Here is a 57,671-nt window from a genome sequence, read left to right as displayed (position 1 = left end):
TCGGTCCGGTCGATGACCAGCGACCCGCCCGAGGGCAGCCACACCTTGCGGTCGAGCGCCTTGGCCAGCTGCTCGTCGATCCGCAGGTCGCGGAAGACGTCGCCCTCGGCGGTGAAGCGGGTCAGCCGGCCCACCAGCTCCGGGGAGACGTGCGCGACGTAGGCCTCGACGGTGTCCCAGGCGTCGCCGCCCTGGACGACGAGCTCCTTGAAGTCCTCGTTGAAGACGTCGCGGATGACCCGGATGGCCAGGTCGGGCTCGCCGTAGAGCAGCGTCGGCGCGCTGGAGGAGGTCTCCGCCTTCTTCTGGATGACCTCCCACTGCGCCTGCAGGCGGGCGACGTCGCGGGTGAGCTCCTCCTCGGACGCACCCTCCGCGGCGGTGCGGATGATGACGCCGGCGTCCTCGGGGACGATCTTCTTGAGGATGTCCTTGAGCCGCTGCCGCTCGGTGTCGGGCAGCTTGCGGCTGATGCCGGTCATCGACCCGCCGGGCACGTAGACCAGGAAGCGGCCGGGCAGGTTGATCTGCTGGGTGAGCCGGGCGCCCTTGTGGCCGATCGGGTCCTTGGTGACCTGGACCAGCACCTTGTCGCCGGACTTGAGCGCCTGCTCGATGGAGCGCTGCTTGCCGGACAGCCCGGCGGCGTCCCAGTTGACCTCGCCGGCGTAGAGGACGGCGTTGCGCCCCTTGCCGATGTCGACGAACGCCGCCTCCATGCTGGGCAGCACGTTCTGCACCCGGCCGAGGTAGACGTTCCCGGCGAAGGACGTCGCCTGCGCCTGGGTCACGTAGTGCTCGACGAGGACGTCGTCCTCGAGGACGGCGATCTGGGTGCGCTCGCCCCGCTGGCGGATGACCATCTTGCGGTCGACCGCCTCGCGGCGGGCCAGGAACTCGGCCTCGCTGAGGATCGGCGCGCGGCGGCGGCCGGAGTCCCGGCCGTCCCGGCGGCGCTGCCGCTTGGCCTCCAGCCGGGTGGAGCCGGCGACGCCCTTGACGTCGTCCTCGCTCGTGGTGCGGCCGTCGCGGCCGGCCCGCTCGGGCCGCTCCTCCTCGGCGCTCTCGGCGCGCTCCTCACCGCTGCCGCGGCGGCGGCGCCGGCGACGGCGGCGGGTGCTGGAGCCGCCCTCGCCCTCGTCGCCCTCGGCGGTGTCCTCGCCGGTGTCGGTGTCGGCGTCGGCGTCCGCGTCGGTGTCGTCCTCGTCGGACTCCTCGCCCTGCTCGTCGCCGTCGTCCTCGGCCGACTCGTCGCCGTCGTCGGCGGAGTCCTCGCCGCTGCGGCCCCGGCCGCGACCGCGGCGGCCCCGGCGGCGGCGTCGGCTGGCTCCGGCCCCGCCCTCCTCGCGGTCCTCGGCCGCCGCGTCGGTGTCCGCGTCGGCCTCGGTGTCGTCCTCGTCGGTGTCGAGGTCCTCGGCGGGAGCGGTCGGCTCGTCGCTGCCGGAGCGGCGGCGGGACCGGCTGCGCCGCGAGCGGGGCGCCGGGGCCTCCTCGTCGTCGAGGTCCTCGGCCGGCTCGACGTCGGGCTCCTCCACCGCCGGGGACTCGGCGACGGGACGGCGGCTGCGCCGGCGCGGCGCGGGCGCCTCGGGCTCGGCCGGGGCGACGAAGCTGACGAACGCGGGCGCGGCCGGGGCGACCGGCGGCGGGGCGACGTAGGCGCCGGGGTCGGCGGCACCGGCCGGGCGGGTGGCCCGGCGGCGCGGGCGGGCGATGACGGCCGTGGGCTCCGGGGAGCTGAACTGCGCGCCGAAGCGGGAGACCGGGTGGTCCTCCGACTCGGGCTCCTCGGCGGTGGCCTCCTCGGGGGTGGCCTCCTCCGGGTCCGTGTCCGGGCTCGCCGCCTCGAGGTCCTCCTGGGCGTCGTCGGCGGCGGAGGGGTCGGCGCCCTCCTCGGGAGCGGGCGGGGCCACGCTCTCGTCGGTCCCGGCCGGGGTCGTCGCGGTGGTGTCGTCGTCGTTCTGGTCGGCCACGAGGGCTCGCCTCCTGTGCGGTGCTCCCGGGCGCCGATCACGAGGACTGGCGGCCGCGCAGGAGCACGGGGGTTGGGCGGGTCGGGCCGCCGCGCCGGTCAGGGCGGCGTGCTCGACTCGCGAAGTCTGTGGGCCGACCCCCGGGCGACGGTTGTCGCGGCCGGGTGCCGGTGGTGCGGTGGAGCAAGGTCTGGCGGTGGTGCGAGATCTCGGGGTGCGTCACGTCTGGCAGCCGTTCCGCCGACGGCGCGAGGCCCCGGGCCCCACCGGTCAGATCGCCGCGTGCTCCCCCTGGCAGCGGGTGCGCGCCGCGCGGTCCGGACCGAGCGGGTCGGCCACGGTCCCGTTGTCGTCGAGCCGGCCCTGCGCCTCACGCACGGCCCGAGGGGGCGACGGCGGGCGCAGGTCGGCGACGGCAGCGAGAGCAGCCAACACGTCGTCGGGTCGAACGGCGGGCGTCACCTGCCGGACGACCATCGTCAGTATGGCACAACCTGATGTGCCCTCCGCCGCAGCCGAGGCCACCGCGGCGCGCGCGTCGACGTCCCGCAGGCCGTTCTTGGTGCGCTTGGCGACGGTCACCTCCTCCCTGACCAGGAAGGCCTCGACGGCGGCCGCGAGGTCGGCGGGCGACACACCGGGCAGCTCGACCCGCCAGGTGGTGGCGTCGATCCGGTCGGCCAGCGAGCCGGTGCCCTCGGCGGCCTCCACGCACTCGAGGACGTCGATCCCCGCGGGCAGCGACGCGTCCAGCGCCGCCCGCACCGCCTCGGGGTCGCACCGCTGCGCCAGCCCGATCTCGACGTACTCGGCCTCGCTGGCCGCGCCCGTCGGCGCCGCGCCGACGTAGCTGATCTTCGGGTGCGGGGTGAAGCCCGCGGAGAACGCCATCGGCACCCGGGCGCGGCGCAGCGCCCGCTCCAGCGCCCGGGCGAGGTCGCGGTGCGAGGCGAAGCGCAGCGGGCCGCGCTTGGCGTAGCGCAGCCGCAGCTTCTGGACGGTGGGCGGCGGGGGCGGCCCCTCGGGCTGGCGGGCCACTACCGGCCGACGACCGTGAGCGGGAGCAGGCTCCGCCCGGTGGGCCCGATCTGGATCTCGGTGCCGTTGGTCGGGCAGACGCCGCAGTCGTAGCAGGGGGTCCACCGGCAGTCGGCGACCTCCTCCTCGGAGATCGCGTCCTGCCAGTCGTCCCAGAGCCACTCCTTGTCCAGCCCGGAGTCCAGGTGGTCCCAGGGCAGGACCTCGGTCTGGGTCCGCTCGCGGGTGGTGAACCAGTCGAGGTCCACACCGAAGGGCGCCAGCTCCTCGGCGGCGGCCTGCGTCCAGCGCTCGTAGGAGAAGTGCTCGCTCCAGCCGTCGAACCGGCCGCCCTCGCGCCAGACCCGCTCGATGACCCGGCCCACGCGGCGGTCGCCGCGGGACAGCAGGCCCTCGACGGTGCCGGGCTGGCCGTCGTGGTAGCGCAGGCCGATGGAGCGGCCGACCCGCCGGTCGGCGTTGATCGCCTGGCGCAGCAGCCGCAGCCGGGCGTCGATGGTCTCGGCGCTGGCCTGCCCGGCCCACTGGAACGGCGTGTGCGGCTTGGGCACGAACCCGCCGATCGAGACGGTGCAGCGGATGTCCTTGCGGCCGCTGGCCTCGCGCCCGGCGCGGATCACCTCGACCGCGAGGTCGGCGATCTCCAGCACGTCCTCGTCGGTCTCGGTCGGCAGGCCGCACATGAAGTAGAGCTTCACCTGCTGCCAGCCGTTGGCGTAGGCGGTGGTGACCGTGCGGACCAGGTCGTCCTTGGAGACGGTCTTGTTGATCACCCGGCGGATGCGCTCGCTGCCGCCCTCCGGGGCGAAGGTCAGCCCGGAGCGGCGGCCGTTGCGGGACAGCTCGTTGGCCAGCGTCACGTTGAACGCGTCGACCCGGGTGCTCGGCAGGCTCAGCCCGGTGTTGGTGCCCTCGTAGCGGTCGGCGAGCTGCTTGGCGATCTGCCCGATCTCGGAGTGGTCGGCCGACGACAGCGAGAGGAGGCCGACCTCCTCGTAGCCGGTGGCCCGCAGCCCCTGGTCGACCATCGAGCCGATCCCGGTGATGGTCCGCTCGCGCACCGGGCGGGTGATCATGCCGGCCTGGCAGAAGCGGCAGCCGCGGGTGCAGCCGCGGAAGATCTCCACGCTCATCCGCTCGTGCACGCTCTCGGCGAGCGGCACCAGCGGCGTCTTCGGGTAGGGCCACTCGTCGAGGTCCATGACCGTGCGCTTGCCGACCCGCGCGGGGACGTCGTCCCGGGTGCGGGTCACGGCCGCGATCGCGCCGTCCGGACCGTAGGAGACCGCGTAGAACCGCGGGACGTAGACGCCCTCGACGCGGGCGAGGCGGGCCAGCAGTTCGACGCGGCCACCGGGCCGGCCCTGCTGCTTCCACGCCTTGACGACGTCGGTGATGTCGCCGACGACCTGCTCGCCGTCGCCGAGGACGGCGCAGTCGACGAAGTCGGCGATCGGCTCGGGGTTGAACGCGGCGTGCCCGCCGGCGACCACCACGGGGTGCGTCTCGTCGCGGTCGACCGCGTGCAGCGGGACGCCGGCGAGGTCGAGCGCCTCGAGCAGGTTGGTGTAGCCGAGCTCGGTGGCGAAGCTGACCCCGAGCAGGTCGAAGTCGGCGACCGCGCGGTGGGCGTCGACGGTGAACTGGCCCACGCCGTGCTCGCGCATGAGCGCGGCGAGGTCGGGCCAGACAGCGTAGGTGCGCTCGGCCAGGGCGTCGGGGCGCTCGTTGAGCACCTCGTAGAGGATCATCAGGCCCTGGTTGGGCAGGCCGACCTCGTAGGCGTCGGGGTACATGAGCGCCCAGTGGACGGCGACGTCGTCCCACGCCTTGACCCGCGCGTTGAGCTCGCCGCCGACGTACTGGATCGGCTTCTGCACCTGCGCGAGGAGCGGTTCGAGACGGGGGTAGAGCGTTTCACCGTTCATGACCCGTCCAGGGTAGACGCCGCCGTCGCACCCGTTCCCGCCCTGGCGCCCGCACGGCGGCCCCCTCGCAGGGCCCCGCCACGAGCGAGCGAGTGGCGGGGGGCGAGGGGGCCTCTCTCAGGCCAGGTCGGGGAAGAAAAGCTTGACCTCGCGCTCGGCGGACTCGGGCGAGTCCGAGCCGTGCACGATGTTGCTCTGCACCTCGAGGGCGAAGTCGCCGCGGATGGTGCCCGGCCCGGCCTTGACCGGGTCGGTAGCCCCGGCCAGTGCGCGGAAGGCCTCGATGGCACGCGGGCCCTCGACGACCAGCGCCACCAGCGGCCCGCCGGTGATGAACTCGACCAGCGAGGCGAAGAACGGCCGCTCGCGGTGCTCCGCGTAGTGGGTCTCGGCGGTGTCGCGGTCGAGGGTGCGCAGCTCGGCGGCGACCAGGCGCAGCCCCTTGCGCTCGAGGCGGGTGATGACCTCGCCGACCAGGCCGCGGGCGACACCGTCGGGCTTGACGAGGACGAGAGTGCGTTCAGTCACGGGGCCGGAGCCTACGGGGACCTCGGCTCACCCGAGGGGGTGGACCGGTTACGGGACCCCGGCGTCCGTGCCGATGACGTCTGCATGCCGTCCCGCCCGTGGCTCGTCCGGGGAGCCGTTGCCGCCGCGCTCCTCCCCGTCCTGTCCGTCGTCATCGCCTCCCCCGCGCTCGCGGAGGACGAGGCGACCGTCGACGTCCCGCCGGTGCTGGAGGCCGACCTCTCGGCCACGGAGGAGCAGACGCTCGCGGACCTGACCTCGGGCTCGGGGGTGGGGGTCGAGGCCTTCGTCGTCACCCCGGACGGCCCGCACATCGTCACCCTGGACGCCGACTCGCGCGCGGACGCCACCGCCGCGGCACGGCTGCTCGACGGTCAGCCCTCGGTCGAGGCGGCGAATGCGGCCGTGCCGATCCGGGCGGTCGGCGGCAGCGCGTACCAGTACGGCAACGCGCTGGTCCACTCCGAGGCGGCCCGCGCCGAGGTGGACACCCCACTGTCGGACGTCGTGGTCGCCGTCCTCGACACCGGGGTCGCACCCCACCCCGAGCTGGCCGGCGCGCTGGTCGCCGGGCAGAACTTCACGACGTCCGACACGACCGACACCACCGACCGCCACGGCCACGGCACTCACGTGGCCGGGACGATCGCCGCCGACGCCGGCTCGGCGGTCGAGGGGGTCGCGGCCGGTGCCCGGCTCATGCCGGTCAAGGTCCTCCCCGACTCCGGCAGCGGGATCTCGACCTGGGCCAACGCAGGCATCGTCTGGGCCGCCGACCACGGCGCCGACGTCATCAACATGTCGCTGGGCGGCCCCGGGAACTCGTCGGTGTACGCCGCCGCCGTCGACTACGCGCGCTCCAAGGGCGTGACGGTCGTCGCGGCCGCCGGCAACGACAACAGCTCCGCCCCCTTCTACCCGGCGGCCACCCCGGGCGTCGTCAGCGTCGCGGCGGTCGACGACGCGAAGGCGAAGGCCCCCTTCTCCAACTACGGCCCGTCCGTCGACGTCGCCGCTCCGGGCGTGGGCATCCTGTCGACCTACCTCGACGGCGACCTGGTCTTCATGAGCGGGACGTCGATGGCGTCGCCGCACGTGGCGGGCGTGGCCGCGCTGGTCGAGGCCACGGCTCCTGGGCTGACCCCCGACCAGGTGGAGCGGGCGCTGGTCACGAGCGCCACCGACCTCGGCGCCGCAGGCCGCGACGACTACTACGGCTCCGGCCTGGTCGACGCCGTCCGCGCCGTGCGGGCGGCCGACGCCCTGGAGACCGGCGGCAGCACCCCGGTCGTCGCGCCGCCGTCGGCTCCCGGCACCAGCACGCCGACGCCGTCCGCCGGCGCCGTGCGCGTGGCCTGGTCGCCGCCCGCCGACGACGGCGGTGCCCCGATCACCGAGTACCGGATCTCCACCTACCGCGGCTCGACCCTGGTCGGGGTCACGACGGCCGCCGCGACCGCCCGCAGCGCCACGGTCGGCGGCCTGATCAACGGGACCGCGTACACCGTCGCCGTCGCGGCGGTCAACGAGGCCGGCGTGGGGGCGTCGTCCGCACGCAGCGCCGCGGTCACGCCGCGCACCGCGCCCGCGGCCCCGGCGATCGGGCAGCCCGCCCCGGGCAACGCGGCGGTGACCGTGCGCTGGACCGCGCCCAGGGACACCGGAGGCGCCGTCGTCACCGGCTACAGCGTCCGCGTCCACCGCGGCGACAGCGTGTTCAAGACCGTGCCCGCCCGCGCAGGCAGCACCAGCCTGTCCGTGACCGGGCTGGCCAACGGCACCGGCTACCGGTTCAGCGTGGCCGCGGTCAACGCCGCCGGCACCGGGCGCTGGTCCGCCACGAGCGCCACCGTCACGCCGCGCACCGTGGCCGGCGCCCCCACGATCGGCCGGCCGTCCGCGGGCAACGCCGCGGCGACCGTCCGCTGGGTGGCCCCGACGGCCACCGGAGGCGCCGCCGTCACCGGCTACACCGTGCGCGTGTACCGGGGGACCACGGTCGTGAAGACGGCGACCGCCCGCGCCGGCACCACCAGCCTCGTCGTCACGGGGCTGACCAACGGCACCGGCTACCGGTTCACCGTGGCCGCGGTCAACGCCGCCGGAACCGGGCGCTGGTCCGCGACGAGCGCCACCGTCACCCCGCGGCGCTAACGCGCCGGGCCGGCGTCGTCCTCCCCCGGGAGGCGCGCCGGCCCCGGCTCGCCGAACGGCGAGCCCAGCAGCTCCTTGCGGATCTGCAGCAGGTAGAGCCAGATCAACACGAACGCGCCGGCGACGAACCACATCACGCTGTTGAAGAAGCCGGTCGCCAGCAGCGGGACCTGCAGCACGGTGCCGGCTACCAGGCCCCACGACCGGCGCTGCACGCCCGAGGCGAGGACCAGGACGACGGCGAGCACTAGCAGCGCGGTGAGCCGCCCGCCGGTCAGCCCGGGGCCGCTCTGCGCGATGCCCCGCGGCACGAAGAGGACGGCGATCCCCTCCAGGACGAGGACGGCCGCGGCCGCGCCGCGCAGCGCCCGGGCGGCGCGCGCCGGGTCGGGCGCGGTCACGGCGTCTGGCCGCCCATCAGCGTCCGGGCCTCCCCCGCGGTGATGACGCTGCCGGTCACGAGCACCCCGGACCCGCCGAGCGCGTCGTCCGGCCCGGCCTCGGCCAGCTCGATCGCCTCGGTGAGGGCCTCGGGCAGCCGCGGCGACACGCTCACCCGGTCGGCGCCGAAGACGTCGACGGCCAGCGCGCCCAGCTCGTCGGCGGGCATCGCGCGCGCCGAGCTGTTCTGGGTCACGACCAGCTCGGCGCAGATCCCCTCGAGCGCCGCGAGCATCCCCGTGACGTCCTTGCCGCGCACCGCCCCGACCACGCCGACCAGCCGGGTGAAGTCGAACGACTCGCGGATCGCGTCCACCGTCGCGGCCATGCCGGCCGGGTTGTGCGCGGCGTCGACCAGCACCGTGGGGCTGGTGCGCACCCGCTCCAGCCGCCCGGGCGAGCGGACCGCGGCGAACGCGGCGCGCACCGTCTCGACGTCGATCGGCCCGGTCGCCGCCCCGGCCCCCAGGAAGGCCTCGACGGCGGCCAACGCGGTCGCGGCGTTCTGCGCCTGGTGGGCGCCGAACAGCGGGAGGAAGACCTCGTCGTACTCGCCGCCCAGGCCCTGCAGCCGCAGCTGCTGCCCGCCGACGGCGACCCGGCGGTCGAGGACGCCGAACTCGGTGCCCTCCCGGGCGACCACGGCCTCCACCTCGACGGCGCGCCGCACCAGCGCGTCCAGCGCCCCGGGCTGCTGGTGGGCGAGGACGGCGATGGCGTCGCGCTTGATGATCCCGGCCTTCTCGCCGGCGATCGTGGCGACGTCGGGACCCAGGTACTCGGCGTGGTCGAGGGCCACCGGCGTCACGACGGCGACCCGCGCGTCGACCACGTTGGTCGCGTCCCAGGTGCCGCCCATGCCGACCTCGATGACGGCGACGTCGACCGGCGCGTCGGCGAACAGCGCGTAGGCCATGCCGACCATGACCTCGAAGAAGCTCATCGGGTGCTCGCCGGCGCTGTCGACCATCTGCACGTAGGGCGCGATGTCGTCGTAGGTCTCGACGAACCGCTCGGCACCCACCGGCTCGCCGTCGAGCACGATTCGCTCGCGCACCGACTGCAGGTGCGGGCTGGTGAACCGGCCCACCCGCAGGCCGAAGCCGCGCAGCAGCTCGTCGACCATGCGCGCCGTCGTGGTCTTGCCGTTGGTGCCCGCGACCTGGACCACCGGGTAGGCCCGCTGGGGGGCGCCGAGCAGGTCGAGCAGGGCGGAGATGCGGCCCAGCGAGGGTTCCAGCCGGCTCTCCGGCCAGCGGGCCAGCAGCTCCTTCTCCACCCGGGCCAGGTCACCGGTGCCGCCGTCGCTCATCCTCCCCAGGATGCCAGCCGCCGCCTTCTTAGGATGAGGCACATGGACACCCGCATCGCGACCCCGGACACGGCTGCCCCGGGAGCCGGGGGCGGCGTACCCGAGAAGCCGTCACTGGACGGGCTCGAGGAGAAGTGGATCGCCCGCTGGGCGGCGGAGGACACCTACGCCTTCGACCGCGCCGCCGCGCTGGCCGCGCCGCGCGAGCAGGTCTACTCGATCGACACCCCCCCGCCGACCGCCAGCGGCTCGCTGCACGTGGGGCACGTCTTCAGCTACACCCACACCGACATCGTCGCCCGCTACCAGCGGATGCGCGGCAAGCACGTCTTCTACCCGATGGGCTGGGACGACAACGGCCTGCCCACCGAGCGGCGGGTGCAGAACTACTACGGGGTGCGCTGCGACCCGTCGCTGCACTACGACCTCGGCTTCGAGCCACCGGCCAAGCCGGGCAAGGACCAGCAGCCGGTCTCCCGGCGCAACTTCGTCGAGCTCTGCGAGCGGCTGACCGCCGAGGACGAGCAGGCGTTCGAGCAGCTGTGGCGCCGGGTCGGCCTGTCGGTGGACTGGAACAACGTCTACCGGACGATCTCGGCGTCCTCCCGCGCCACCGCGCAGCGGGCGTTCCTGCGCAACCTCGCCCGCCGTGAGGCCTACGCGCAGGAGGCGCCGACCCTGTGGGACGTCACCTTCCGGACGGCGGTCGCCCAGGCCGAGCTGGAGGACCGCGAGCGGCCCGGCGCCTACCACCGCATCTCCTTCCATGCCGCGCACGGCCCGGTGTTCATCGAGACCACCCGCCCCGAGCTGCTGCCCGCCTGCGTCGCGCTGGTCGCCCACCCCGACGACGAGCGCTACCGGTCGCTGTTCGGCCAGACGGTGCGGACGCCGGTGTTCGACGTCGAGGTGCCTGTCGTGGCGCACCGCCTCGCCGAGCCCGACAAGGGCTCCGGCATCGCGATGATCTGCACCTTCGGCGACCTCAACGACGTCACCTGGTGGCGCGAGCTGCAGCTGCCCACCCGCGCGGTGGTCGGGTGGGACGGCCGGCTCGTCGCCGACCCGCCGCCCGGACTCAACTCCGACGGGGCCGCCTCGGCCTACCGTGAGCTGGCCGGCAAGACCGCCCACGCGGCCCGCGAGCGGATGGTCGACCTGCTGCGCGAATCCGGCGACCTGCACGGCGACCCGAAGCCGATCACCCACCCGGTCAAGTTCTTCGAGAAGGGCGACCGGCCGCTGGAGATCGTCACCACGCGGCAGTGGTACATCCGCAACGGCGGGCGGGACGCCGACCTGCGCGAGGCGCTGCTTGCGCGGGGCCGGGAGATCCAGTGGGTCCCCGAGCACATGCGGCACCGGTACGACAACTGGGTCGAGGGGCTCAACGGCGACTGGCTGATCAGCCGGCAGCGCTTCTTCGGCGTCCCGTTCCCGGTCTGGTACCGGCTCGACAGCGAGGGCGAGCCCGACTACGCCGACCCGATCCTGGCGCCCGAGGCGGCCCTGCCGGTGGACCCGTCCTCCGACGTCCCCGAGGGCTTCAGCGAGGACCAGCGCGGCAAGCCCGGCGGCTTCATGGCCGACCCCGACGTCATGGACACCTGGGCGACCTCGTCGCTGTCGCCGCAGGTGGCCTCGGGCTGGGACACCGACCCGGAGCTGTTCGCGCACGTCTTCCCGATGGACCTGCGCCCGCAGGCGCACGACATCATCCGCACCTGGCTGTTCTCGACCGTCGTCCGGTCGCACTACGAGTTCGGCACCGTGCCGTGGTCGCACGCGGCGATCTCCGGCTTCGTCGTCGACCCCGACCGCAAGAAGATGTCGAAGTCGAAGGGCAACGTCGTCACGCCCATCGACGTGCTCGACCGCTTCGGCACCGACGCCGTCCGGTGGCGGGCCGCCGGTGCCCGGCCGGGCGCGGACTCGCCGTTCGACGAGGCGCAGATGAAGGTCGGCCGCCGGCTGGCCATCAAGATCCTCAACGTCGGCAAGTTCGTGCTGGGGCTGGGTGCGTCGGCCGACCTGTCCGCCTCCGCCGTGACCGAGCCGATGGACCTGGGCCTGCTGGCCGGGCTGGCGACGGTGGTCGACGAGGCGACGGCGGCCATGGAGGCCTACAACTACACCCGCGCGCTCGAGGTGGCCGAGGCGTTCTTCTGGTCGTTCTGCGACGACTACGTGGAGCTGGTCAAGTCCCGGGCCTACGGCTCGGACGACGCCGCCCGCTCCGCGCAGGCCGCCCTGGCGATCGCGCTGTCGGTGCAGCTGCGGCTGTTCGCCCCGGTGCTGCCGTTCGTGACCGAGGAGGTCTGGTCGTGGTGGCAGTCGGGGTCGGTGCACCGCGCGCTGTGGCCGGCCGCTGCCGAGCTGCCGACCGGCGGGGACCCGGCGGTGGTGTCGGTGGTCGCCGCCGCGCTGGCCGGGGTCCGCAAGGCCAAGTCCGACGCCAAGCAGTCGATGCGGGCCGACGTCGAGTCGGCGACGGTGACCGCGCCGGCCGAGCAGGTGCCGCTGGTGGAGGCGGGGCGCCGCGACCTGGTGGAGGCCGGCCGGATCGCCGAGCTGTCCATCGTCGCCGGTGAGGGCCCGCTGACCGTGGACGTCGTCCTGGCCCCGCCGACGGAGGCCTGACGGCTCGCTGCCACCCGCGGGCCCTCCGCGGGTGATGTGCGGTGGGGCGACCGTGTGCGCTGATCGGCAGGTCCTGGGCGATCCCCCGCCGATCAGCGCACACCGTTGGCCCCGATGAGCCGCCTTCGCGCGTCTCGGACCGCGAGGATCTCGCGGCGACAGCCGTCCGGGGACGTCGTCAGGCGCCGGTAGCCGAATCGGAGGGTCTGCCACCCGACCGTGGCCAGCAACGCGTCCCGGCTGATGTCCTGCTCGCGTTGGTCGCGGGACCCGTGCCAGGCAGCGCCGTCCATCTCGACGGCGAGCAGGACGTCGTCGTACGCGGCGTCCAGGAAGAACGTCCGGCCGGCGACAGTCACTCGGCGCTGCTGCACGAACGGGGGCATGCCGGGAGCGCGGAGCACCTCGAGACACCCCCAGATCTCCAGCTCGCTCCGGCAGCCGTCGACCAGCAGCGACACCAGGCGCGCCAACCCGCCCCGGCCGGGCAGCCGACGGTGTCGCGCCAGCTCGAGGTCCAGCTCCCGCGGCCGGCAGAGGCGGGTGCGCACCGCGGCGATCGCGGCGGCCCGGACGTCGTCGCGTGACACCCCGGACGGCCGGCCCCAGGTGTCGACGACGGACCGCTCCGCGGAGGTGACCGCGAGACCCTCGACCCGCCGTCGCTCCTCGTAGACGCCCGGCGCCCGGTGCACCACGACGCCGGACGAACCGCGGGCGCTCATCGAGCTGTCGACCGACACGTGCACGGGCCCCGGCGGGTGCTGCACGAGCTCCCACATCGCGAGCGCGGTGACGTGGCTCGCCACCGCCTCCCGGCCCTCGACCGCGGCGGCCACACGCACCCGCCAGTGCCGCGCCGCCTCGGGCAGGGCGAGAACCCCCGGCCGCAGACGGACCAGCCTGCCCCGGGCGACCCAGGAGCCGATCGTGCGCGGGCTGACCCGGGCGAGGAGCTCGTCGGTGGTCACCCAGCCGTCCGGGCCGACCACGGCAGCCACGTCGATCGCCACGACGCGAGGCTGCGGTGCGGCCGGACGCGGCGGGCGGGCACCGGCCGATCCGTGGACGGAGCTGCGTCCTGTGGACTGCTCAGCCGACCGTGTGCGCTGACCGGCAGCAGGCCCGACCGGACCTGCCGATGAGCGCACACGGTCGGGCCCGGGAACGCCGACGGCCCGCCTCCCCCACGGGGAGACGGGCCGTCGGGCCCCCTGCAGGGTCCCGCCGCGAGCGTGCGAGCGGTGGGGGGCAGGGGGTGTTTTTCAGGCCGACTTCTCGCGCGGGGCGCGGGAGGGCTTGCGCGGCACGATCGTCGGGTTGACGTGCTCGAGCACGACCTCCTTGGTGATCACCACCGAGGCGACGTCCTCGCGGCTGGGCACCTCGTACATCACCGACTGGAGGACCTCCTCCATGATTGCCCGCAGGCCACGGGCGCCGGTGCCCCGCAGGATGGCCTGGTCGGCGATCGACTCGAGCGCGTCGTCGGTGAACTCCAGGTCCACCCCGTCGAGCTCGAACAGCCGCCGGTACTGGCGCACCAGGGCGTTCTTCGGCTCGGTGAGGATGTTGATCAGCGCCTGGCGGTCCAGCTTCTCGACGCTGGTGATCACCGGGAGCCGGCCGATGAACTCGGGGATCATCCCGAACTTCAGCAGGTCCTCGGGCATGACCTCGCCGAAGACGTTGGCCTCGTCCATCTCCTTCTTGCTGCGGATCTCGGAGCCGAAGCCGATGCCCTGCTTGCCGGCCCGCGCCTCGATGATCTTCTCCAGCCCGGCGAAGGCGCCGCCCACGATGAACAGCACGTTCGTCGTGTCGATCTGGATGAACTCCTGGTGCGGGTGCTTGCGGCCGCCCTGCGGGGGCACCGAGGCCGTCGTCCCCTCGAGGATCTTCAGCAGGGCCTGCTGCACGCCCTCACCGGAGACGTCGCGGGTGATCGACGGGTTCTCGCTCTTGCGGGCGATCTTGTCGACCTCGTCGATGTAGATGATGCCGGTCTCGGCGCGCTTCACGTCGTAGTCGGCGGCCTGGATCAGCTTGAGCAGGATGTTCTCGACGTCCTCACCGACGTACCCGGCCTCGGTGAGGGCGGTGGCGTCGGCGATGGCGAACGGGACGTTGAGCATCCGGGCCAGGGTCTGCGCGAGGTGGGTCTTGCCGCAGCCGGTGGGGCCCATCAGCAGGATGTTGGACTTGGCCAGCTCGACCGACTCGTCCCGGCTGCCGGCGTTGCCGGCCTGCACCCGCTTGTAGTGGTTGTAGACCGCCACCGAGAGTGCGCGCTTGGCCTTGTCCTGGCCGATCACGTACTGCTCGAGGAAGTCGTGGATCTCCTTGGGCTTCGGCAGCTCGTCGAACTTCAGGTCCGACGACTCCGAGAGCTCTTCCTCGATGATCTCGTTGCAGAGGTCGATGCACTCGTCGCAGATGTAGACCCCGGGGCCCGCGATGAGCTTCTTGACCTGCTTCTGGCTCTTCCCGCAGAACGAGCACTTGAGCAGGTCACCGCTCTCACCGATTCGTGCCACCTGCTGACCTCCACCTCGGGGAATCAGGCCCTGGTCTCAGGTACCTGCGTGTGAACTCTGCCGATGTCCCGTGTCCGGCCTCGCCTGTCGTGCAGCTCCGCGAGGCTCTCCTCCCGGCGCTCAGGGCCGGGGGTCGGGCGCTCGCCGACGGTACCTGCCGGCACCGGCCCCGAAGGGCGATGACTCGCCCTCCGGCCCCGACGCCAACCACATGCGTCCCGTGCCCCCCGACGGTACGGGTCGAAGGCGCGTCACGCGCCCCCTCGACCCGTACCGAATTCCGGGGATCAGGCCGGGAGGGCGTTGAGCTTCCGGCTCTGGATGACCTGGTCGACGATGCCGTAGGCCTTGGCCTCGTCCGCGGTCAGGATCTTGTCGCGCTCGATGTCGAGGCGGACCTGGTCGACGGTCTGGCCGGTGTGGCGGGCCAGGATCTCCTCCATCTGCGACCGGACCCGCTGGATTTCGGCGGCGTGGATCTCCAGGTCCGACACCTGGCCGCCGGACTCACCCGACGGCTGGTGGATCAGTACCCGCGAGTACGGCAGCGCCAGGCGCTTGCCCGGCGTCCCGGCCGCGAGCAGGACGGCGGCGGCGGAGGCGGCCTGGCCCATGCAGACGGTCTGGATGTCGGGCCGGACGAACATCATCGTGTCGTAGATCGCCATCAGCGAGGTGAACGAGCCACCGGGCGAGTTGATGTAGATCGTGATGTCGCGGTCCGGGTCGGCCGACTCGAGGGTGATGAGCTGCGCCATCACGTCGTTGGCCGACGCGTCGTCGATCTGCACCCCGAGGAAGATGATGCGCTCCTCGAAGAGCTTGTTGTACGGGTTGGACTCCTTCATGCCGTAGCTGGTCCGCTCCACGAAGGAGGGCAGCACGTAACGGCTGGAGGGCATCTGGAAGCTCATCGGTGTTCTCCTCGCAACCGTCAGTTGTCGGTGACCGGGTTGGCGCTGTCGGTCATGGCCGCCCGGCTGACCACGTGGTCGACGAAGCCGTACTCGAGGGCCTCCTGCGCGGTGAACCACCGGTCGCGGTCGGAGTCCTTCTCGATCTGCTCGATGCTCTGCCCGGTGTGGAAGGACTGCAGCTCGTTGAGCTCGCGCTTCGTGCGCCGGAACAGGTCGGCCTGGATGGCGATGTCCGACGCCGTGCCGCCGACGCCGGCCGACGGCTGGTGCATCATGATCCGCGCGTGCGGCAGGGCGTAGCGCTTGCCCCTGGTGCCGGCGGTCAGCAGGAACTGGCCCATCGAGGCGGCCAGGCCCATGCCGTAGGTGGCGACGTCGCAGTCGATGAACTGCATCGTGTCGTAGATGGCCATGCCGGCCGTCACGGAGCCACCGGGCGAGTTGATGTAGAGGTGGATGTCGCGCTTGGGGTCCTCAGCCGACAGCAGCAGCATCTGGGCGGCCAGCTGGTTGGCGATGACGTCGTCCACCTGGCTGCCCAGGAAGATGATGCGCTCGCGCAGCAGGCGCTCGTAGACCGAGTCGTTGAGGTTCATCCCCCCGGCAGCGGCACGCATGAGCGGCGCGCCGGCCAGGTTCGGGTTGGTGCTCACGGGTGCGGTGACCTCCGTTGGACTGTCGTGCAGGTCTCGGTGGGCGGGCGGGGTGGTGCGGGGCCCGGGAGGACCCCCAGGGACGTGGTGCCCCGGTGCTCGCCGGAGTCTGCGTCGACCCTAACGCGGCGGCGGGGGGCGGCAGTCCCGGCGCGGGGGGTGTTCGCCGTGGGCGCATCTCCACCCGGACGACGGACGCCGCCCCTCCCCTCGGTCACGGGGTGGGACGGCGTCGGTCGCGGGGGCTCGGCCGGCCCCGTCCGGAGGCTCACCTCGAGCGTGCTCGGGGCGAGGAGGACGGGGTCCTTGCTCAGCTCTTGGCGGCGTCCTCGGTGTCCTCGGACGCGCTGTCGGCGGCCTCGGCCGCCGGGGCGTCGGCGGCCTCGGTCGCCGTGTCGGCGACCTCGGAGGTCTCCTCCGCGGCGGTCTCGGCGGCCGGGGCCTGGACGGTGCGCGGGCGAGCGCTCTCGAGGTCGACGACGTTGCCCGAAGCGTCGGTGATCGTCGTCTGCTCGAGCAGCTGGGCGAGGGTCTTGGTGCGGCGGACGTCGGCGACGAACTCGGCGATGTTGCCGCCCTGCTGCAGCTGCTGGGCGTACTGCTCGGGGCTCACCCGGCTGCGCGCGGCCTGGGCCATGATCTGCGCGGAGAGGTCCTCGTTGTCGACGGTGACCTCACGGGCGTCGGCGACGGCGTCGAGGATGAACTGCGTCCGCACCGCCTCCTCGATGTTCTTGCGCTGGTCGGCCTCGTAGGCCTCGCGGTCCTCGACACCGGACATCTGCAGGAAGGTGTCCCAGTCCATGCCGGCCTGCTGCAGGTCGCGCTCCATGGCGCTGTTGCGCCACTCGATCTCGCGGTCGACCAGGTTCTCCGGGATCGGCACCTCGACGGTGGCGATGAGGTGCTCGACCAGCTTGTCGCGGGCCTGGGCGCCCTGCTGCATGACCTTGGTGCGGGCCAGGCGGGTGCGGACGTCCTCGCGGAGCTCCTCGAGGGTGTCGAACTCGCTGGCGGTGGAGGCGAACTCGTCGTCGAGCTCGGGGAGCTCCTTCTCCTTGACGGAGCGGACGGTGACCGTGACGTCGGCGTTCTGACCGGCGTTCGGACCCTGCAGCATCGCCGTCTGGAAGGTCTTCGACTCGTCGGCGGACAGGCCGCGGAGGGCGTCGTCCAGGCCCTCCATGAGGCTGCCGGAGCCCACCTCGTAGGACATGCCGGTGGTCGAGCCGTCCTCGAGGACCTCGCCGTCCAGCCGGGCCTCGAGGTCGATGGAGACGAAGTCGCCGTCCTGGACCGGGCGCTCCACGGCGGTCAGCATCGCGAAGCGCTCGCGCATGACCGAGACCTGCTGGTCGATCTCCTCGTCGGTGACCTCGACGTCGTCAACGGTCACGGACAGGTCGTCCAGCGACGGCAGCTCGATCTTGGGGGCGACGTCGACCTCGGCGGTGAAGGCGAGGGTGTCGTTGTCGTCGAGGCGGGTCACCTCGATGTCGGGCTGGCCCAGCACGCGCACCTGGTTCTCCCGCACGACCTCGGAGTAGACCTCCGGGATGGCGTGCTGGACGACCTGCTCGAGCACCACGGGGCGGCCGACGCGGGTGTCGATGACCCGGTTGGGCACCTTGCCGGGGCGGAAGCCGGGCACGCGCACCTGGCGGCCGAGCTCCTTGTAGACCTCACCGAAGGCGTGGTCCAGGTCCCCCCACGGCACCTCGATCGCCATCCGGACCCGCGTGGGGCCCAGTTCCTCGATGGTGCTCTTCACAGCGGCAGTGCTCCTCGATCGAAAGACAGGGACGGGCGCCGGCCGGTCCGACGGCGCCGGGTCGACCCACGAGTCTAGAGACACGCGGCGAACGGCCGGGCCGGCGGGATGGGACCCCCGGTCGGCCTGGCGACGTCGGGGTGGCGGGATTTGAACCCACGGCCCCCCGCTCCCAAAGCGGGTGCGCTACCAAACTGCGCCACACCCCGTGGCGCACCGAGTCTAGGGGGACACCGTGCGGAGCGGGCGCTGGGCAGCGGTTACGCTGTCCGGGCACACCACGCGGGTGTAGCTCAATGGTAGAGCCCCAGCCTTCCAAGCTGGCCATGCCGGTTCGATCCCGGTCACCCGCTCCACGCGTTTCCGCAGGTCAACCGGCCTGTTAACCCTCCTGGAGAAGCTCCGGAGGGGCCTCTGGAAGGTCCGTTTGAACCCTTTCATGACCCCTGTTTGCCGCTGCGTGGGTCACGTGTGGGTCACGTCCTCGGCGTGAACTGCCTGCTGGGACAGCCTCTCAGGCGCCGTCTTCAGCCACGTGACCCACGTGGGTCACGAACCGCCAAGGGAATGTCAGGGTCTGGACCTGGTAGGCACTAGCCGCGCGCCCCAAGCAGGAACAGGCAACGTCGGCCCAACGGAGTGATCTTCCAGGTCGGCCCTCCTTGGACTGTGGACCAGTCCTGACCTCTGAGGTCGGCGATAAGACCCTGTGCGGTTAGGACAGCGATCACGCCGTCAAGGACCGTCGACAGCTGGGGCAACGCGTGCCGCAGGTGCTCGTTGCGCCACCCGAGGGTGGAGTCACGACGGGCGACGATCAGCTCGGCGGGCGGCTCCGGTTGAACATCGAGTCGGTCGAGGACGGCGACGTGCGGGGCTTCCAGCACCGCCAGCCCGGCGGCCAGGACCAGCGCCTCATCGATGTGGTCGTCGTCGTTGAGGCCGTCGGCTAGAACATGCCCCAACGCCTTGATCTTCTCGTGCAGGGTCGCCCGCGCAGCGGCGTCGATAACCCGCGCCATGAGCTCTAGGCGCTCGTCGTAGCGCGGCGACCGCTCGTCGACAATGTGCACGCCAGGATCGAGCAGATCCGTGGCGATCTCTAGTGCTTCACCAGCCTTCGCGACCCATCGTCGGCGGACGGCAGCGGCGGCCTGGACAGCGACCGGCATCAGACCACCTGCCACGGTTCCGAGCGGCCCGGAGCCAAGCGCGATCTCAGTAACGACGCCAGCGGTCTCGGCTCCAGCAACGACGCTCAGCCTGTCCACCGACCTGTCCCCCATGCCTCCCACACTGCCAGGCCGTCATGATCGCGTTCGTGGCGGTCCGCCACAGTTCCATAAGCGTTGTGGCCAGCCGATAAATACGGTCGCGAACGTCTACGAATGACCGCGATCGCCGCCAACTGCAACCAGAACTGCAACCGCTGCAGACCGGTCCAGCTGCCGTCCGACGGCGCTAGGGGTCGGAGCCAGCGGCGTGGAATATGGCTCGTTGAGTGCGCGACCTTCCCCCCGCAGAGCCCCAGGGCCAATTCCGCGGACGGCCAGACGGGCCGACTGCCGGCAACCTGCGCCCGATCTTCCTAGCCGGCCATGCCGGTTCGATCCCGGCCCCGCTCCGAGTAGGAGTCGACCTCCGTCACTCGATCTTGCGACCGTAGATGATCTTGCAGAGGCGGTTGGTGCGCTTCTTGTCACCCAGGACCCACGACAACCAAGCCAGGGCGAGCAGGAGCACGAGCCCGCCTCCCAACAGGACCGGCCACCCGAAGTAGGCGATGCCCGCACCGAGCGCACCGCCCGCGCCGGTCGTACTGACAAGGGTCGTGACGACCTTGCCGGCCTTGCCCATGGCCTGCTCCCCGAGCTCACGTCCACCCCTGACCCCAGGAGGCCCCATCGCTGGGCGCCCTCGCAGTGTTGCGAGGGCCACTAGGCGCGAGTCGCTGGGTCAACCCACAAAGTCCACAGTAGCGTACGCTTTGTGCGTGGATGTGGATCTGGACGAGCTTCTCAACGTACGCGAGACCGCACGGCGGCTCGGTGTTCACGAGAACACTGTCCGCAACTGGGCTCGACAGGGGCTTCTACCGGAGGCAAGGGTTCCCGGTTCGCGCTTCCACCGCTTCCGAGCGACTGACGTCGAGCGCTTGATCGCTCAGCGGGGCAGTGCCGCTCCGTCACTCCAAAGTGAGCGGCGCGCAGTGAACCCCGAGCTGGTCAGCGCCAACCAGCTCAAGCAGTGGCCGGTGGCGCGCGGCCGCGACGCCCAGGAGACCTTTCCTGAGCTGGTCCGCCGGCTACTGGTCGAGACCCCGGGTATCTCCAACATCTCCATCCGCTCCGGCGATGGTGTGGCGCTGCAGGGCTGGGATGGTCTCGCTGAGTCCACCGGCACAGCCTTTCTGCCCGCTGGTCACCTGGGGCTGGAGTTCGGTGTCGACCAGAATCCGAGGGCCAAGGCCAACCACGACTACAACAACCGCGTCAGCGACACCCCCTCCAGCAAGGTCTTTGTCTTCATCACTCCGCGGCGCTGGGCCGAGGGTCCGGCCTGGGCGAATGAGCGCCGGGCAGAGGGCCACTTCGCTGACGTCCGCGTGCTCGACGGCGACGACCTGGAGGGCTGGCTTCGAGCCACACCGGGTGCTCATCACTGGATCTCCGAGCACCTCGGTCTCCGCCCCCGGGACGCCAAGACGATCGACGCCTGGTGGGACCGCTTCAGCGCGTCAACTGACCCGGTCCTCCCAGCCGCGCTGTTCCTGGCCGGACGGTCAGCGCAGGCCGAGCAGCTCGTCAACCGTCTGGCAGACCGGCCTCAATTGACGGTCGTCCAGTCCGAATCGAGGCGCGACGTGCTGGGCTTCGTCTACGCCAGCCTGTACGCCCGCGGTGACGACGCAGCACCGGTGGAGCTGCCGACGATTGTGGTGTCGGCCGTCGAGGTCTGGGATCGCATCCTGGAGCAGCCCGGGCAGGCCATCTTGATCCCCCAGTTCGACGGAGCGGACGTCGGCGCCGCCCTCGACAAGGGTCACCAGGTCATCAGCATTATCGACCGGACCACCGTCTCCCGGCGGGCCATCGACATCACCCTGCCGCGCCTCGACCGCCGGGCCGCCGCCGAGGCATTTCAGACGGCCGGCGTGGATTTCAGCCGAGCGGACCGCCTGGCTGTCCTGGGCCGGCGAAGCCTCCCGGCGCTGGTCCGACGCTTGTCGCGCAATCCCCGCTTCAGTCGCCCCAGCTGGGCAAGTCAGCCCGACGCCGACGTGCTGGCTCCGCTGGTCCTGGCTGGTGCCTGGACCACCAGCGAGGAGGACGCCGCAGCCGTGGCAACGCTGACGGGACAGCCGTGGAGCGTCATCGACCAGACGGTGCGCCGCGTGGCCACCTCCAGCGATCCGGTACTGCGCAAGGTCGGCCGCAACTGGTCGTTCACCTCACCAGAAGAGGCCTTCCTGTGGCTTCAGGATTCCTTGACGACCGAGGCGGTCGAGCGGTGGTGCACCGAGATGCGAGCGGTACTGCTCGCGCCGGACCCGCTGCTGGATCTTGCTCCTGACGCGCGAGTCACCGCTCAGCTGCAGGGAGTCCGTCGCGTGTACTCGGGTGCCCTCCGGCGCGGGCTGGCGCAAGGCCTGGCCCTGATGGGCGCCATGGGCGCAACTTCCACCCTTGATCACGGCAGCACGCTGGCCGACATGGCCACCTTGACCATTCGCCAGCTCTTGGACGAGGCGAATAGGGACAGCTCCGGGCGGGCCTGGCACCAGCTGGCCCACGTCCTGCCGCTTCTCGCCGAAGCCGCTCCGGACACCTTCCTGGCCGCGGTCGATGACGGTCTAGCGGGTTCGGAGCCTGTGCTGCTGCAGCTGTTTCAGGAGGACGACGCCGAAAGGCTGTTCGGGCAGTCATCCCCCCACCCGCACCTTCTCTGGGCACTCGAAACCGTCTGCTGGGCAGAGCAGTACCTCATCGACGGCGTCCGCGCACTTGCCCGGCTGGCGGCCGTCGAGCCGGGCGGCAAGTCCGGTAACCGGCCCAGCGCCAGCCTGGCCGCCATCCTGTGTGGCTGGGTCCGCAACACCTCAGCGTCACTCGAGGTCCGCCTACAGGGCGTGGATGCCGCCTACGACGTCTCCGAGACCGTCGGCTGGCGACTGATCTTCGCTCTGTGGCCCAGCAACCACGGCTGGGTGATGCCGCCAGCCGCGCCGCGCATCCGAGACGACTGGCGACCTGCCGCCTCGTCGGTGCCGATGGCCGATTGGGTGACCTTCGTGCAGGCACTCGTCGACCGCGCCATCACGCACGCCGGCACAGATCCGTCGCGCGTGATCGACCTCGTCGAAGGGCTGTCGACAGTCTCGCCGGCCGACCGGGACCGCATAATCGACTTCTTGCAGTCGCAGGCAACCAGCAGCCTGGATGACGACGGGCGTCTCCAGCTGTGGGAGACACTGCAGGCCCTTGTGGCTCGCCACGAACGCTTCTCCACCGCTGCCTGGGCAATGCCGGCTGACGTCCGCACTCGCCTGACCGAGTTGGTATCGGCGCTGGAGCCGCAGGCTGACCCGCAGCGTTTCGCCTACCTCTTCGAGTGGCACCCCGACCTTCCCGGGATCGAAGGCACTGACTACGAGCGCTACAGCAATGCCCTGTGGGAGTTGCGTCAACAGGCCATTCGTTCCGTACTTGACGGTCCAGACGCGTTTAACCACTTCAGGCTGATGGCGCAGCGCGTCAAGGCGCCGAGTCAGCTGGGCATGGCCCTGGCCGAGCACGACGACGTCAACTTTGACGAGATGCGGGCATGGCTCGACGCTGACAACCCGGCGCTGCGGGAGGCTGCCGCCAACTGGGCCCGGCATCGGATGGCACGCTCCGGCCCGGAGTGGATCGCCGAGGCGCTTCAGCACCCCGCGCTCACCGGCAGCGCGCGCCAGACCATCCTCCGCACCGTCCCGGCCAGCAGTGACTTCTGGCAGGTGCTGCACGACAGTTCCGCCCCGTCCGACGAGACCGACTACTGGTCGGCGGCACCAATCGACTTCGTGCCACTCCCCGATACAAGCACCGCTTTGGCGCAGCTCATCGGGCACGGCCGAGCCTGGTCGGCCATCGCCGTGGCGGCGCACGCTCTGGAACAAGGACGGCGGGTCGACGATGCCGAAGGCGCGGCACCGCCCCTCGATCATGCCGCCGTCATCGCCTTGCTCAACCAGGCCGAGCAGCAGGAGCCCAACGAGGGCGAGATCTCGCAGATGACCGGCTACTACGTCGGTCAGTTGCTCGATCACCTGACCGCGACCGACGCACCGGTGGGCGACATCGCCCGCTTCGAGTTCGCCTTCTTCCGACTGCTGGAGCACCACCGCGAGCCGGCGGTACTCAACCGCGCGCTGGCGAGCCAGCCCGAGATCTTTGTCGACTTGGTCAAGCGCGCCTATCGCGCCAAGGATCAGCCGCGGCGCGAGCCGGCCGACGCTGAGGCCGAGGAGAACTTGGCAACACAAGCCTGGTGGGTCCTCAACGGTTGGACCGGCTTCCCCGGCCGGGAGGAAGACGGCAGCCTCAATCCGACCACCATGACGGAATGGGTACGGGTCGCCCGTCTGGAATTGTCGGAGGCCAACCGCGCCGACATCGGCGACGAGCTCATCGGCCAGACCTTTGCCCATAGCCCACAGGGCGCCGACGGCATTTGGCCGGCAGAGCCGGTGCGCGACCTCGTCGAGACAATCGGCAGCCCTGAATTGGAGAGCGGCGTCCTCATCGGCCGCCTCAACAGCCGTGGCGTCACTTCGCGCGGCGCGTACGACGGCGGCCAGCAGGAGCGGGCGTTGGCCGCGCAATACCGGGATTGGACCGCTACGGTTCGCGCTCGCTGGCCGCGCACCGCAAGGATTCTGCGGGACATTGCCAGCTCGTATGATCGCGACGCCCACCGCGAGGATGTCCGAGCCGAACTCAACGCCGATCAGGACTAGCCGACACCGAGCCGGCCCCAGGCCCAAGCGGGCTCTCCAGCAAGGAAACCTCGGCGGGCTTCGTCGAGCGACCGCCCGGGCCGAACAGCACTGAAGACTCCAAGATCACGAGGCTCCCACGTCTTGCACCTCGGGCGGCGGAAGACGTTGTCACAGGTTCCGTGGAGGTCGGCGCTCACCGCCCGAGCATCACCAGCAAGGAAGCCAGCACCACGCCCAACAGGCATGGCAGGCGGCATATGGGGCGTAGCTGCGCGTTGTCCATCCCGCAAGCTCGTCGGCAGCCGCCCGCGCGCCGAGGCGGGCCCATGGCTTTCCCCAGCCTAGCTACTCAGGCAGCTGCGGGTCCTCGTCATCGTCGGTATTCCAGGGCATCGCTGCTAGCTCCGCCGCCGATGGCCGGAACTGGGAGTCCTCACGGCGCAAGCGCACCACCTCACGAGTGAACCAGGCGTCCGCCTCGGCACGCTCCCTGAAGCTCTCGCTGATTGCGATCCTGCCATCGACGTAGACCTGAACGACGAACTCCTTCGTAGGCTGCCACCAGACCAGTGAGGCGCCCCATCGACGGGGAGCTTCGTCGTCCAGCCAGTCGGGGCCTCGCTCGAAGGCAAGCCGGGTCATCTGTGGGTGTTCGACGGTTGGGTCCGTCAGTGTCCCGGGGTCAGGAAGTGTGAGCTGGTACTCCTTAAGGTCGCTATTGCGGCACTTTGCCCAGGTGACATAGCCACGAATCTCTGGGTCATCGGAGTGCCCGCGGTGCTTGCCGCCCTGAGTCCCCCGGCCGCAGTGCCAGCAGCGACTCCACCCCTCATCCGGGTCTATGGGGGTTGCGGTCGGTCGCGAGGTCGTCACGTGCCTCAGTAGCTCTTGAAGGTGTACGTGCCGTCAAGATGGCCTGCTGCACGAGCGGGTGGCACCCGGCTGCCCTACCCGTAAGCCGACTGGCCACCGGCGACGGTCAGTGAACTGGGAAAGCAGTAGCTCAGATCACCGGGACTGTCCCTCGCGGGCATCCTCGCGCGGTGCGCCGCAAGGGGATCGCCTTCCGGGCGGTTCGCAGGTCCAGCGGTCCTAGATCGTTCGCGGTCGTCGCATCGGGGATGGCTCGCAGCGCGGAGACGGGTCCCTCCTGGCCAAAATCGTGACGTGTTCGGAGGGTTCCCGTCGGAGACGGGTAGGGCCGCGGGCGCCGCGCGCGATGACGTCCTCGCGGGGGTTAGCGCCATCCGTCAAGCGGCCGAAGCGTTCATGGATAAGCGCGACCTGGCCGACGACGGATGGACCGAGCCCGAGGTCACCTCAGTCTCGGTCACCGAGGGTCGGCCGCACGTCCAGGTGGTGATGTTCAACCAGAATCAAGAGGGACGTGGCCCCAACGCCCTCGGCGCGGACTACGTGTGGTGGTGGCTCGACAGTAAGAGTGGTGAGTGCTTCGGCATGCTCGTCCAGGCCAAGCGCCTCACCTTCGCCGGCGACCAGTGGCTCGTAGACATCACCCACCGCCGCGGCGGCCAGCTGCGCACCCTTCTCCGCACCTCGCGTGAGCTGCAAGTCCCGGCCGTTTACAGCATCTACACCGGAGGCCTGGTCTACCGAGCCGCTCTTTCCTGCCTGCACCGGGACGACCGGGAAGGACTCGTTCGAGCAGCACCAGCCCCACCCGGCACCACACCGGGCACCGGCCTCGACGGCGGGCACGAATGCCAGCGCTGTCGGCGCATGGCAATCTCCATGGTCACCGCCTACCAGCTCAGTTCGGGCTGGGAGTCGGCGGTGATGACGGGCAACACCGCGCTGACCGAATCGATCCCTCTGGAGGATCTCGTCGACCCCGCCGTACCAGCCGACCCGATCTGGGACGTCAACCTGCGCGGGCTCACCAACCCTGACCTCGTGGCGTTCCTGCAGCGACCTCAGGACGGCGCCAGGGAGATCGCACGTCGGATCTTCCGGCTGGTCGCGACGGCGCGCGCTGGGGCGTTCACCGCGGCCACCGCAGAGCGGATCACGGTGCCCGGCGCGCCCGTCTTCGACGACGTGCCGGGGGACTCAGGTCACTTCCCGGGGCCCTACTACGCCCACGTACTGCAAGGTCTCCGTACGAGCCCGCCGGCCTACATTGCCGCGCTAGTCGACGAGCTCCGTCGCCCCAGCCTGCCGAACTCGATGTGGGACCATCCCGACCCCTCCGACGACGGCACCATCCGCCCCATCGCTGCCGCGGGTCCTTCTCCGAGCCGGCGCCGGCCGGCCGAGCTGAACAGTACCGATGTCGCTGGCGTCGTTCTGGTGACGCTCTAAGTCGTTGACCGGCGCGCCGCAAAGGGATCCGCTTGCAGGACGGTCTTGTTCTTGCGCCCTGCTATTGCACAGCGGGTCCCCGGCTGCTTCAGCCGGCCTAGCGCACCGCGCCGGGATACCCACGGGAAGCCGAAGCCGTTCGAGCGTGGACCTGAACCGGCTGACGTGAATTATCTCCGAGCGACGCGGGCTCGCGGGGAGATGTCCGCGATGTCAATCATCTTGTCCGTGCGGCGCTGATCCTCGTCCTCACCGTTGACCACCCTGGCCAGGGCATGGAGCAGCCAGAGCAGTCGGGTGGCGCTGTGAGCGCACAGCAGGACGGCGTAGAGGTCCAGCCACACGGAGGGCTGTGCCCCTCGGGCGGTCGCCGTGGCGGCTGCCCCAAGGGCGAGGAAGGCAGCGACGAAGGAGACCGCGACGACCGAAACCCAGTTGGCGGCGAGCCGTCGGCCACCGGACTGGCGCAGGCGCCGGAACCGGCTGCCCTCGCCGCTTAGCCCGAAGATCACGACGACGCCCGAGAAGCCGCCGATCATCGCGGCGAGCGCGGCGGTGCCTAGGTGGAGGGTCAGTAGGTGGTCGTCCTCGGCGGCCCGGTCGAGAGTGCGGGCGAGGTTGATGTGTGGCCAGATGAAGGTGGCGCCCCAGTAGAGCCCCAGGCCCGCGAGCAGAGCGAGGTTGACCAGGCTGGGGAAGTCCCCGGCCATGGCCGCGACCCGCTTCGCTCGCAACATCGCTCCCTACATCCGCTCGCGGAACCTGTCGATGGCCTGCTGAATACCCGACAGCACCGACGCTTCGCTGGGGGTGGAGTCCTCGGCCACCTCGATGTAGGTCCGCTCGGTTACCCGATCCTTGAACAGGTCGTGCACTTCGGTCGAGATGCCGTCCTCGTCGGCCAGCTTGAGGCTCACCACAGCCTTGTCCGCGAAGTTCCCTCGGGCGACCTCCCGGGCGGCGGTGAGCAGTTCCTCCCGCCAAGTCTGACTCCCCGCAGCCCCGCCAAACGACCAGGTCATCTCCAAGGACAGCTCCTCGGTCGTCGTCTCCGCGGCGGAGGCGATGGCTGACATCACCCGTCCCGGGCGGTCCTCAGGCACGTGGGCCCCGGGCGCCACCCGGATATTGAGGCGGGAGGCCCCAGTGGCGTTGGTCAGCTTCGCGGCCAGGGTGGAGTCGATCAGCGGGGCCAGCGTCAGCTCGTGCTCGGTCGGGATGAGCCCGAGCGCCATGTTGAGCCAGTACTCGACGGCCTGGATGCGGGTCGCACCCGTCACCGGGCTCAGCACCGCCACGTGATTCCTGATGCCGAAGGGGACCAAGTACGTGGGCTCTGAGATGAGGTCGCCCGGCTGCGCGGGCTGGAGCGGCCCGGTGATCCCGATCCCGCGCCGGAAGCCGTCCGGGTGGTCGGCGGCGGGGCGGAGGCGGCCCACGTAGAGGTAGTCGATGGCGGGGGCCAGGCCGAGGCGGGCCTCCCCGAAGTAGGCCACGCCGTTGTACCGGCACTCGCGATCGTCGTGGTCGAGGCGCTTCACCACGTCCCGGGTGTGGGTCCAGAAGTTGGACTTCGAGGTGTGCTGCTTGCCTTGCTGGTCCGTCAGGATCGGCTCGTAGAACCTGACGATCTTGCGGATCTTCGTCACCTAGTGCTCCCCACGGTGCCGACCGGACGACGCAGTTTCGCGTGCGCCCCTGGCGCCCGCGCCAGCGGGGGGTGCTCTCGGTGACCGGACCGTCACACGAACCCCGTCGAAGGGGTTGAACAACGTTTGCTCGTGCTCCGCCGGGCGGCTACGGGACGTTGGAAGCGACGCAGACCTCGCTGGCGACGACCGCCGCGCTGCTCACGCTGCCGTTGTGGTCGCCCTGACCGGATTACTGCACCGGCGTCCGTGGGGCGAAGGGCGGCGTCAGTCCTCGCGCGACAGCAGCCGCGGCACACTGGCCCGCCGGGATGCGGACACCTGTGCCCGGCCGTCCAGGAGCACCAGCGTGCGGTTAGATGTGGGATCGACGCCACCCGCGATGCCCCGGATAGCCGCGACGTCGTCGTCGGTCATCCGGTCGCCCTGGCACAGGCAGACCAGCCAGCCGTGCGAGGCATTCCGGGCCGTCATGTAGGTGGGTAGCTGCCGGTCCCACCCCCGCCGGATCGCCTCCACCGACTTCGCCGTCGCGTCGCTGACCTGCTTGAACTCGACTGCATGGCTATATGCGCCATCCACGATAAGGAAGTCCACCCGTCCGAGGCCCGTGTCCATCTCCCGGATGGTCTGCATGCCGCTGGGGAGAATCCATCTGTGCAGCAGGTCGTAGAACTGCTGCAGTTGCCTCTCGGCCAGGACGGCGGCGTCGGTACTGAAGATCCGGTGGCCCTGCCGGTACACCAGCAACTCCTCCATCTGCGTGAAAGACGCCCGGACGGCCGCCGCAGACTCCGCCTCCGTCCGGCAACCCGGGTCGCGGTCCAGCGCCCATCGGCTCAGCAGGTCTTCGGGTAACTGGCCCGGGTGCACCATGCCGATCATCTCGTCCGAGTAACCGGCCACAACGAGTTGGAAGGTGCCCGGGCCCGCGATGATCCCGACGAGGGCGATGCTCTTGGTCCCGGTCAGCTCGGTGCGCGCGGTGGCGGTGAGCCTGCAGTCGCTGCGCACCTCAGCCTTCAGGTCGACGTCGAGGTCCGGTCGTCTTATTCGCAGCTGCCGGCCGCGGACCGTCACGGTGCCCCGATACGTGAACCACGTCCCTTCGTCTAGCCGTGCGACCGCGCTGAGGTTGGGGATTTGCAGGAGGGAAAGCATCACGTTGGCGACGTCGCCGGCAGCGGCCGCGCGCAGGCCACCGCCCGAGGCGGCTTCCCCGGCCTTCTCCCACCGGGCCAGGAAAGCGCTGCGCAGCGGTTCGGGGACGATCCGCATCAGTGCGTTGACGCGGGCGTAGTAGACCCCGATCCCGCCACCACCGGTCACGCCTGACACCTTTGGTCCGGCGAGTCCAGACCTCGCCCGCCCGCACCGGGCTGCCCCATCAGGTCGCCTCCCTGTCGCGCCTCGCCTGGCGGTCGGCGGCGAGCCGCCGGACGCCGGCCAGCCGGTGGTTGAGCAGCCACGACCACCCGTCCTCCCCGCGGGCGTCCATGGTGCGGACCACGGCATCCATCACGACATCGGCCCCCGGGCTCGTCCGGGCGCGCGCGAGCAGCACCGTGCACACCAGCTCCAGACGATCCATCCCGAGTTGCTGCGACCGTTCGATCAGGCGGATGCGGTAGCCCGTGCCGCCGTCCATCACTTCGCGCACGAGGCCTGGGAGCAGCTCCACCGGGCACCGGCGATCGGTGGCGAGCTCCAGGACGATCCCTCGGTGTCTGGCCGGCACCTTCGGTGAGTCGAGGTCGTCGTCCGGGCCAAGCGTCGATTCCCGGGCGGCCACGTGCCAGGCCAACCGGGTCATCGTCTCGGCCGGGAGGTCCTTCCGCCGCAGCAGAGCCCAGCGGATCGCCGAGTTGGTGTCTGCGGCTGCTGCATGGAGTGCTGCGTCCGGGCAGGCGGAGTTGGTAAGCGCCGTCGTCCGGACCTCGTCGTCGGGATGGGAGTCCGCCAGGCGGGTGAGCAGCGCGCCGTCATCGACGGTCCGCGCGACAGTCAAGGCCGCACGCTGGAGCAGGCTCTCGCCGACCGGCAGGCTGACGCGGGGACCGATGTCCGGGTCGCCCCAGATGCCCCGCCAGAACCGGCCGAGGTCCAGAGACTGCCTGGTCAGGTCGATCGCGTCGTCGACAGCCAGCGGGAAGACCTCGTCCGCCGGGGGGCGACCCGGGGGACCGAAGCCACGGAGGATGACGAAGAGCAGGTGCCGGACGCGCAGCGCCTCCCATTCCGGGGGCACGGCGTAGCTGAATTGACCCTGCGCTCGCGGGTGGCGGTACCTAACCTCCAGGGCGAGGGTCCCCCACCGCTGCGGCTGGACGGTGAAGGTGACGCCTCCGGCCCGGAGTTCCAAGAGCTCGGACACGCCGGTCGTGTCGAAGCCGCACGCGCGGTAAGTCTCCGACCAGGTGGATGGCGGATTGCCTTCGAGCACGTCGTCCCCCTCGTGGCGCCCGGCTGCCAGCAGCCTGCACCCTGCGTGAGTTCGCCACCACACAGGGAACGGCTGTGCAACAGCCGGTCGCCCCACCAGCTGCGCTGTCGCTGCGCCCCCCAAGATGGTGTCGAGGCTGCGGCTGAGCCATCGACGGTCCGCAGGCCTGTCGCGAAAGGCGAACCCCTAACGGTGATGTTGCAGGTCAGTCGGGAGCCATCTGCTGACAGTCCCGTATGACCCGCCCGCGACCATGCCCGGTGACGGGGCGGTTTCCGGGACAGCTCCGCGGCCGAGACTGCACGGATAGCGGCGCCGCTGCGGACTGCCGCGCAACTCGCCGACCAATCCCCCGTGCAGCGTCACGATCCTGCCGACGTCAGCCCTTCAACACCGGCTTCGAGTCCTCAACGGCGCGGAGCGAGGCTCATGTCGCCTCACGGCCGGCGCACTCCTCAGGCACCTGGGGATTCCAAGATCACGAGGCGACACACCTCTTGCATCTCGGATCCGGCTGCCCGCTGCTGGGATCGCCGGGTCAGTGCCGTTGGGCCGGTGCGAGGTCCTCCAGCCGACAGTGCATGAGGTGTGTCGGTCGGGGACCTTGAGATCGCGAGTCCCGGCAGGTTGGGGTCAAGCGACACATCTCCAGGGCCGCGGGGACGCCTGAGGTCGCGTCCCTAAAGGCGGCTTCAGAGACACCGCTAGTCCATCTGGAGCACTGAGGCTCTGAGGCAACCGCATCGCCGCACGCGCTTGCCCGGGCTCCCGGGAGGCCAACTAGGCCACAATGTTCCCGCCCTCGTTGGACAAGCCTAACCAGAGGGGAGTGCCCATGAACGTGACAGCACTCCAATGGAACCCCGAAGTCAAGATTGGCGATGTCCTCACCGTTATCGCTCTAGGGCTTACGGCAACGGCGTTGTTCTTTACCGGTTATCAAGTTCGACAAGGACGCCTCACGAGCCGTCAACAGTTTCTCTTCACGACGATTGACCGATATTTCCGGGACAGTACGGCGCGCGCCTTCTTTTACCGTCTGGACTACACGACACAGCCGTTCAGCTGGCGATTCGACCCTGCCTGGTTTCCAGGAAGTCGCGAGGAAGCCGCTTTGGACTACTTCTTGCACACGTTTTGCCTAGTCGAGCAGATGTTGCAGGCCGGCGTACTGAAACCCGCAGATGTGAAGCTACTCGGATTCGAGGCTCTACGCGTCATGGAAAGCAAGGAGGTTCTGGCCTATCTTGACTGGCTCGATAAGGATTATGACGAGTTCCTAGGCCCAAATTGCGGCTCATTCATGGATGCCCGAAGACTGGCCCGGCGGTTCCGCACCCTTAAAGATGAGCATGGACGGTCACCCGTCGGGTAGATCTAATGAGGCTCGCACTCCGGGGTCCGGCGCCCCCTGCAGCACCTTGATGTGACGAGTCAGCCTCTCGCTAAGTGGGCCGCTTAGGGACACCAGTCATGAGGGCGGCCTAAGAGACTTCGTTGCTGCCGGCGGCCGATGTCGTCGAGCCGCGCCCGAACGTCCGCCGTGCGCTCCGCTTCGGAGGACCGAAGCCGATGGACGGTGGCGCTGAGGTCTGTTGAGGGCTGCGCGCACCGGCCCGTAAACAGGTCAAGGGGAACGGTTCACAGCATGGATTGAGATCACTACCAGTAGCTTGGCAAAGTGACAAGACCGACTGGGCCGACCTATCGGGATCTGCTGGCGACTCCTCCGGCGGTTGCTTGGCGGCAGTTGCGAACCATCCGCCACGAGCCCCCCGGTGCCGCGCGGCGCGGGGACAGGAAGGCCGTCTTCGGAGCGGCCATGGAACAGGCCGAACAGTTCTTCGCGGCCGCCCAAGCTGTGGGCCCAGCGACGAAGCCAGTCCTTCTGTTCTATGGACTCAGCCAGGCGGCTCGGTCCGTCGCCGCTGCCAGCCTCTCGGCGAGACATGACGAGTGGCGACTCGCAGGCGGCCACGGACTCAGGGTCGGCCCTATGCAAGGAGTCGTTCGCACAGGCATTGCGTCGTTGGAGCTACAGGACAGTGGACGGGGCACGTTCACCGGGCTAGCACGAATTCTCGGTGCCGCTTCGCTTCCTTCGGCGACCGCCCTGGGAGACCTTTGGTGCCTCGTCCCGGCGATGGAGTTGGCGCCGCTCACGGGCATGGGAGAGGACGCTCCGCTCGTTCTACGAGCCGAGGACGGGATGGTCCTCCGCAGCCAGCGCACCCGAGTCCGTATCGCGCCCTTGCCAAGTGGCTTGATGCAGACCGAGTTCCTTGAGGATGGGGCGTCGGGCGACCTTGCGAACGCGATCGAAGCGCAAAGAAGCGCGGTGTCCGCGTATTTGAACCGCTTTCCGACCTTGCAGGGCTGGTCCTTCGCCATGCCGGAGGGCAATCCAATCGGCGCGACGATGGTGTCGGCAGAGGAGTTCGAGATACCTATCTTGCTCGGACGTTCGACCTCTGCAGAGGCCGAGCTCAAAGACATCTTAAACCGTGTCTTCAACTACCAAGGCCTGACGTATGCCTTTCCCTCCGTGGGCTCATCCACTCTACCTGCTCACCCACTGCTGCTTTGGTACGGCATTCTCTACGGACTCTCGATGCTGTCTCGGTATGAGCCAAAGGCCTGGGCGCATCTCATTTCTATCGACGCGAGTGCAGATGCGTCTCCCATCGAAGGCGCGTTGGACGAAGCGATGCGCACACTTCCGCAGGTGCTCCTTCAGACATTGCATGACGTGGCCTAGCGGCCCACATGGGCCGTCCCGCTGAAGCAATCGCTACCTTCATCGCTGACCCATAGTGGGCCGCTCAGGGACACCGGCCGGGCTCGCCGTGAGGGCGGCAGAGACACCCGCGATCTGGACAGCCTGTGGTCGGGAGCCGCTTCAGCGCCGTTGGCGTCCGTGGGCCGTGCCGACGAGGACGGCGCTCGCGCTGAGTGCCAGGATCGCCGTCAGTCCGACAAGGATCTGCACTCCGTTCTCTGCTGCAGAGGTCCAGGGGAGGACCACGAACAGCGTCCACAGGGCGATGGAGGCGGCACTCGCCGCACGAGGTGCGGTGGAGGCCGTCGTGGTGATCAGCACGACCGCCGCCACGATGGACAGAGGCAGGGCGAGTAGGCCGAGGAGCCCCGCGCCGATGTTCGCGCCCTGGTCCGGCGGGGTCGCCAGGATCGCGATGACGACGACCAACCACAGGGCATCGGCCACGACCGTGAGCACCACACCGGCTCTCTGACCTGACGTCATGGCCCTGTTATCCGGCGGACGGGTGTCGGTGGCGGCACGTCGTCATGATCATCTAGGGCCGGCCGCACCACCAGTGAGGTCGCCTGAACGGTTGCCTCGCCGCTGCACGTACACGCGACGCGGCGAACGACCTATCCCTGAGTGGGCCGCTCAGGGCGACCCAGAGGGCGGCCCTGTAGACGTTTTCGCGCCGCGAGGTGTCGCTGAATCAGGTGGAAGAGGCTTCGCCGTCGAGAACTGCGAGAGGCAAACCGCGGCCACCTGCATGATCAATCCGTGGCCACCGTCGACCAGGAGCTGCACATCCACCTGCCGCTGTGGGCGCGCGTGTGGATCGTGGTGTTCCTCCCCGTGTGGCTCTGGATCATCTTCCACCAGCCCGACGGGCCCGGGCTGGCCGGCTGGCTGATCGCAGCCTTCGGCGTGGCACTGGGCACCCGCATGTTCATGATGGGTGCGGTCGGCACCGCCGACGGGCGACTGACGGTCCGCAACCAGTTCACCACCCGTACGTTCCGCCGCGACGAGCTCACCGACGCAGTAGTCGACCGGGCGGACGGGAGGTTCGGCACGGGCTGGACGGTGTGGCTCGTTCTCCGCGATGGGTCACGCCAACGCGTTCAGCTGACAGAGGTCCCGTTTCGTTCCGGCTTCAACGGCGCGCTCGAGCGCAACGCCGAGCGGCTGCAGGCGTGGATCCATGCTCCCGGTCGTCCGCAGCCCTTCGAGTGATCGGGCCGCGGTCCCCGATCCCATGCCTCCGCTGTCGCCGAGGTGCACCCAGGCCGTCAACCGACCGCGCGGGTTGCCAACTCGACGATGTCCCATAGTGGGCCGCTTAGGGACACCGTCGTGCGTTGGCCTCCCGGGGCGAGACGGCCCTGGAGGCTGACTGGAGACTGCTGCCCAGGCTTTCGTCATGACGGCGCACCAGAAGATCGACGAGCGGCGCTCCTCCGCCAACCCGCTGTTGACCGTCGCACAAGCGGGCGAGTATCTCGGCACCGGGGAGCGGTTCATCCGCCGGCTCATCACCGAGCGCCGGATCAGCTACGTCAAAATCGGCAAGTATGTGCGCCTGGAGCGCTCGACGCTAGACGCTTTTGTGGATGCCGGCCGTATCCCCAGCCAGCGATGATTTCAACGGACTACCGCTGACGCTTTCGCCAAGGTCGCGGCGTGGCCAAGCGGACGTTCGGGTCGGTGGACCGGCTGCCGAGCGGCCGTGTCCGCGCCCGGTACCTCGGCCCCGACGGTCGGCGTTACGCGAAGGTCTTCGCTGCCAAGGCCGATGCCTGGGCCTGGCTGGCGAGCCAGCAGACCGACCTCCTCCGCAAGAGCTGGCGTGCCCCGAACGCAAGTCGCCGGACAGTCGGTGAGTACGCCGAGGACTACCTCGCCCGCACTGATCTCCGCGAGAGCACCCGCATCCTCTACGCGTCGCTGTGGCGTCATCACCTCGCCGAGCCATGGGCCGACGTTCCCGTCGACGAAGTCACGCCGGCCGCCGTCCGCTCGTGGCACGCCACGGCGGGCCGGACCACAGGCCCGACAGCGCTGGCCCAGTCGTACCGGCTCCTGCGCGCCGTCCTCAACATCGCGGTCGCCGACGAGGCCATCGCATCCAACCCGTGCCGGCTGCGCGGGGCCGGCACACCGAAGGCATCCCGGCCGTCGCGGGCACTCACCGCGGCGGAGGCCCTGCAGCTGGCAGAGCAACTGGGGGGAGACCGGAGGACCGAGCGCTACCGCGCTCTGGCGCTCGTCCTGGCCTTCGGCGGACTCCGGTTCGGTGAGGCCACCGCGCTGCGGCGGTCCGACGTCCTGCCCGGCGGCCGGCTGCGCGTCGAGCGCTCGGTCCGACGCGTCGGCGGCCGATGGGTGGTCGGCGAACCCAAGACCGACGCAGGCCACCGGACCGTCACCCTCCCCGCCGCCATCGCGGCGATACTGGAGGACCACCTGGAGAAGCACATTGGCGCTTCTCCGGACGCCCTCTTGTTTTCCACCAGTTCTGGCGGCTACCTCGCCCGCAGCAACTGGAACTCGACCTTCCGCCGCGCCGCCGACGCCATCGGCCTGCCGGCGGTCCGTCCGCACGAACTCCGCCACACCGGCGCCACGCTCGCCGCGGCCACCGGTGCCACCACCAAGGAGCTGATGCGCCGCCTCGGCCACTCCTCCCCCGCCGCCGCGCTGCTCTACCAGCACGCCGCCGACGACCGCGACGCAGACATCGCTCGTGCCCTCGACGCCATGCTGGGCGCAGCCGGCGAATCATCGGACGACCTCCCGGGGCGGGACGAGCAGCACCCCGGCCGCCAGCCTGCGCCCTGCTGATGTGGTGCGGGCCGCGGCCTCGGGGGGTCCCCGAGCGGCCCATTCAGGGACACCGCGCGGGGTGGCAACCTGGTGTCGTAGCGCGGAGGCGATGACCTACCTGGCGTCGTCAGACTGTGCCGATGACGGGGACGACCTCGCGGGTCCAGACGCTGGGTGGACCGGCGCTGTTCGTCCTGCTGTGGAGCACCGGTTTCGTCGGCGCCAGGTACGGGCTGCCCTACGCCGAGCCCTTCACCTTCCTGACCCTGCGCCTGGGCGTCGCCGCGGCCCTGCTCGGCGTCCTGGCCGTCGCACTGCGCTCGGCCGGCATGGCCTCTCGCCAGCAGTACGGCCGCGCTTCGGTCGCCGGGCTGCTGCTGCACGGCGGATACCTGGGCGGCATCTTCTACGGCATCTCCCTGGGTGTGCCTGCAGGGGTGACGGCGGTGATCGTGAGCCTGCAACCGGTGCTCACCGCCGTCCTCGCCGCGCGGGTGCTCCGCGAGCGGCCAACGGCGCGCCAGTGGCTCGGACTGGCGCTCGGCGTCGCGGGCGTCGTGCTGGTCGTCGGCCCGGGCCTCTCCGACGCCGGCTCGGCCGAGCCGCTCCCGGTGGCCGGTGTCGTCGCGTGCCTCGTGGCACTCACCTCAGGGACGCTCGGCACCGTCTACCAGAAGCGGCACGGCGACCGGATCCCTCTGGTCTGGGGGACGGCGGTGCAGTACGCGGCGGCCGCTGCCGTGCTGCTGGCGGTCGCGGTGGCGACCGAGGACACGTCGATCCGGTGGACCGGTGAGTTCATCGCCGCGTTCGTCTGGCTGGTGTTGTTCCTGTCGATCGGCGCGGTCCTGCTGCTGTTCCTGCTGCTGCGCCGGGGAACGGCTGCGGGCGTCTCCAGCCTCTATTACCTCGTGCCGGTGGCCACCGCCGTCGAGGCGTACCTGCTCTTCGGCGAGCAGGTCGGCGGGCTGTCCCTCGTGGGGATCGGGGTGACCGCTCTCGGCGTCGCGCTGGTGGTCGCGCCGCCGCGGAAACGGTGACGCGCAAACCCCTGGAACGGCACGTTCCCGGCCGGGCGGCGCGCCAAGTGAGATGCCCGGGAGGTGTCTTCGAGGCCGCCCCCTGTCCCGAAGCCGCCCACGATGGGGCACCCGCAGAGATGGCGCGCCTTCCGCCCGGTCGAGCACAGCACGGTTGCGTCAAGCAGTCGCGGCCAATGCGCCACCCAATTCGACGTCGACGACCAGCACGCTGGGGAACCTGTGCAGACGGGCTTCGAGGAGCTCGACCTGTTCCCGATCGGCGATCAGGTCGAGGCTGACTCGCCAGCGCCCAGCGCCCGCTTCCTCGGCATCAAAGCGGGTGAGCATGTAGTTGCGTCCGGTCAGCATGGTGAGGACGCGTTGGGCGCCGAACAGGTCCGTGACGATGACGTGCAGCTTCGCTGCATTCGGGGTGTGGCTGTGACGGGAGAGCATGTGGTCCTCCGAGCCCCGGGAGGCTCTGGTCGACAGGCGGGCGCCCTCGAGAGCTGTGCCCACGGACCCGCCGGCTCGAGAGTCACACGCCGACGAGTCCGCACCCAATCAGTCGTCCAGCCACGCCAGCAGGCTAGGTGGCGATACGGCCGGGAAACAAGCCGGGGACTCTGCCGGTCATCCGACGGGCCCGGCGACGGCGTGAGGGGCACGTCTGCCGGGCTGTGTCCGAGATGTCCTCGTGCGACTCGGAGGATGCACGGGCCAGAGCCTGCGTCCAGGCGGGGAAGCCCCGCAGTGAGCGCGCGCTCCGTGTCTCTGAAGCCGCCATCTGTCCCAGAGCGGCCCACTCAGGGACACCTGGCCGCCAGCGAGAGCGTGCCGACAGGCCGGGATGGGCTATTCGTCTCTACTGCCACCCCGATGGCCAGGGCCAGAGTGGTCACGTCCTGGAAGCCCAAATCCCCGCCGGTGCTGCTGTGCGCTCGCGGCTCCGTCCCGGTCTGCGACTTCCCCCGCATCCGCATCGAGGACAGGCCATGACCACAGTCGAACAACGAGCCGGCATCCTTCCGTTCCACGTGGAGGTCCCGGAGGAGGCGCTGGCCGACCTGCGCCGCCGCCTCGCGGCGATGCGCTGGCCCTCCCGGGAGCTGGTCGAGGACCGCTCCCAGGGCGTGCAGCTGGCGACGATGCAGGCGCTGGCCCGCTACTGGGCGACCGACTACGACCTGCGCCGGGTCGAGGCCAGGCTGAACGCGGTGCCGCAGTTCACCACCGAGATCGACGGAGTGGACATCCACTTCATCCACGTCAGGTCACGGCACGAGAACGCGTTGCCGCTGATCATGACGCACGGCTGGCCCGGCTCGGTCATCGAGCTGCTGGAGACCGTCGGCCCGCTCACCGACCCGACCTCGCACGGCGGACGTGCCGAGGACGCCTTCGACCTCGTGCTGCCGTCCCTGCCCGGCTACGGCTTCTCCAGCGAGCCCGCCGAGCTCGGCTGGGAGGCCGGCCGCACCGCGCTCGCCTGGGCGGAGCTGATGCGCCGCCTCGGCTACACCCGCTACGTCGCGCAGGGCGGCGATCTGGGCGCCATCGTCACTGATGCGATGGCCCGCCAGGCACCCGAGGGGCTGGTAGGCATCCACACGAACTTTCTCGTGACAGTGCTGGCCGACCCCCCGCCAGAGGAGTCCGAGCAAGAACGCGCGGCTGCGGCTGCGCTCGCCGAGTTCCAGGCCACCGGCTTCGCCTACTTCCTGGAGATGACCAATCGGCCGCAGACGATCGGCTACGCCCTGCTGGATTCACCCGTCGCCCTGGCGGCCTGGATGCTCGACCACGACACCGACAGCTACTACAAGATCTCCCGCGCCTTCCTCGACGGGCAGCCCGTGGGCAACCTCACGCGCGAGCACATCGTCGACAACATCACGCTGTACTGGCTGACAGGCACCGGGGCCTCGGCCGCCCGGTGGTACTGGGAGTTCGGACGGTTCGTGGCCGCAGCCCAGGCGTCCGGCCAGGCTCCTCCTGAGGTCTCGGTTCCGGTCGGCTTCACCACCTTCCCTGGTGAGATCTGGCGTACTTCGCGCAGCTGGGCCGAGAGGAGCTACCCCAACCTCACCTACTTCAACGAGGTCGACAGGGGCGGCCACTTCGCCGCCTGGGAGGAGCCGGAGCTCTTCACCTCCGAGGTGCGGGCCGCGTTCCGAACCCTCCGCACACCGGCGATCCCCGAGCCGCGTCGCTGATCAGCGCCCGGCGGCTTCAGGAACACGATCTATCCCTGAAGCCGCCTTCAGGGCGACCCCGCCGAGCGAGGCAGTAGCGAACACCTGCCGCGGTGGGTCACGCGTGGGTCACGCCGACCCCCTGGGTCATGTGTGGGTCACGAGCTGCGGCGTAAGGCCGTAACGAGCCGCTGACCAGCAGAAACAAGCCGGCAGGTCCCGCCTTCCAAGCTGGCCATGCGGGGTCGATTCACGTCACCCGCTCCACGCGTTCCCACAGGTAGGGGTCGCTGTCTGGCTTCCTGGAGGAAGCCCCGAAACGGTCGTCCAAGGCCAAGGCGACCAGTGTCCCCGCTCCATTGATCATGGATCGGCCACGGTGCTCTGACGCCGCCCGGAGGCGAGGCCGAACCCAGCACAGACGGCGTACGGCCGGATCGACACGTGCCGGGCCGGCGCTAGTACGGTGTTCGTCCTGTCGCCCGTGAGCTGTGCCACCGCGAACGAGGGACGAGATCCGAGGCTGGCCATCGGCGGGCGGCAATCCGCTACAGCGCCAGGGGGCGATGGCCTTGAGGAAACGTCTTGTAGCAATCCCAGCAGTCGCGGCATTCGCCACGACCACGGTCCTGCTGGCGCCCGTGGCGGCGGCGGGAACGGTGCCCGTCGTCACTACGACCTGTCCCCACATGCTCACCGTCGCCACGTTCGAGCCAGGGAACGAGGTGTCCGGCACCGCGACCGTGACGTCACGGGATGGGGCAGACCGGGTGAACCGGGGAGAGGGGCTCTTCCTCGTCGAGGAAGGCACGTCCAGGCCGTTCACCCAGGCGGTGCACCTGGGCGCCGAGAGCGAGGCGAGCCAGACCTTCTCGTTCACCGCATCGGGGACTTCGCTGAGCGCTTGCCTTCTCGCAACGACTCAAGGCGGCGGTGAGGAGAACATCGGCACCGTGTGGACGAACGTGACGACGTAGACGACGTTGCATCGTCCACGGGTAGGCCTCGGGCGCAGACGACCGCGGCCCCCACCACGCGGGTCCAGCCCCAGGGCTTCACCGCCGCGCAGGCCGAGTACGGGGTCAGCCAGGCAGGGTTCTGGGCTGACCGATCCCGCTCGCCCGGACCCCGGCCGTCAGTGGCGCCGGGGTCCGGGGGCCCCAGCGCCGTCCCCGCGGTGGAGCCTCCAGTCTCAGGCCGGCTCAGTGGGCAGGCCCAGCCGGCGGAACAGGTCGTTGTCGAGGTCGAGGAAGCTCGAGATGTGGGCGATGCGGCCGTCCCGCACATCGAGCACGTGCAGCGCCCACGGCGCGTGACCACCCCCCGGCACCGGCCGGTACTGCGCGAACGCCGGCGCGCCGTTGGCCCGCGTCGCCAGGATCCGCGACCCGCGGCAGCCCGAGCCCGGCCCGAGCATCCAGGTGCCGATGTCGCTCGCCCCGCGAAGCCACATCTCGAACGGCGGCATGTGCTGGGTGGCGTCCTCGTGCAGGAGCGCGACGAAGGCATCGATGTCATATCGCTCGAAGGCGTCGACGTAGCGGTCGAGCAGCACGCGCTCGTCGTCGTCCAGCGGCGCGGGGTCGATCTCCCCGCCGACGTCGGCCAGCGTCGCCCGGGCGCGCTGCAGCGCGCTGTTCACCGAAGCGACCGTGGTGTCGAGCAACTGGGCGACCTCGTCGGCCTTCCACCGCAGCACCTCGCGCAGCAGCAGGACGGCGCGCTGCCGCGGCGGCAGGTGCTGCAGCGCGGCGACGAAAGCCAGCCGGATCGACTCCCGCTGCACCGCCTGGTCGGCCGGGTCGGAGTCCTCGGCGACCACCTGGCGGTCGAGCACCGGCTCCACCCAGGCCGACGACGGCTTGCGCGCGGCCAGCGAGGCCTCGACCGGCTGCCAGGGGGAGCCGGTCAGGTCCATCGGCAGGGCCCGGCGCTGCCGGCCCGAGAGCTGGTCGAGGCACACGTTGGTGGCGATGCGGTACAGCCACGACCGCAGCGCCGACCGCCCCTCGAAGTCGGCCAGCCCCCGCCAGGCGCGGACCATCGTCTCCTGCACGGCGTCGTCGGCGTCGAACGCCGATCCCAGCATCCGGTAGCAGTAGCCGGTGAGCTCGCGCCGGTGCTCCAGCAGGCGGGGATCGAGCTCTTCGCTGACGACTGTCACGGGGCCTCCTCGACTCGACGGCCGCGACAGCAGACCACAGGGCACCGACGGAACGGGAGAGGTCGCGCCCTACTGGTAGCTGATCAGCTGAGGTCGGGGGTTGACCTGGGCGATCGTCTCCTCCGGGCTGAGCATCGGGGCGTCCTCGTCGTAGAAGTTCTTCCACCCCCACCACACGGCGTCCGGGTCGGTCTGCCGCAGCGCCTGCCAGGTCGCCTGCTTGTCCCCCTGCGAGCCCTGGCCGTCGGCGTGCACCAGCACCGCCAGCTCGTCGCGGGAGGTGTCCAGCCGCTCCCGCTCGGGGATCATCCGCACCTGGAACTGGTGCAGCACGAGCAGCTTCTGCGGCAGCGCGTTGTCGCGGGTGAGGTCGGCCAGCCAGGTCACCACCTGGTTGACCTCGTCGACCGACACCGACCCGATCTGGGTCAGGTGCACCTGCCCCGGAGCCAGCCGCCACTCCGGGTCCAGCGCCAGGCCCACGTAGGGCAGCTCCAGCAGCGACCGGTACTGCTCGGCCTGGGTGACGAAGTCGGTGCGGCCCGGCTGCAGGTCGAGGACGACGTACAGCCCGGCCTCCCCCGCCGCCTCCACCCACGGCCGCAGCTGCTCGACGTCGGCCTCGGTGGAGTAGTTGCCGTCCGGACCGGCGAACTCCGAGGCCACCGTGGCGATGACCTCGAACGCCGGGACGACGGTGGCGTCGGGGACCAGCCCCTCGTACGGCGCCGCGTGCTGGCGAGCCCGCTCCACCGAGGCCTGCGGGTCCTGCTCGCCGAGCACTCCGAGCGCACCGCTGCCCGGGTGCCCGTACAGCGCGACGAGGAAGTGCTCCGGGAACAGCAGCTGGCCGCCTCCGGGCAGCTGCTCCCCGGTGGCGGCGGTGGCGAGCTTCCAGTCCAGCCCGTCCTCGGCGGCGAACCCCGCACCGAGGGCGACGACCGAGCCCGGGTCGTCCGCCAGCGCCTCCACCACCTCGGCGGACGCCCGCGGGTCGGTCGCGCCGCCGGTCAGCAGCACCCGCGCCCCGGCGGCCCGGGCGCTGGCGATCCCGGCCACGGACTCCGGGGTGCCGGAGGCGAGCACCAGGGTGCCGTCGAGCGGCTCGGCGCGCTCGACCGCCGGCAGCGCCGCCACGTCGCCGTCCGCGCCCGGTGCGTCCCCGGGTGCCTGCAGGGCGACCGGGTCGTCCGGGTCCAGCTCGGCGACCGCCCCGGCCACGGCGTCGCCGTCCACCTCGCGCGTCTCGGCGAGGTCCAGCCCCGTCGCCTCGGCGACCGCCTCCGGCGCTGCGGGGACGGCGACGACGTCGAGCCCGTCGCCGAGCCCCTCGGCGTCGCCCACGGCCAGCACCGTCGTCGCGCCCAGGCGGTCCAGCTCGCCGGTGAGCGCGTCGGCCGCCCCGCCGTCGGCGGGCTGCACCAGCAGCGGGACACCCAGGCCGACCGCGGCCGAGGCGCCCAGCAGCGTGCCGGCCGCGTCGCCGTCGCGGGCGACCACGACCACCTCCGCGGAGTCGAACAGCGCGCGGCTGGCCGACGCGGCCGAGGCGGCCGGGTCCTCGTCGGCGACCAGGGTGAACTCGGCGTCGGGGGCCGACGTCCCCACGCGCAGGGACTCCCCGGCCTCGGCGTCGGTGTCCTCGGTAAACGAACTGCAGCCGCCCGCGAGCAGTGCGGCGGCCATGACGATCGGCGCTGTCTTGGAGCGCACGGCTCCCTCCCCCGCCGGGCGTGCGGTCGCGCGGGGGCGCGACGACAGCGACGCGCTCGGCTGCCGGGGACCCTAACGGGGCGGGGTGCTGGACACGGCGCTGCCGCGCCACGAGCATCGGCCGCGACATGAGCACCGCACCCCTGTCGGGCCAGCCCGACACCCGATCGACCGGCTGGCGGGATGGGTCCGACCCCCTCCTCCGGCGAGGCTCGACGGCATGACCACCGACACCGCCGTCCTGCCGACCGTGTCCCCGACCTCGAGCGCTCCGGCCCGCCCGCACGGGTGGCTGCGCCAGCTAGGCGTCGACACCGGCTACTCACTGCTCGCCTTCCCGCTGGCGATTGCCGCGTTCGTCCTCGTCGTGACCGGCCTGTCGGCCGGCGCGGGCCTGCTCGTCGTGTGGGTGGGGGTCGCCGTCCTGGCGGCCACCCTGCTGGCCGCCCGCGGCCTGGCGGCCGTGGAGCGCGCCTTCCTGCCCGGGGTGCTGGGCCGGCCGGTGCCCTCCCCGGCCTACCTGCGTGGTGGGGAGGGCGGCCGCGTGCGCCGGCTGACGACGCCGCTGCGCGACCCGCAGTGCTGGCTCGACGCCCTGCACGCACTGGTGCGGTTCCCGTTCGCGATCCTGTCCTTCGTCGTCACGGTGACGTTCTGGGCCGGGGCGCTCGGCGGCCTGACCTACGGGCTCTGGGACTGGGCGCTGCCCGACGCGTCGGCCGACCCGGACAACACCGACCTGCTCGAACTGCTCGGGTTCGAGTCGACGGCGGGGTCGCGGATCCTCCTCTACACGCTCATCGGAGCCGTGTTCGCCGTGCTGCTGCCGTTCGTCGTCCGCGGGGCGGCGCTGCTCCAGGCGCAGCTGGGGCGGGCGCTGCTGACCTCCCGGGCGGCCACCCAGGCCGAGATCGGCCGGCTGGCGCAGGGCCGCGACGCCGCCGTCGCCGCCGAGGCGGTCGCGCTGCGCCGGCTCGAGCGGGACATCCACGACGGACCGCAGCAGCACCTGGTCCGGCTCGGCATGGACCTCTCCCGCGCCCAGCGGCAGCTCGACCGCGACCCGGACGCCGCCCGAACGACGCTCGGCGAGGCCGCCGTCCTGGCCAAGGAGGCGCTGGAGGAGCTGCGCGCCCTCTCCCGCGGCATCGCGCCGCCGGTGCTCGCCGACCGCGGCCTGGCCGCCGCGCTCGCCGCGATCGCGGCCCGCTCCCCCGTGCCGGTGGAGCTGTCGGTCGACCTGCCCGAGCAGCGGCTGGCCCCCGCCGTGGAGAACACCGCCTACTTCGTGGTCAGCGAGGCCCTGGCCAACGTGGCCAAGCACAGCGGCGCGCGCACCGTCCAGGTGGTCGTCGTGGCGGCCGGACCGGCGCTGCGGGTCACCGTCGAGGACGACGGCACCGGCGGCGCGGTGCTCGCGCCCGGGCACGGCCTGGCCGGGCTGGCCGACCGGCTGCGCGCGGTGGACGGCGTCCTGACCGTGGACAGCCCCCGCGGCGGACCCACCCGGCTGGTCGCGGAGCTGCCGTGCGGGTCGTGATCGCCGACGACTCGGTGCTCCTCCGGGAGGGCCTGGTCCGGCTGCTCGAGGAGGAGGGCTGCGAAGTGGTCGCCGCCGTGGGCGACGGCCCCTCGCTGGTCCGGGCGGTGGCCGAGCACCGCCCGGACGTCGCCGTGGTCGACGTCCGGATGCCGCCGACGCACAGCGACGAGGGGTTGCGCGCGGCGGTGGAAGCCCGGACCACCGTCCCCGGGACGGCGGTGCTCGTCCTCTCCCAGTACGTCGAGGTGGCCTACGCCGACGAGCTGCTCGCCGACGGCCGCGGCGGGGTCGGCTACCTGCTCAAGGACCGGGTCACCGACCTCGACTCGTTCCTGGGCGCCCTGGCCGACGTCGTCACCGGCGGCACCGTGCTCGACCCCCAGGTCGTGGCCCAGCTGTTCGCCCGCCGCCGCGCCGACGACCCGGTGCGCCGGCTGACCCCGCGCGAGCGCGAGGTGCTCGGGCTGATCGCCGAGGGCTCCTCGAACAGCGCCATCGCCCGGCGGCTGGTGGTCACCGAGGGCGCCGTCGAGAAGCACACCCAGCGGATCTTCGCCAAGCTCGGCCTCACCCAGGACGACGACCAGCACCGCCGGGTGATGGCGACCCTGGCCTACCTGCGCGCCTGATCGGCGTCGTACGCGGCGCGCAGCCGGGCGGGGGCGCGCAGCCGCCAGGCCTCGGTGAGCAGCTCGGCGAGCTCCTCGGGATCGGCCGCCGCGAGGTCGACGACGACCATGGTGGAGTTGCGGTAGTGGTGCGGCACGGAGAACACCCCCGGCCGCTCGGCCGCCAGCGCCCGGTTCTCCCCCTCCGCCAGCCGGATCGCGACCCAGGTCTCCTCCGGCGGCATCGAGGCGAAGACCTTGTCCCGCACGCGCAGGCAGGCCATGTCCCACGCCGGGCGCTCGGTGGTCTCGGGTAGGGCGAGGGCGACGGCGCGGACGTCGTCCGGGGTGGCGGCCACGGCGCGCATCGTGGCACCGGCGTCCGACAACCCGTTCGCGACCGTCGGAGGGTGCCGGTAGACAGCGAGGGTGACCGATCTCGCCGACGCCCTCCGGCCCGCCACCGCCGAGGAGTGGCCCACCTTCAGCCGCGCCATGTTCACCGCCTTCGCCGAGCCGGCGCCGCGTTCCTTCGTCGACGCCGTCCCCGTGCACGCGGAACTGGACCGCTCGCTCGGGCTGTGGGAGGGCGACCGGGTGGTGGCCACGTCAGGGGTCTACAGCCGGGAGATGACGGTGCCCGGCGCGGTCGTGCCCATGGCGGGGGTCACCTGGGTGAGCGTCTCCCCCACCCACCGGCGGCGCGGCGTGCTGACCGCGATCATGCGGCGCCAGCTGACCGAGCTGCACGAGCAGGGCCGGGAGCCGGTGGCCGCGTTGTGGGCGTCGGAGGGCTCCATCTACGGCCGGTTCGGGTACGCGCCGGCCACCTGGCGGGGCAACCTCTCCGGCGCGGTCGACCGGCTGCGGCTGCGGTCGGGCACCGACGTCGGCACCGGGCGGGTCGACGTGGTGACCGTCGAGCAGTACCGGGCCGCCGCGGTGGGCCTGTACGACCGGGTGCGCCGGTTCGTCCCGGGCAACCTGGCGCGCGACGACCGCTGGTGGGACCGCGCGCTGCGCGAGGAGGACGACCACCGCTCCGGCACGCCCGAGCGCCGATACCTGCTGCACACCGAGCCCGACGGCACGGTCACCGGCTACGCCGCCTACCGGGTCAAGGGCGCCTGGACAGAGGACGGCGAGGCCGACGGCACGGTCACCGTCGAGGAGATCCGCGCGGCGACCAGCCCGGCCTACGCCGCGCTCTGGCAGTTCCTGCTGTCGATCGACCTGGTCCGCACGGTGAAGGCGCCGTCGCAGCCGGACGACGACCCGCTGCGCCACCTGCTCGTCGACCCGCGCGCGCTGCACGCCCGCCCGATCGACGCGCTGTGGGTGCGCCTGGTCGACGTGGGCCGCGCCCTCGCCGCCCGGCGCTACCCCACGCCGATCAACCTGGTGTTCGAGGTCCGCGACCGGTTCTGCCCGTGGAACGACGGGCGGTGGGCGCTGACCGCGGGGCCCTCGGGTGGCTTCTGCGCGCAGACCGACAGCGACCCCGACCTGGTCCTCGACGTCGAGGCGCTGGCCGCGGCCTACCTGGGTGGCGCCTCCCTGGCCACGCTGCAGGCGGCCGGCCGGGTCACCGAGGTGAGCCCCGGGGCGGTCACGCTGGCGGCGACCGCGTTCCGCTGGCCGGTCACCCCGTGGTGCCCGGACGAGTTCTAGACCGGTTCCTCGCGGGTGGGCAGGCCGCCGGCGGGACGGTGGCGGTTCTGCTCGTAGTCGGTCACCAGGCCGATGCGGCGGGCGTGCCGCTCGTCACCGCTGAACGGCGTGGCGAGGAAGGTCAGCACCAGCTCGGTGGCCTCCTCGACGCTGTGCTGGCGGGCGCCGATCGAGACGACGTTGGCGTCGTTGTGCTGGCGGGCGAGCTCGGCGGTCGCGGTGCTCCACACCAGCGCCGCACGCACGCCCGGTACCTTGTTCGCCGCGATCTGCTCGCCGTTGCCCGAGCCGCCGATGACCACGCCGAGGCTGCCCGGCTCGGTGACGGTGCGCTCGCCGACCTCGAAGCAGAACGGCGGGTAGTCGTCCTGGGCGTCGTACTCGTACGCCCCGCAGTCGACCGGCTCGTGCCCGGCGTCGGCGAGCGCCTTCTTCAGGTGCTCCTTGAACTCCAGCCCAGCGTGGTCGGTGCCGACGAAGACGCGCATGGCCGCGAGTCTGTCAGGCTGCCGCTCTGTCAGGCTGCCGAGGTGGCGGTGCTGGGGGTCGACGGCTGGCGGGGCGCCTGGGTGGGCGCTCGGCTCGAGGGCCGCACCGTGACGCTGACCGTGCTGCCCGACGCCGCCGCCGTCCTCGCCGTGCCGGACGTCGACGTGGTCGGCATCGACATGCCGATCGGGCTCCCCGACGACGGCCCGCGGCACTGTGACGACCAGGCGCGGGAGCGGCTGCGCGGCCTCGGCGCCGGCAGCTCGGTCTTCCCCACCCCGGTGCGGGCGGTGCTCGCGACCGACGACTACGCCGAGGCGCGGGCGCTGTCCCGGGCGGCCACGCACCCGCCGCGGGCTCCCTCCGCCCAGGCGTTCCAGCTGGTCAGGGCGATCCGCGCGCTCGACGACGCCCTCGGCGAGCCCCCCGCCGACCACGTCGTCGAGGTCCACCCGGAGCTGGCGTTCCGGGAGCTGGACGGGCGCGTGCGCGACCCGAAGGGCACAGCACGCGGCACGGCCCAGCGACTCATCGCGCTGCGCGCCGTCATGGACGTCGAGGAGGCGCTGTTGCACGCCCCGCCGCGCGTCCCCGTCATCGACGCCCTCGACGCGTGCGCGGCGGCGTGGTCGGCCCGGCGGATCGCCGACGGGGTCGCCGAGTGCGTGGGCGACGGGGCCCGCGACGCCCGGGACCGGCCGATGCGGATCTGCTGGTGAGCTTCCGCGAGGTCGCCGACGGGGTGTTCGTGCGCCGGCACGAGTCCCTGGACCTCAACTGCGGGCTGGTCGTGGGCGAGGGCGCCTGCCTGGTCGTCGACACCCGCTCGGACCTCGGCGAGGCCGCCGACCTCATCGCCGCCGTCCGCCGGGTGACGTCGTCCCCGTGGACGGTGGTCGACACCCACGCGCACTACGACCACTGCTTCGGCAACGCCGCGTTCCGCCCGGCGACGGTCTGGGGGACGCGCGGGTGCGCCGCCGCCGTCCGCGCCACCGGCGAGGCGCAGCGCGCCGCCCGGGTCGCCGAGCTGCTGGCCGCCGGGGACCCGGCAGCGGCGGAGCGGGTGCGGCAGGCACCGCTGGACCCGCCGGACGCCCTGGTCGACGACGCCGCGGTCCTGGACGTCGGCGGTCGCGAGGTGGTGCTGCGGTTCCTGGGCCGCGGCCACACCGATCACGACCTGGTCGTGGAGGTGGACGACTGCGCCGTCTTCGCCGGGGACCTCGTCGAGGAGGGCGCCCCGCCGGCGTTCGAGGACGCCTTCCCCGCCGAGTGGCCGGCCACCCTCGGCCGGCTGCACGCGCTGGCCCGCGGGCCGGTCGTGCCCGGGCACGGGGCGGTGGTCGACGCGGACTTCGTGGGGGCGCAGCGGGAGGAGCTGCTGGCGGTGCTGGCCGCCGTCCGCGCCGGCCGACTGGACGCCGGTCCCTACGACGAGGCGACCATGCGCACGGCCGCCTCGAGGCTTCGTTCCGGTGAGTAGGTGGCCCTCCTGCAGGGCCCCACCGCGAGCGTGCGAGTGGTGGGGGGCAGGGGGGTCCTTTCTCAGGTGAGCCGGCGGACGACGGGCAGCGGCAGCACCCGCAGCAGGGCCGCGACCGGCCGCCAGGGCCACTCCGGGACGTAGGCGCGCGCCGGCTCGCGCTCGATCGCCGCGGTGAGGGCGGTGACGCCGGTGTCCAGGTCGACGGTGAACGGGCCGCGCCGCCCGACGTTGATGTCGGTGGCGATGTACCCGGGCAGGACCGTGGTGACGCGGATGCCGGTGCCCAGGAGGTCGGCGCGGATGCCCTCCGCCAGGGAGTTGAGCGCGGCCTTGCTCGCGCCGTACGCCGTCCGGGTGCCGTGCATGCCGCGGATCGAGGCGACCGAGGAGACGACCACGAGGTGGCCGGCGCCCTGGGCGCGGAACAGCTCGACCGCGGCCTCGCACTGGGCGTGCGTGCCCAGCACGTTGGTGAACAGCGTCGCCCGGTTGGCCCATGCCGTGCCGGTGCCGACCGAGGCGCCCTTGCCGATGCCGGCGTTGGCCACGAACCGGTCGATCCCGCCGAGCTCGCCGGCCAGCTCCGGGACCACCTTCTCGACCGCGGTGGCGTCGTCGACGTCCAGCCCGGCGGTCACCACGCGGATGCCGGGGTGCGCAGCGAGCAGCTCTTCACGCAGCGCCTCGAGCCGGTCGGTGCGCCGGGCGGCCAGCGCCAGGTCGCGGCCCATCGCGGCGAACCGGCGGGCCATGCCCTCGCCGAGACCGGAGCTGGCGCCGGTGATCAGGATGCGCTGACGGACGGGACGCGACACACGGTCAGCATGCCCGACCGCGTCCGAGGGGCAGAAATGGCCATCTCTGCCCCTCGGACGGCCTTCAGCTGCGGCGGGTCAGCTCCAGCGCGTCGGCGGGCACCGAGTCCATGTCGGGGCCGGACAGGCGGGTCCGCTTGAGCTCCCAGAAGTCGGGCAGGTTGGCCAGCAGGACGGCGCCGTCGAAGGCCCGCCCGGCGTCCTCACCGGTCGGCACCTTGCTGATCACCGGGCCGAAGAAGGCCACGCCGTCGATGTGCATGACCGGCGTGCCGACGTCGTCGCCGACCGGGTCCATGCCCTCGTGGTGGCTCTTCTCCAGCGCCTGGTCGTACTCGGTGGAGGTGGCCGCCTCGGCCAGGGAGGCCGGCAGGCCCACCCGCTCCAGGGCCGGGGCGATCAGCTCGTCGAGCTCGACGCCCTCGTGGTGCCGCAGCGTGCCCATGGCGGTGTAGAGGTCGCCGAGGACCTCGTCGCCGTGCTGCTGCGCCGCGGCGATCGCGACCCGCACCGGGCCGATCGCCTTGCTCATCATCTCCTGGTACTCCGGCGGCAGGTCCCGGCCGCGGTTGAGCACGGCCAGGGACATGACGTGCCAGTGCAGGTCGATGTCGCGGACCTTCGCCGCCTCGAGCACCCAGCGGCTGGTCAGCCAGGCCCACGGGCACAACGGGTCGAACCAGAAGTCCACGCGGGCCTTCACGGGGGCGCTCTGCACTGCCTCGGTCACTGTCACTCCTCGCTGCGCGACGTCTGTTCCGCCTGTTCCCAAGTCGGACGGCGGGATGGTTGTTCCCTCAACCGGACGAGGATCCCGCGCACCGCGAGTGGTGTCGGACGTCCGTGGGAAGCTGCCGTTCGTGGCCGTACCCAACCTGACCCGCGATGACGCCGCCCGCCGCGCCGAACTCCTGGCGGTGCACGACTACGACGTCCAGTTCGACCTGACCGACGGCGCCGGCGCCCCCGGCGAGCGCACCTTCGGGTCGACGACGACGGTGCGGTTCACCTGCCGCGAGCCCGGCGCCAGCACCTTCATCGACCTGGTCGCCGAGACCGTCCACTCGGCCACGCTGAACGGCACGGCGCTCGACGTCGCCACCTACACCGAGGAGGGCGGCCTGCCGCTGCCCGACCTCGCCGCGGAGAACACCCTCGTCGTCACCGCCGACTGCCGGTACTCCAACTCGGGCGAGGGCCTGCACCGGTTCGTCGACCCCGAGGACGGGCAGGTCTACCTCTACACGCACTTCGAGCCGGCCGAGGCCAAGCGGGTGTTCACCTGCTTCGACCAGCCCGACCTCAAGGCGACCTACACCGTCCAAGTGACCGCCCCGGCCGGCTGGGAGGTCGTCTCGAACACCGGCGGCCGCACGGTCGAGGACGCGCCCGCGGGCGCCCAGCTGGTGCACTTCGAGCCGACCAAGCGGCTGTCGACCTACCTGCTGGCGCTCATCGCCGGGCCGTACGCCAAGGTCACCGACTCGCACGAGGGCATCGCGCTGGGGCTGTTCTGCCGCGCCTCGCTCGCCCGGTACCTGGACCCCGACGAGCTGTTCCGGGTCACCAAGCAGGGCTTCGACTTCTACCACCGGGTGTTCGACTACCCGTACCCGTTCGACAAGTACGACCAGCTGTTCGTGCCCGAGTTCAACGCCGGGGCGATGGAGAACGCCGGCGCGGTCACGATCCTGGAGGACTACGTCTTCCGCTCGAAGGCCACCCGCGCCCGCTACGAGCGGCGCGCCGAGACCGTGCTGCACGAGCTGGCCCACATGTGGTTCGGCGACCTGGTGACCATGCGCTGGTGGGACGACCTGTGGCTCAACGAGTCCTTCGCCACCTACATCTCCACCCTCTGCCAGGCGGAGGCCACCGAGTACACGACGGCGTGGACGACGTTCGCCAACACCGAGAAGGCGTGGGCCTACGCGCAGGACCAGCTGCCCTCCACCCACCCGATCGCCGCCGACATGGTCGACGTCGCCGCGGTCGAGGTGAACTTCGACGGGATCACCTACGCCAAGGGCGCCTCGGTGCTCAAGCAGCTGGTCGCCTACGTCGGCCGCGACGAGTTCCTGGCCGGCGTCCGCCGCTACTTCCGCAAGCACGAGTACGGCAACACGACGCTGGCCGACCTGCTCGACCCGCTGTCGGAGGCCACCGGCCGCGACCTGTCGGCGTGGGCCGAGCAGTGGCTGCAGACCAGCCAGGTCAACACCCTGCGGCCGGTGTTCGAGCTGACCGACGACGGCCGCTACGCCCGCTTCGCCATTGAGCAGACCGCGGTGCCCGAGCACCCGGTGCTGCGCCGCCACCGGCTGGCCGTCGGCCTCTACGACCGCGGGCCCGGCGGGCTGACCCGCACCACCCGCGTGGAGCTCGACGTCGACGGGGAGCGCACCGAGGTGCCCGACCTGGTCGGCTCCCCGGCCGCCGACCTCGTCCTGGTCAACGACGACGACCTGACCTACGCCAAGCTGCGGCTCGACGAGCGCTCGCTGGCCACGCTCCAGGAGGGCATCGGCACCATCCCGGACTCCCTGGCCCGCGCGCTGTGCTGGTCGGCGGCCTGGGACATGACCCGCGACGCGGAGCTGCCGGCCCGCGACTGGGTCGCGCTGGTCCTCGCCGGGGTGGACGCCGAGACCGAGATCAGCGTCGTCCAGTCGCTGCTGGCCCGCGTGCAGAGCGCCCTGGCCAACTACGCCGACCCGCGCTGGGCCGACACCGGCTGGCGGGCGCTGGCGGACAAGGCGCTGGCGGCGCTGGAGGCCGCCGAGCCGGGCAGCGACACCCAGCTGCAGTGGTCGCGCACCTTCGCCACCGCGGCGCGCACCGAGGAGCACGCCGCCGTCCTGCGCGGCCTGCTCGACGGCTCCCGCGTGGTCGAGGGGCTGCCGGTCGACGCCGACGCCCGCTGGGCGTTCCTGCACGGGCTGGTGGCCATCGGCGCCGCCGGGGACGCCGAGATCGAGGCCGAGGCGGCCCGCGACGCGACCGCGACCGGACGGCGGCGGGCCGCGACCGCCCGGGCGCTGCGCCCGACGGCGGAGTCGAAGCAGGAGACCTGGGAGCGGGCCTTCACCGACGACACCATCCCCAACGCGGTGCACGAGGCGATGCTGCAGGGCTTCTGGCACCCCGCCCAGCGGGAGTTGACCGCGAGCTACGTCGAGCGCTACTTCGCCGACATCCGCCCGCTGTGGGACCGCCGTCCCGGGGAGATCGCGAAGAACGCGGTGCAGTACCTGTTCCCGCCGGTGGTGGAGCTGCGCACGGTGCAGGCGGCCGACGCCTGGCTGGCCGGCGAGGACCACCCCGCGCCGCTGCGGCGGCTGGTCGCGGAGGGCCGGGACGGGATCGCGCGGTCGCTGCGGGCCCGGGAGCGGGACGCCGCCGAGAGCGCCTGAGCCCGGACGCCACGAGGGCCCGGCCGGGACGCTCGTCCCGGCCGGGCCCTCGTGCGTGCGTCTGCCCCGTTCGACCGTGGCCCCCTGCAGGGTCCCGCCGCGAGCTCGCGAGTGGCGGGGGCAGGGGCGGCCCCGGTGCAGGGGCCCGCGCCGAGCGTGCGAGGCGCGGGGGGCACCGGGGTCCTTTCAGTGGGTGCGCAGGCTCCGCGGGTGGCCGGCCTGGTCCGACAGCTGGCGCAGCCCGTTGACGATGCCGCCCACCAGGTCGCCGGAGGCGAAGGAGTTGGTCATCGACAGCACCGCCAGCGCGCACGCCCGGTCGGGCAGCCGGCGGGACGCCGCGGCACCGGCGACCACCTCGATCACCCGCTGCCCGGGCGAGACCGCCAGGAGCACCGACTCGGCCAGATGGTCCCCGGACCGCTCGAACAGCTCCTCGGCCCGCTGGCGCGTCTGGGCACCGAGGTCACCGATGTAGAGGGTGAACCGCAGCCCGGTCTCCCGGGAGGACATGGTCAGCGCCTCGTCCAGGCGGAGCAGGTCGCGGTAGCTGAAGATCGAGTCGAGCGGCTCGGCCTCGTCGGCCCGCGTCGGCAGGGTGCCGGCCGACGTCGCCGTGTCGTGCGACTCGGCTTCCAGCGCGCGGGTCATCGCAGGCCTCCGGAGGCGTTCTCGGTGCGGGTCTGGGGCGTCATCGGGTCACCACGTCCCTCGGGCGCCGCCGTAGGGGCGGGCCGAGGCGACGGCCGCCGGCGAGGGGGTGTGCCCCCCGCCGCCGTGCCCGCCCTGCGGCAGGGCCGGCGCACCGCCGTGCTGCTCGGGGTACATCGACGAGCCCAGCGCGGTGGTGCCGTCGCCGGGAACGGCGGCCGGGCCGTGGGCCTCGGCCGGGCCGTGCCCACCGCCGCCCTGCGGGTGCGGCTCGTACCAGACCGGCTCATGCTCCCACGGCTGGCCCGGCTTGTAGCGGGGCCTGCGGCGACGCGCGCCGGGGGCGAGCGTCAGCAGCGCGAGGAGGAGGACAACGGCCAGCGGGGCCACCACGTAGACGAGGATGGTCTCGACGACGGTCACGGCCCCAACCTACCGGCAGCGCGTCGGCGCCTCCTGGTCAGTCCCACCCGGCGGGGTGACGGTGCGCCCAGGGGCGCGCGGCCTCCAGTTGGGCGGAGAGCGCGATGAGGGTCGCCTCGTCGGCCGGCCGCCCGACGAGCATGGTGCCGATCGGGTGTCCGGCGTCGGTCCAGTGCAGCGGGACGCTGACCGCCGGCTGCCCGGTGACGTTGAAGACGGCGGTGAACGAGGCGTAGCGCTTCTGCCGCTCGAAGTCGGCCGCACCGTCCCCGTCGGCGTCGAACCAGCCCAGCGGCCGCGGCGTCATGGTCGTCACCGGCGCCAGCAGGACGTCGAAGGCCCGCGTGGCGTCGATGAACCGGCGGGAGAACAGCCGCAGCGCGGTCAGCGCCTCCATCGCCGCCTGGGCCGACAGCGCGAGGCCGCGGGCGCGCAGCTCGCGGGTGAGCGGCCGCAGCTCGTCGACCCGGCCGGGTGGGACCGGCAGCAGCGTGCCCGACAGCGACCACACCCGCTCGAAGGCGGCGAGCACCTCGGGGCCGAGCAGGCCCGGCGGGACGTCGTCCACCTCGTGGCCGAGGTCGGTCAGCAGCCGGGTGGCGTCGTCGAACGCGGCGGCGACCTCGGGCTCGAGCGCCGTGTCCGCCATCGGGGACTCCAGGTGGCGGCCGATCCGCAGCCGGCCCACCGGGCGGTCGGCGTAGCCGAGGAACGTCTCGCCCGGCGGGGGCGGCGGGGCCCAGAGCGCGTCCCCGAGCACCGGCCCGGCCAGCACGTCGAGCATCGCTGCGGCGTCGCGCACCGTGCGGGCGATCGGCCCGTTGGTGCCCAGGCCGGTCACGTCGCCGCCCAGCGGCGCGTTGCTGACCCGACCGCGGGTGGGCTTGATCCCGAACAGCCCGTTGATGCTGGCCGGGATGCGGATCGAGCCGCCGCCGTCGCTGCCCTGGGCGAACGGCAGCATCCCGGCGGCGACCGCGACCGCCGCTCCCCCGCTGGACCCGCCGGCCAGCCGGGTGCGGTCCCAGGGGCTGCGCGCCGGACCGGCGAGGGCGTTGTCGGTGTAGCAGGGGAAGCCGAACTCAGGCGTGTTGGTCTTGCCGACGCTGATCGTCCCGGCCGCGGCCAGGGCGGTCACCACGTGGTCGTCGACGGTGGGCACGTTGTCGGCGAAGACCGTGCAGCCGTACGTCGTCCGGACGCCGGCGGTGTTGTTGAGGTCCTTGACCGCGGTCGGGACGCCGAGCAGCGGCGGCAGCTCCCCGCCGCGCGCGACCCGGTGCTCGGCGCGGCGCGCCGCGGCCAGCGCGCGCTCCGGGGTGACGGTCAGGAAGGCGCCGAGCCCCGGGTCGAGCGCCTCGACGCGGCGCAGCGCGTGCTCGACGAGCTCGACGGGGCTGACCTCCCGCGCGCGGACGGCGGCGGCCTGCTCGAGCGCGGTGAGGTCGTGCAACTGGGTGCCGGAGGTCACGACCGGGGACGCTAACCCGGTAGACAGGGCGGCGTGGACCTCTCCCGCACGCACGCCCGGTCCCTCGACGCGGCCGACCCCCTGGCCGGGTTCCGGAGCCGCTTCGCCGGCGCCGGGGAGGACGGCGTCCTCTACCTGGACGGCAACTCGCTGGGCCGGATGCCGCGGGAGACGCCGGCGGCCCTGGCCCGCGTGGTCGAGCTGGAGTGGGCCCGCGGGCTGGTCGGCTCCTGGTCGTCGTGGATCGGCGCGGCCACCCGCATCGGCGACCTGCTGGCCGAGGGCGTGCTGGGCGCCCGCGCCGGCGAGGTGCTGGTGAGCGACTCCACGTCGGTGGACCTCTACAAGCTCCTGGTCGCCGGGGTCGACGCGCGGCCGGGGCGGGACGTGCTGGTCTGCAGCGCCGACGACTTCCCGACCGACCGCTACATCGTGGCCGGGGTCGCCCAGGCGCGCGGCATGACCGTGCGGGAGGTCCCGGCCGACGTCGACGAGGGGCTGGACCCGGCGGTGCTCGCCGCGGCGCTCGACGAGCGGGTGGCCGTCGTCGTCCTGTCCGCGGTCGCCTACCGCTCCGGCGCGCTGGCCGACGTCGCCGCCGTCACGAGCGCCGCGCGGGAGGTGGGCGCACTGGTCCTCTGGGACCTCTCGCACGCCGCCGGCTCCGTCCCGCTGGACCTCGCCGCCGCCGGCGCCGACCTCGCCGTCGGGTGCACGTACAAGTACCTCAACGGCGGGCCGGGGGCGCCGGCGTTCCTCTACGTGCGCCGCGAGCTGCAGGAGCAGCTGCGCCAGCCGATCTGGGGCTGGTTCGGCCAGCGGGACCAGTTCGCGATGGGGCCGGCCTACGACCCGGTGCCGGGCATCGAGCGGTTCGGCGTCGGGACGCCGCCGGTGGTGGCGATATCCGCGGTGGAGGTCGGCGCCCGGCTGGTCGCCGAGGCCGGGATCGAGGCGCTGGCGGCCAAGGGCCGCGCGATGGGCGAGCTGACCGTCGCGCTGGCCGACGCGTGGCTGGCGCCGTTCGGCGTCGCCCTGGCCTCGCCGCGGGACCCGGCGCGGCGGGGCACGCACGTCACCCTCGCCCACCCGCGGGCCTGGCAGCTCACCCAGGCGCTGATCGCCCGCGGCGTGGTCCCCGACTTCCGGACGCCGGACCGGGTGCGGCTGGGCCCCGCGCCGCTCTACACCCGCTTCGTCGACGTGTGGGACGCGATGGACTGCCTCCGCGAGATCGTGGCGACCGGCGCCCACGAGGCCTTCCCGGTGGAGCGCACCCGCGTCACCTGATCGGCCCCGTCCCGGGCCCCGCCCCGAGCCTGCGAGGGGTGGGGAGGACGGGGTCCTTGCTCAGGCCTCCGCGAAGACCACCATGTTCTCCGTCGAGGCCCGGCCGCCGCCGCGCTGGAAGCAGGTGATCAGCACCAGGCGCCCGGGCGAGGCCTCCCAGACCTCGGTCGCCCCGGGCAGCTCGTCCTTGGCATAGCGCTCGGTGCGCTGCACCGTGTAGTGCACCGTGCCCTCCGGGGTGCGCACCTCGACGACGTCCCCCGCGGCGAGCGTGCTGCCCGCGTGGTCGGGCGTGAGCAGCGGGTCGAAGCCGTGATCCCCCGTGCCCGTCGAGTGTGCGGCCACGTAGAGGGTGTTGTCGGCCTGCTCGGCGGTACCTGCCGGGTTCTCGTAGGGCTGGATCCAGTAGGCGGCGGTGAGGGTCGGCGGGTTGATGACGCCCCCGCGCGGGGTCAGTGGCAGGACCGGCAGGTCCAGTCCGACGCGCGGGATGAGCAGGTGCACGGGCGAGGACGGCGTGGGCAGCGCGGTCCCCTCGGCCGGCAGCACCGGCTGCGGGGGCTCGTCGCCCGGCGGGAGCGCGACGATGTCGGCCGACCCGGGAGCCGCGGCCGGTCTCCCGTCCTCGGCCAGACCGACCGCGAGCAGGGTCCCGCCGGCGATACCCAGGGCGGCGACCGCGGCGGTCAGGACGGGGCGCCGACCCGGCGGGGTCAGCCGGCCCACGGGCCGCGGCCGGCCGTCGGACGGGGGGGCGCGGGGGGGGGGGCCGGGGGGCCTGGCGCGCCCCCCCCGGGGGGGGGGGGGGGGGGCGGGCCTCGCTCCCGGGGGGCAGGGG

At 72.0% G+C, this 57,671-nt stretch carries 49 protein-coding genes and 2 tRNA genes (1 of these 51 running past the window's edge); 20 read left to right on the top strand and 31 right to left on the bottom strand.

Going from position 1 to position 57,671, the window contains the following annotated elements; translation table 11 throughout:
* From ACI79D_RS14100 to ndk, 4 genes are all read right to left on the bottom strand, one after another.
* Positions 1–1,973, bottom strand: the 5' portion of a protein-coding gene (locus ACI79D_RS14100; protein WP_456919050.1) for an Rne/Rng family ribonuclease. It extends 1,225 nt beyond the left edge of the window; the window shows 1,973 of its 3,198 coding nt (coding positions 1–1,973); it begins with the start codon at positions 1,971–1,973; its stop codon lies beyond the left edge, outside the window.
* 270 nt (positions 1,974–2,243) lie between these two features.
* Positions 2,244–3,011 carry a TIGR03936 family radical SAM-associated protein gene (locus ACI79D_RS14095; RefSeq protein WP_456919049.1) on the bottom strand — a complete coding sequence of 256 codons (768 nt, stop codon included), beginning with the start codon at positions 3,009–3,011 and terminating at the stop codon, positions 2,244–2,246.
* Positions 3,011–4,939, bottom strand: a complete 1,929-nt coding sequence (locus ACI79D_RS14090; RefSeq protein ID WP_456919048.1) for a TIGR03960 family B12-binding radical SAM protein — start codon at positions 4,937–4,939, stop codon at positions 3,011–3,013. Before ACI79D_RS14090 ends, ACI79D_RS14095 begins: the two co-directional genes overlap by 1 nt.
* Positions 4,940–5,056: 117 nt before the next feature.
* Positions 5,057–5,467 carry a nucleoside-diphosphate kinase gene (gene ndk / locus ACI79D_RS14085; protein WP_456919047.1) on the bottom strand — a complete coding sequence of 137 codons (411 nt, stop codon included), beginning with the start codon at positions 5,465–5,467 and terminating at the stop codon, positions 5,057–5,059.
* 84 nt (positions 5,468–5,551) lie between these two features.
* On the opposite strand from ndk, the gene ACI79D_RS14080 reads away from it, so the two are divergent.
* Entirely contained in the window at positions 5,552–7,621 is a 2,070-nt protein-coding gene (locus ACI79D_RS14080; RefSeq protein WP_456919046.1) for a S8 family serine peptidase, read from the top strand.
* On the opposite strand, the gene ACI79D_RS14075 is transcribed toward ACI79D_RS14080, so the two are convergent.
* On the bottom strand, positions 7,618–8,022 hold the full coding sequence (locus tag ACI79D_RS14075) for a DUF4233 domain-containing protein (RefSeq protein WP_456919045.1): 405 nt from the start codon (positions 8,020–8,022) through the stop codon (positions 7,618–7,620). The two genes, ACI79D_RS14080 and ACI79D_RS14075, sit on opposite strands and share 4 nt — an antisense overlap.
* Positions 8,019–9,374 (bottom strand): bifunctional tetrahydrofolate synthase/dihydrofolate synthase, encoded by a 1,356-nt coding sequence (gene folC, locus ACI79D_RS14070; RefSeq protein ID WP_456919044.1) that lies wholly within the window; start codon positions 9,372–9,374, stop codon positions 8,019–8,021. Before folC ends, ACI79D_RS14075 begins: the two co-directional genes overlap by 4 nt.
* A gap of 42 nt (positions 9,375–9,416) precedes the next feature.
* On the opposite strand from folC, the gene valS reads away from it, so the two are divergent.
* Positions 9,417–12,014 carry a valine--tRNA ligase gene (valS, locus tag ACI79D_RS14065; RefSeq protein WP_456919043.1) on the top strand — a complete coding sequence of 866 codons (2,598 nt, stop codon included), beginning with the start codon at positions 9,417–9,419 and terminating at the stop codon, positions 12,012–12,014.
* A gap of 92 nt (positions 12,015–12,106) precedes the next feature.
* On the opposite strand, the gene ACI79D_RS14060 is transcribed toward valS, so the two are convergent.
* From ACI79D_RS14060 to ACI79D_RS14035, 6 genes are all read right to left on the bottom strand, one after another.
* Positions 12,107–13,027 carry a DUF559 domain-containing protein gene (locus tag ACI79D_RS14060; protein ID WP_456919042.1) on the bottom strand — a complete coding sequence of 307 codons (921 nt, stop codon included), beginning with the start codon at positions 13,025–13,027 and terminating at the stop codon, positions 12,107–12,109.
* Between the two features lie 252 nt (positions 13,028–13,279).
* Positions 13,280–14,551: an ATP-dependent Clp protease ATP-binding subunit ClpX gene (clpX, locus tag ACI79D_RS14055; RefSeq protein WP_456919041.1), complete on the bottom strand. Its 1,272-nt coding sequence runs from the start codon at positions 14,549–14,551 to the stop codon at positions 13,280–13,282.
* Positions 14,552–14,838: 287 nt separating this feature from the next.
* Complete coding sequence (locus ACI79D_RS14050; protein ID WP_456919040.1) at positions 14,839–15,465, bottom strand: ATP-dependent Clp protease proteolytic subunit; 627 nt, start codon at positions 15,463–15,465, stop codon at positions 14,839–14,841.
* Between the two features lie 20 nt (positions 15,466–15,485).
* On the bottom strand, positions 15,486–16,121 hold the full coding sequence (locus tag ACI79D_RS14045) for an ATP-dependent Clp protease proteolytic subunit (protein ID WP_456919039.1): 636 nt from the start codon (positions 16,119–16,121) through the stop codon (positions 15,486–15,488).
* A gap of 310 nt (positions 16,122–16,431) precedes the next feature.
* Positions 16,432–17,892, bottom strand: a complete 1,461-nt coding sequence (gene tig / locus ACI79D_RS14040) for a trigger factor (RefSeq protein WP_456919038.1) — start codon at positions 17,890–17,892, stop codon at positions 16,432–16,434.
* 135 nt (positions 17,893–18,027) lie between these two features.
* Positions 18,028–18,101 (bottom strand) — tRNA-Pro (locus ACI79D_RS14035).
* A 73-nt stretch (positions 18,102–18,174) separates the two neighbouring features.
* Here ACI79D_RS14035 and ACI79D_RS14030 point away from each other — a divergent pair.
* Positions 18,175–18,248, top strand: a tRNA-Gly gene (locus ACI79D_RS14030).
* 237 nt (positions 18,249–18,485) lie between these two features.
* Here ACI79D_RS14030 and ACI79D_RS14025 read toward each other — a convergent pair.
* Together ACI79D_RS14025 and ACI79D_RS14020 are read right to left on the bottom strand one after the other, a co-directional pair.
* Positions 18,486–19,163: a hypothetical protein gene (locus ACI79D_RS14025; RefSeq protein WP_456919037.1), complete on the bottom strand. Its 678-nt coding sequence runs from the start codon at positions 19,161–19,163 to the stop codon at positions 18,486–18,488.
* Positions 19,164–19,536: 373 nt separating this feature from the next.
* On the bottom strand, positions 19,537–19,749 hold the full coding sequence (locus ACI79D_RS14020) for a hypothetical protein (protein WP_456919036.1): 213 nt from the start codon (positions 19,747–19,749) through the stop codon (positions 19,537–19,539).
* Between the two features lie 136 nt (positions 19,750–19,885).
* Between ACI79D_RS14020 and ACI79D_RS14015 the strand changes: the two genes are divergently transcribed.
* Positions 19,886–23,893, top strand: a complete 4,008-nt coding sequence (locus tag ACI79D_RS14015; protein ID WP_456919035.1) for a helix-turn-helix domain-containing protein — start codon at positions 19,886–19,888, stop codon at positions 23,891–23,893.
* A gap of 327 nt (positions 23,894–24,220) precedes the next feature.
* On the opposite strand, the gene ACI79D_RS14010 is transcribed toward ACI79D_RS14015, so the two are convergent.
* Positions 24,221–24,517 carry a hypothetical protein gene (locus ACI79D_RS14010; RefSeq protein ID WP_456919034.1) on the bottom strand — a complete coding sequence of 99 codons (297 nt, stop codon included), beginning with the start codon at positions 24,515–24,517 and terminating at the stop codon, positions 24,221–24,223.
* Positions 24,518–25,042: 525 nt separating this feature from the next.
* Between ACI79D_RS14010 and ACI79D_RS14005 the strand changes: the two genes are divergently transcribed.
* Positions 25,043–26,197 (top strand): hypothetical protein, encoded by a 1,155-nt coding sequence (locus ACI79D_RS14005; protein ID WP_456919033.1) that lies wholly within the window; start codon positions 25,043–25,045, stop codon positions 26,195–26,197.
* 170 nt (positions 26,198–26,367) lie between these two features.
* On the opposite strand, the gene ACI79D_RS14000 is transcribed toward ACI79D_RS14005, so the two are convergent.
* The 4 genes from ACI79D_RS14000 to ACI79D_RS13985 form a co-directional block, all read right to left on the bottom strand.
* The gene (locus tag ACI79D_RS14000) at positions 26,368–26,934 is read right to left on the bottom strand and encodes a hypothetical protein (RefSeq protein WP_456919032.1); all 567 of its coding nucleotides are present in this window, start codon (positions 26,932–26,934) and stop codon (positions 26,368–26,370) included.
* Between the two features lie 6 nt (positions 26,935–26,940).
* Positions 26,941–27,846, bottom strand: coding sequence for a hypothetical protein (locus ACI79D_RS13995; protein ID WP_456919031.1), 906 nt, complete (start codon positions 27,844–27,846; stop codon positions 26,941–26,943).
* A 267-nt stretch (positions 27,847–28,113) separates the two neighbouring features.
* Positions 28,114–29,175, bottom strand: coding sequence for a hypothetical protein (locus ACI79D_RS13990; RefSeq protein ID WP_456919030.1), 1,062 nt, complete (start codon positions 29,173–29,175; stop codon positions 28,114–28,116).
* Positions 29,176–29,233: 58 nt separating this feature from the next.
* Positions 29,234–30,289 carry a hypothetical protein gene (locus ACI79D_RS13985; protein ID WP_456919029.1) on the bottom strand — a complete coding sequence of 352 codons (1,056 nt, stop codon included), beginning with the start codon at positions 30,287–30,289 and terminating at the stop codon, positions 29,234–29,236.
* A gap of 835 nt (positions 30,290–31,124) precedes the next feature.
* Between ACI79D_RS13985 and ACI79D_RS13980 the strand changes: the two genes are divergently transcribed.
* Together ACI79D_RS13980 and ACI79D_RS13975 are read left to right on the top strand one after the other, a co-directional pair.
* On the top strand, positions 31,125–31,664 hold the full coding sequence (locus ACI79D_RS13980) for a hypothetical protein (protein ID WP_456919028.1): 540 nt from the start codon (positions 31,125–31,127) through the stop codon (positions 31,662–31,664).
* Positions 31,665–31,970: 306 nt separating this feature from the next.
* Positions 31,971–33,047, top strand: coding sequence for a YaaC family protein (locus ACI79D_RS13975; protein WP_456919027.1), 1,077 nt, complete (start codon positions 31,971–31,973; stop codon positions 33,045–33,047).
* Positions 33,048–33,188: 141 nt separating this feature from the next.
* On the opposite strand, the gene ACI79D_RS13970 is transcribed toward ACI79D_RS13975, so the two are convergent.
* The gene (locus ACI79D_RS13970) at positions 33,189–33,530 is read right to left on the bottom strand and encodes a hypothetical protein (RefSeq protein ID WP_456919026.1); all 342 of its coding nucleotides are present in this window, start codon (positions 33,528–33,530) and stop codon (positions 33,189–33,191) included.
* 300 nt (positions 33,531–33,830) lie between these two features.
* Here ACI79D_RS13970 and ACI79D_RS13965 point away from each other — a divergent pair, with 300 nt between their 5' ends.
* From ACI79D_RS13965 to ACI79D_RS13950, 4 genes are all read left to right on the top strand, one after another.
* The gene (locus tag ACI79D_RS13965) at positions 33,831–34,286 is read left to right on the top strand and encodes a hypothetical protein (RefSeq protein ID WP_456919025.1); all 456 of its coding nucleotides are present in this window, start codon (positions 33,831–33,833) and stop codon (positions 34,284–34,286) included.
* 187 nt (positions 34,287–34,473) lie between these two features.
* On the top strand, positions 34,474–34,692 hold the full coding sequence (locus ACI79D_RS13960) for an excisionase family DNA-binding protein (protein ID WP_456919024.1): 219 nt from the start codon (positions 34,474–34,476) through the stop codon (positions 34,690–34,692).
* Between the two features lie 65 nt (positions 34,693–34,757).
* The gene (locus ACI79D_RS13955; protein WP_456919023.1) at positions 34,758–35,894 is read left to right on the top strand and encodes a site-specific integrase; all 1,137 of its coding nucleotides are present in this window, start codon (positions 34,758–34,760) and stop codon (positions 35,892–35,894) included.
* Positions 35,895–36,016: 122 nt separating this feature from the next.
* Positions 36,017–36,916, top strand: a complete 900-nt coding sequence (locus ACI79D_RS13950) for a DMT family transporter (protein ID WP_456919022.1) — start codon at positions 36,017–36,019, stop codon at positions 36,914–36,916.
* Positions 36,917–37,075: 159 nt separating this feature from the next.
* Here the strand turns inward: ACI79D_RS13950 and ACI79D_RS13945 are convergent, their stop codons facing one another.
* A complete protein-coding gene (locus tag ACI79D_RS13945) occupies positions 37,076–37,354 on the bottom strand; it encodes a hypothetical protein (RefSeq protein ID WP_456919021.1) in 279 nt (92 codons plus the stop codon).
* 539 nt (positions 37,355–37,893) lie between these two features.
* Between ACI79D_RS13945 and ACI79D_RS13940 the strand changes: the two genes are divergently transcribed.
* On the top strand, positions 37,894–39,114 hold the full coding sequence (locus ACI79D_RS13940) for an epoxide hydrolase family protein (protein ID WP_456919020.1): 1,221 nt from the start codon (positions 37,894–37,896) through the stop codon (positions 39,112–39,114).
* Positions 39,115–39,782: 668 nt separating this feature from the next.
* A complete protein-coding gene (locus ACI79D_RS13935; RefSeq protein ID WP_456919019.1) occupies positions 39,783–40,070 on the top strand; it encodes a hypothetical protein in 288 nt (95 codons plus the stop codon).
* Positions 40,071–40,285: 215 nt separating this feature from the next.
* On the opposite strand, the gene ACI79D_RS13930 is transcribed toward ACI79D_RS13935, so the two are convergent.
* Complete coding sequence (locus ACI79D_RS13930; RefSeq protein WP_456919018.1) at positions 40,286–41,257, bottom strand: sigma-70 family RNA polymerase sigma factor; 972 nt, start codon at positions 41,255–41,257, stop codon at positions 40,286–40,288.
* A gap of 69 nt (positions 41,258–41,326) precedes the next feature.
* On the bottom strand, positions 41,327–42,970 hold the full coding sequence (locus ACI79D_RS13925; protein ID WP_456919017.1) for a hypothetical protein: 1,644 nt from the start codon (positions 42,968–42,970) through the stop codon (positions 41,327–41,329).
* Between the two features lie 220 nt (positions 42,971–43,190).
* Here ACI79D_RS13925 and ACI79D_RS13920 point away from each other — a divergent pair, with 220 nt between their 5' ends.
* Together ACI79D_RS13920 and ACI79D_RS13915 are read left to right on the top strand one after the other, a co-directional pair.
* Positions 43,191–44,510: a sensor histidine kinase gene (locus ACI79D_RS13920; protein WP_456919016.1), complete on the top strand. Its 1,320-nt coding sequence runs from the start codon at positions 43,191–43,193 to the stop codon at positions 44,508–44,510.
* Positions 44,498–45,142 (top strand): response regulator, encoded by a 645-nt coding sequence (locus ACI79D_RS13915; RefSeq protein ID WP_456919015.1) that lies wholly within the window; start codon positions 44,498–44,500, stop codon positions 45,140–45,142. The genes ACI79D_RS13920 and ACI79D_RS13915 overlap by 13 nt, the downstream gene beginning before the upstream one ends.
* On the opposite strand, the gene ACI79D_RS13910 is transcribed toward ACI79D_RS13915, so the two are convergent.
* The gene (locus ACI79D_RS13910) at positions 45,127–45,480 is read right to left on the bottom strand and encodes an MmcQ/YjbR family DNA-binding protein (RefSeq protein ID WP_456919014.1); all 354 of its coding nucleotides are present in this window, start codon (positions 45,478–45,480) and stop codon (positions 45,127–45,129) included. The genes ACI79D_RS13915 and ACI79D_RS13910 overlap by 16 nt on opposite strands.
* Positions 45,481–45,550: 70 nt before the next feature.
* Between ACI79D_RS13910 and ACI79D_RS13905 the strand changes: the two genes are divergently transcribed.
* Positions 45,551–46,792 carry a GNAT family N-acetyltransferase gene (locus ACI79D_RS13905; protein WP_456919013.1) on the top strand — a complete coding sequence of 414 codons (1,242 nt, stop codon included), beginning with the start codon at positions 45,551–45,553 and terminating at the stop codon, positions 46,790–46,792.
* On the opposite strand, the gene ACI79D_RS13900 is transcribed toward ACI79D_RS13905, so the two are convergent.
* The gene (locus tag ACI79D_RS13900; RefSeq protein WP_456919012.1) at positions 46,789–47,280 is read right to left on the bottom strand and encodes a ribose-5-phosphate isomerase; all 492 of its coding nucleotides are present in this window, start codon (positions 47,278–47,280) and stop codon (positions 46,789–46,791) included. The two genes, ACI79D_RS13905 and ACI79D_RS13900, sit on opposite strands and share 4 nt — an antisense overlap.
* A 42-nt stretch (positions 47,281–47,322) precedes the next feature.
* Here ACI79D_RS13900 and ACI79D_RS13895 point away from each other — a divergent pair, with 42 nt between their 5' ends.
* Together ACI79D_RS13895 and ACI79D_RS13890 are read left to right on the top strand one after the other, a co-directional pair.
* On the top strand, positions 47,323–48,000 hold the full coding sequence (locus ACI79D_RS13895) for a DUF429 domain-containing protein (protein ID WP_456919011.1): 678 nt from the start codon (positions 47,323–47,325) through the stop codon (positions 47,998–48,000).
* Positions 47,997–48,767, top strand: a complete 771-nt coding sequence (locus ACI79D_RS13890) for an MBL fold metallo-hydrolase (RefSeq protein WP_456919010.1) — start codon at positions 47,997–47,999, stop codon at positions 48,765–48,767. The genes ACI79D_RS13895 and ACI79D_RS13890 overlap by 4 nt, the downstream gene beginning before the upstream one ends.
* 62 nt (positions 48,768–48,829) lie before the next feature.
* On the opposite strand, the gene ACI79D_RS13885 is transcribed toward ACI79D_RS13890, so the two are convergent.
* Together ACI79D_RS13885 and ACI79D_RS13880 are read right to left on the bottom strand one after the other, a co-directional pair.
* Positions 48,830–49,585: an SDR family oxidoreductase gene (locus ACI79D_RS13885; RefSeq protein WP_456919009.1), complete on the bottom strand. Its 756-nt coding sequence runs from the start codon at positions 49,583–49,585 to the stop codon at positions 48,830–48,832.
* A 64-nt stretch (positions 49,586–49,649) separates the two neighbouring features.
* The gene (locus tag ACI79D_RS13880; protein WP_456919008.1) at positions 49,650–50,315 is read right to left on the bottom strand and encodes a mycothiol-dependent nitroreductase Rv2466c family protein; all 666 of its coding nucleotides are present in this window, start codon (positions 50,313–50,315) and stop codon (positions 49,650–49,652) included.
* A 130-nt stretch (positions 50,316–50,445) separates the two neighbouring features.
* Here ACI79D_RS13880 and pepN point away from each other — a divergent pair, with 130 nt between their 5' ends.
* Complete coding sequence (pepN, locus tag ACI79D_RS13875; protein ID WP_456919007.1) at positions 50,446–52,998, top strand: aminopeptidase N; 2,553 nt, start codon at positions 50,446–50,448, stop codon at positions 52,996–52,998.
* A gap of 186 nt (positions 52,999–53,184) precedes the next feature.
* Here pepN and ACI79D_RS13870 read toward each other — a convergent pair whose 3' ends face one another.
* The 3 genes from ACI79D_RS13870 to ACI79D_RS13860 are packed head-to-tail and all read right to left on the bottom strand — an operon-like array spanning position 53,185 to position 55,543.
* Positions 53,185–53,649: a DUF5130 family protein gene (locus ACI79D_RS13870; RefSeq protein WP_456919006.1), complete on the bottom strand. Its 465-nt coding sequence runs from the start codon at positions 53,647–53,649 to the stop codon at positions 53,185–53,187.
* Positions 53,650–53,697: 48 nt separating this feature from the next.
* Positions 53,698–54,072, bottom strand: a complete 375-nt coding sequence (ctaJ, locus tag ACI79D_RS13865; protein WP_456919005.1) for an aa3-type cytochrome oxidase subunit CtaJ — start codon at positions 54,070–54,072, stop codon at positions 53,698–53,700.
* 37 nt (positions 54,073–54,109) lie between these two features.
* Entirely contained in the window at positions 54,110–55,543 is a 1,434-nt protein-coding gene (locus ACI79D_RS13860; RefSeq protein WP_456919004.1) for an amidase, read from the bottom strand.
* 33 nt (positions 55,544–55,576) lie between these two features.
* Between ACI79D_RS13860 and kynU the strand changes: the two genes are divergently transcribed.
* Positions 55,577–56,833 carry a kynureninase gene (kynU, locus tag ACI79D_RS13855; RefSeq protein WP_456919003.1) on the top strand — a complete coding sequence of 419 codons (1,257 nt, stop codon included), beginning with the start codon at positions 55,577–55,579 and terminating at the stop codon, positions 56,831–56,833.
* Positions 56,834–56,893: 60 nt separating this feature from the next.
* Here the strand turns inward: kynU and ACI79D_RS13850 are convergent, their stop codons facing one another.
* Entirely contained in the window at positions 56,894–57,559 is a 666-nt protein-coding gene (locus tag ACI79D_RS13850; protein ID WP_456919002.1) for a class F sortase, read from the bottom strand.
* Positions 57,560–57,671 lie beyond the last annotated feature (112 nt).

The sequence above is a fragment of the Geodermatophilus sp. SYSU D00708 genome (assembly GCF_054050115.1).
The sequence above is the reverse complement of the archived record's forward strand: the minus strand, read 5'-3'. Positions and strand labels throughout refer to the sequence as shown.

Excerpts from the sequence above, each read along its gene's own strand:
- ACI79D_RS14020 (WP_456919036.1), bottom strand. The coding sequence starts at position 19,749 with ATGGGCAAGGCCGGCAAGGTCGTCACGACCCTTGTCAGTACGACCGGC.
- ACI79D_RS14000 (WP_456919032.1), bottom strand. The coding sequence starts at position 26,934 with ATGTTGCGAGCGAAGCGGGTCGCGGCCATGGCCGGGGACTTCCCCAGC.
- ACI79D_RS13920 (WP_456919016.1), top strand. The coding sequence starts at position 43,191 with ATGACCACCGACACCGCCGTCCTGCCGACCGTGTCCCCGACCTCGAGC.
- ACI79D_RS13870 (WP_456919006.1), bottom strand. The coding sequence starts at position 53,649 with ATGACCCGCGCGCTGGAAGCCGAGTCGCACGACACGGCGACGTCGGCC.
- ACI79D_RS14050 (WP_456919040.1), bottom strand. The coding sequence starts at position 15,465 with ATGAGCTTCCAGATGCCCTCCAGCCGTTACGTGCTGCCCTCCTTCGTG.
- ACI79D_RS13945 (WP_456919021.1), bottom strand. The coding sequence starts at position 37,354 with ATGCTCTCCCGTCACAGCCACACCCCGAATGCAGCGAAGCTGCACGTC.
- ACI79D_RS14080 (WP_456919046.1), top strand. The coding sequence starts at position 5,552 with ATGCCGTCCCGCCCGTGGCTCGTCCGGGGAGCCGTTGCCGCCGCGCTC.
- ACI79D_RS13935 (WP_456919019.1), top strand. The coding sequence starts at position 39,783 with ATGCTCACCGTCGCCACGTTCGAGCCAGGGAACGAGGTGTCCGGCACC.
- ACI79D_RS14090 (WP_456919048.1), bottom strand. The coding sequence starts at position 4,939 with ATGAACGGTGAAACGCTCTACCCCCGTCTCGAACCGCTCCTCGCGCAG.
- ACI79D_RS14010 (WP_456919034.1), bottom strand. The coding sequence starts at position 24,517 with ATGACCCGGCTTGCCTTCGAGCGAGGCCCCGACTGGCTGGACGACGAA.
- ACI79D_RS13950 (WP_456919022.1), top strand. The coding sequence starts at position 36,017 with ATGACGGGGACGACCTCGCGGGTCCAGACGCTGGGTGGACCGGCGCTG.
- ACI79D_RS13960 (WP_456919024.1), top strand. The coding sequence starts at position 34,474 with ATGACGGCGCACCAGAAGATCGACGAGCGGCGCTCCTCCGCCAACCCG.
- valS (WP_456919043.1), top strand. The coding sequence starts at position 9,417 with ATGGACACCCGCATCGCGACCCCGGACACGGCTGCCCCGGGAGCCGGG.
- folC (WP_456919044.1), bottom strand. The coding sequence starts at position 9,374 with ATGAGCGACGGCGGCACCGGTGACCTGGCCCGGGTGGAGAAGGAGCTG.
- ACI79D_RS13980 (WP_456919028.1), top strand. The coding sequence starts at position 31,125 with ATGAACGTGACAGCACTCCAATGGAACCCCGAAGTCAAGATTGGCGAT.
- ACI79D_RS13940 (WP_456919020.1), top strand. The coding sequence starts at position 37,894 with ATGACCACAGTCGAACAACGAGCCGGCATCCTTCCGTTCCACGTGGAG.
- ACI79D_RS13900 (WP_456919012.1), bottom strand. The coding sequence starts at position 47,280 with ATGCGCGTCTTCGTCGGCACCGACCACGCTGGGCTGGAGTTCAAGGAG.